Genomic DNA, 57,671 nt, shown 5'->3' on the forward strand with positions numbered 1-57,671 from the left:
TTGCCGCTGTCGTCGTAGGAGGCGGTGAGGCAGTTGTACAGGTCGCCGTCGGTGCCGCCGACGCAGGTGCGCAGGTTGCCGTCCGCGTTGACGATCAGCAGGTCGGGCTTGGCCTCACCGGGCTTGGAGTCACCGGTGGTGTCCATCGGGCCGTCGGCCGTGTCGCGTGGGGGGACGTAGAAGGTGTAGTCGGTGCGCTTGCTGGCGTTGCCCGAGGCGTCGTAGGCGTAGACCTGGAGGGTGTTGGGGCCCGCGTGGGCGGGTGCCAGTGCGCTGACGGTGGCGGCGCCGCTGGTCGCGGTGACGTCGACGGGGTTGTTGCCCTCGATGGACCAGCGGAACTTCGTGGCGCCGGGGGAGGTGAAGGTGACCGCGCCGGTGCCGCCGAACTTGACGGTGGACCAGGTCTGGCCGTCGGGGGTGGCTTCGGGGAAGACGTCGCTGTCGACGGTGGGCTGCGGCGGGGCGCTGGCGTCGACGTTGAGGCGGCAGGGGTCGGTGCCGGGCGGGTAGTAGGAGGAGACCAGGCCGCCGGAGTCCTCGGCGCGCACGTCCCAGGAGTAGGTGGCCTTGTCCTCCAGCGGGAAGGTGGCGGGGATGGTGAGGGTGGCGGTGCCGGTGGAGGACGGGGTGACCAGGGTGCCGGAGGGCACGGTGCCGCCGGTCTTCCAGAAGCGGAAGCGCAGCTTGCTCAGGTTGCCGTCCGGGTCCTTGGCGTTGGCCGACAGGACGATGTTGGTCTTGCCGACGGTGGGGCCGGAGCCGCCGACGGAGCAGGTGCCGCCGGGGGTGGTCTTGCCGCCGGTGGGCTCGGAGGGCGGGCGGTTGTAGACGACCTCCATGGTGGCGGAGGTGGCCTTGAACTTGCGCCAGGTCTGGACGTCGGACTCGCTGGTGGCGCGGATACCGAAGGTGATGTTGGACCAGCCGCCGTCGGCGCCCTTCTGGGCTGCGTCCTTGACGTTGAAGTCCTCGTACTCGTCCGGGCAGGACGTGGAGGACCAGCCGTGTGCGAAGGACTTCTTCTGCTGCACGGTGGACCAGCTGGGCTGCTTGTTCCAGGTGGTGCCGGAGGAGATCGCGCCGGTGATGGCGAACTGGAACTCGCGGGTGGTGCAGGACCAGGAGTGGTTGTTGAGGACCTTGAAGGTCGCCGAGGAGATCGTGGCGCCCTTGAGGCTGGTGCTGTAGTTCATCCGCCAGAACGAGCGGGCGGTGCCGCCGGTCTCGCTCTCGTAGCCGACGCGGGCGTCGGAGGTGCCGGAGGAGAAGTTGGTGCCGTTCCAGAAGGAGGAGTTCGGGTAGGGCTTGTAGGCCACCGTCCAGGCCAGCCACGCACTGTTGAGGGTGGGGTCGACGAAGACGGGGTACTTCGTGTCCGCCTTCGTGAACAGGCCGCTCTGCGCGGCGTTCAGGTCGAGGCGGGTGGTGCCGGTGCCGTCACCGTCCAGCTTCACGGGCATGGGGGCGCTGTGGGCGCCGGGCTCGATTCCGGACAGGCCCGACAGCTTGAGTACGTCAGAGGCGGTGGCCGTGGAGGTGCGTGGGGTGCCCTTGCCCTCGTCGAGCTCGGGGTCGCGGCCGGCGGAGTCCCACGCGAACGGGGTGGGGATGGAGCCGAGTTCCTTGCCCGCCTTGTCCTGGATCAGGATGCGGCCGGTGCCGGGGTCGTGGTGGAAGACGGCCGTGGCGGAGCGCAGGCCGTAGTTGAGGGTGGCCAGCGCCTTGGACTGCGCGGCTTCCTTGTTCTTGACGATGAGCAGCTGGGCGAAGCCGCCCTCTTCACGGGCGACCAGCAACAGGTCGACGCCGGGAAGGACTTCGGGGTAGAGGGCGCGCGGGCCGTCGAGGACGGGCTCGGGCAGGGTGCCGGGCCAGGTGTAGGCGACGGTGTGTCCGGCGATGTCGACCTCGGCCAGCACCGTGTCCTGGCCTTCCGCCAGGGGCGCGCGGGAGAGGGAGCGGTCGGCGTGGGCGGCCTTGGTGCCGCTGGAGAAGCGGATCGGCTGGGCGGCGTTGACGGGCTGGACACCCAGGTTGCGCGGGGCGTTCTTCACCCGGCGCAGGTGGTTGTCGATCGCAGCCCAGGTACCGCTCGCGGTCTTCGCCCGGGTCGGCGTCGCTGTCATCCGGGTGCGCAGCTTGCCGTCGGGCAGCGCCCACGTCTGCGAGGTCGCCGTGGTCGCGGTGTCGATCAGGACCTGCTTGCGGGTCCGCTTGGCCTCGGCCTGCGCGGCCTTCTCGTCACGCGGGCCCGTTGAGGCCTGGCGGGCGTCGGTGGCCTTGCCGGCCTCGGGTGGTGAGGCTTCGTCGGGTTGCCACCAGGGCAACAGAGCTGCGGTCAGGGCGGCCAGTACAAGGCCGAGGGTGACAGCCAGCCTGGTGCGCGTGCGCACGAAGGGGCTGAGAAAACGATGCGGCGCGGACACGGCGGCGATCTACTCCCGTGTGGACCAAGCGGATACGGACAGCACGAACGGCCCCGGTCGGCAGGCCGCGGGGCAAGGTCGCGCACACGATCACACGTTCGGCACACCCAGTCCACACATGAAGAATTTATGAAGTTGTGACGCTTGGATGGGGAACCCTAGACGATTACTTGACGATGCGTCATGTGCGGCTTTTGGCCGCCTTGAGTGTGGCCGTATGGACGGCTTTCACTTCTTTGCCGACTAATAACCCGAACTTGACAGCACGTCAGTTCTTATCCCGTGTCGCAGATCACTTCGGCTGCGGGAACCTTCACGGATCGCTGTTGAAGCGTGTGGGGGTCATGACAGAGGGTGCGGATTCCATCTGTCGTTTTTCTTGCATGCCTTGGTGGGGTCGACGCGTATGCGCGCTGATAGTCCACCGTCGTGGCTGGGGCGTTGGCGCCCGGCGATGACGGAGTCACAACGACGGCGCCGCCGGCAAAGCCGCGCGGCGACCGTCCTTTTGTTGTCCACGGCCTTGTTGGTGAGCAGTCTCGGTTCGGAGGCGTGGGCGATACCCGGCCCCGGCATGAACCGGGAGGAGGTCAAGCTCCCCGATCTGCCGAAGCCGACCGCGCTGGACGCGGACGAGGAAGCGGAGAAGAACCTCACCACGGCGCCCGAGGTGCCCGTCGATCCGTATGCCCCGACGGCGGTCACGCCGTGGGCGCAGGACAGCGGTGTCGCGACGCTGGCCGCGGACGCCACGCCGGGCACGACGGTTCCGGTCGAGGACCTGCCGATCGCCGTCGGGGTGCCCGCGGGCACCGATCCGGCGGCGATCGACGGTACGTGGAAGGTCGATCTGGCGGCGCCGACGGCGTCGCAGGACGCGAACGTCTCCGGCATGATCATGAAGGTCACGCCGCCGGCGGACGCCGACCCGGCCGCGCAGGTCTCCATCGCCGTCGACACCACGAGCTTCGCCGACCTGTACGGCCCGCAGGCCGCCGACCGTTTCGGTCTGGTCCTGCTGCCGAACTGTGTCATGGACGCCCCGGACACGGGTGACTGTGCCACCGACGCGGGCACGACCACGATGTCGGGCAAGACCGACGTGCAGCCCGAGCGGCTGCGGTCCTCGGTGAAGGTCGTCGCGGCGGACAAGGCGCCGACGAAGACCAAGGCCGCCGCGAAAGCCAAGAACCGCAAGATCCTGACCGGTTCGGTGCCGGTCGGGGACCTGCTGGGCGGCAACGCGGGTACGACCACGTCGAAGGCGTCGGCTCGCACCGCGTCCTACAAGAGCACCGACGTGCTGCCTGTGGTGGACGCCTCGGGTCCGCAGGTGATCGGCGCGATGGACACCGGCGCGTCCGCGAGCGGTGACTTCACGGCGAGCCCGCTGCTGTCCTCCGGTTCCTGGGCTGCGGGTTCTTCTTCCGGAGCCTTCACGTACTCCTATGACGTGCAGGTGCCGGAGACCGCCGGCGGTCTGATGCCGAAGATCTCCCTCGGCTACTCCTCGCAGTCGGTGGACGGCCGTACGTCGGCGACGAACAACCAGGCCTCGTGGGTCGGTGACGGCTGGGACTACAACCCCGGCTCGATCACCCGCACGTACGCCAACTGCCGCGAGGACTCCAAGAAGGACGGGTCGAACAACAAGACGCACCGCACGGCGGATCTGTGCTGGGGTTCGGACAACGCGACGCTGTCGCTGGGCGGGATGACCACCGAGCTGGTCTGGGACAAGACCCAGGGCAAGTGGTTCACCGCCAACGGCGACGGCTCGAAGATCGAGCGCCTCACCGACACGGACAACGCCAACGGCGCCCGCAACGGCGAGTACTGGGTCGTCACCACCCGCGACGGCACCCGCTACTACTTCGGCATGAACAAGCTTCCCGGTTGGGCGTCGGGCCAGCCGACGACCGACTCGGTGCTGAACGTGCCGGTGTACGGCAACCACGAGGGTGAGGACTGCTACAAGGCCGGTGACTGGGCCCACTCGTGGTGCACCCAGGGCTGGCGCTGGAACCTCGACTACGTCGAGGACATCCACGGCAACGCGATGTCCCTGTGGTGGAAGAAGGCGCAGAACTACTACGCCCGCAACTTCGACTTCAAGGCGCCGGTCGTCTACGACCGTGACGGCTGGCTCGACCACATCGACTACGGCCAGCGCAAGGACACCCTCTTCTCCGCGACCGCTCCGGCGCGGGTGAACTTCACCGTCGCCGAGCGCTGCCTGCCCGAGGGCACCCTGACCTGCTCGGACGCCAACTTCGAGGACAAGGACCCGGGCAAGTACCGCATCTGGTACGACACCCCGGCCGACCTGAACTGCAAGCAGGTCACCTCCACCTACAAGACGAAGTGCTGGAACGCCGGCCCCTCCTTCTGGAGCCGCAAGCGCCTCACCCAGATCCAGACCTCCGCGCAGCGCCGCACGGACACCACCGCCCGCCAGGTCGTGGACCGCTACACGCTCACCCAGAGCTTCCCCGTGCTGAAGACGGGCCCGAACACGGCGCTGTGGCTGGAGTCGGTGCAGCGCACGGGTTATGCCCGCAACGGCAGCACGGACCGAAGCGTCACCATGAACGCGGTGCGTTTCGAGTCCAACGCCGAGGACATGCCCAACCGGGTGATGCGCCCCAACGACCCCCGCCCGGGCTTTTCCCGGCTGCGGATCGCGCGTGTCATCAACGAGTACGGCGGGGAGACCGTCGTCACGTACAAGAAGCCCGAGGGTGACTGCGCGACCGGCACGAATCTGCCGGACAAGACGGACACCGCCGGGCTGAAGGCGAACACCCGCCTGTGCTATCCGTCGTTCTGGGCGCCGGACCCCGAGGTCGAGGACATCGACTGGTTCCACAAGTACGTCGTGGACTCCATCGAGGAACTCCCCAACGTCGACGGCGCGTTCGCCACGAAGACGGCCTACCTCTACAAGAACCCGGGCTGGAAGCTCGCCGACCAGGAATTCACGAAGAAGTCCACCCGCACGTACTCAACGTTCGCGGGCGTCGAGCAGACCACCGTCATCACCGGCACCGACGACGCGACGATCGGCTCCAAGCGCTCCAAGGCGGTGACGCGGTACTTCCGCGGCATGGGTGACACCGTGTCCGTGAAGGACATCACCGGCACCGAGATCGCCAAGGACCGCGAAGCGTTCGCCGGCCGCATCGCGGAAGAGCTCGACTACGACAACGCCGACGACGCCGACACCGCGTGGGTGTCGCGTTCGATCACCGTCCCGGAAGCCACCGAGCTGGCCCACCGCGACCGCGACGACGGCCTCGACCCGCTGCGCGCCTGGCGCGTCACGGAGCCCGACGAGATCGCGTACACGAAGGCATCCGGCACCAACAGCGACGACACCCGCACCGAGCGGATCGTCAAGACCCACACGACGTACGAGCCGACCTACGGTCTGCCCGTGCTGGTGGAGTCCCTCGGTGACACCGGCAAGACCGGCGACGAGTCCTGCACCAAGTCCGAATACATCCACAACACCGCCAAGAACATCATCGGGCTGACCAAGCAGGTGCTGGTCTCGCCGACCACTTGCGCGGCGGCCGACTTCAGCAACCTCGGTTCGCTGAGCAGCGGTATGCGGACCGCGTACGACGGCCAGGCGTATGGTGTCGCGCTCGCGGACACCACCAAGGGTGAGTCGTCGGAATCCTGGTCGATCAACGGTGACGGCACCGGCTGGCAGTCGGACGGTACGAGCGAGTTCGACGCCATCGGCCGCGTCACCCGCACGACCGACACCGACCACAAGACCTCGGCCCTCCTCACCTACGAGCCGGCCACCGGCCAGGTCTTCAAGGTCACCGAGACCAACGCCGTCGGTCACTCCGAAATCCGTGAGATCGAGCCCGGCCGTGGCACCACGACCAAGACCACGGACGCCAACGGTCACGTCACGCAGGCCGAGTTCGACCCGCTGGGTCGCCTCGAGAAGGCCTGGGCGGCGGACCGCGCTCCGTCCGACACCGCGGTGCCGGACTTCCGCGCCGTCTACACCGTCCCGCCGTACGTGGAGGGCGAGGACCGCAAGCCGTCCTACGTCACCACCTACTCGCGCGGCTACAACGACAAGATCGACACCTCCGTCACCCTCTACGACGGCCTCGGCCGCGAGCGCCAGACGCAGGAAGAAGCAGACGGCGGCGGCTGGCTGATCACCGACACGCTGTACAACAGCTCCGGTGAGGTCTGGCAGACCAACAACGCCTATCTGACCTACGAGTCCAAGCCCGGCGAGCTCTTCTCCCCCGAGGCCGACACGCAGGTCCCCAACATCACCCGCTACACCTACGACGGCTCCGGGCGCGTGCTCCAGGAGACCCCGGTCCTCAAGGTCGCCGACCCGCTCACGGGCGAGACCACGTCGCAGCCGGTCGATGCGCGTGCCATCAAGTACGAGTACGGCATGGACTGGTCGAAGGTTGACAGCCCGGCCGGCGTCTCCGACTACCGCGTCTACACCGACGCGCTCGGCCGCACCCAGCGGGTCGACACGTTCAACCCGGACGCGCCCGGCGGCTTCACGTCGATGCGCTACCAGTACAACGCGCTCGGCCAGCTGGTTAAGGCGACCAACTCCGCCGACACCACGCACTCCTGGACGTGGACGTACGACCACCGCGGCCGTCAGGACTCCGCCACCGACCCGGACACGGGTACGATGCGGACGTCGTATGACAGCCACGACCGGCCGCTGACCTCGACCAACGCGCGAGGCGTCACGGTCTGGAACGGCTACGACGCCATCTCCCGCCCGACCGAGCAGCGCCTGAACAACGCGTCCGGCACCCTGCTCGCAAACTTCACCTACGACCTGGCGCCGGGCGGCAAGGGCCTGCCCTACACCGCCACCCGCTACACCGACGGTGAGGCCTACACCCAGCAGGTCGACGGCTACACCAAGGACTACCAGCCGACCTCGACCACGCTGACCCTGCCCACCACCCTGGCCTCCAGCTGGGGCCTGGACTCCTCCTACACCTACTCCTACAAGTACGCCGACAACGGGGTGCTCGAAGAGTCGACGCTGCCGAAGGTCGGCAAGCTGGCCTCGGAGAAGATCGTCGTCCGCTACAACAAGGACGGCAAGCCGCTCTCCCTCTCCGGCAAGGACTGGTACGGCTCCGAGACGGTCTACGACCCCTACGGCCAGGTCCTGCGCTCCACGCTCGGCGCCCAGCCCTACCGGGTCTGGACCCAGTCGGCCTACGACGAGTCCAGCGGCGAGCTCAAGGACCAGCAGGTCTACCGCGAGAAGGGCGCCACCAACGGCGCAGACCAGTCCGTGGTCCCCGGCAACCTCGTCTCCAAGCGGTCGTACACCTACGACCCGTCCGGCAACGTCACCTCCATCCAGGAGTCGGCGACCGGCATCGACGAGCGCCAGTGCTTCGCCTACGACCCGCTGGGTCAGCTGAAGACGGCCTGGACCTCCAAGGACCAGAACGCCTGTACCGCCCCGAAGAACACCGACGGCTCGCTGAACGTGGCACCGGGCACCGACAAGTCCGGCTACTGGCAGGAGTACGAGTACGACCTCCTCGGCAACCGCACCAAGCTGACCGAGAAGGACCTCACCGGCAACACCGCCAAGGACGCCACCACCACCTACGCCTACGGCAAGGCCGACGGCACCCAGCCGCACACGCTGACCAAGGTGTCCAAGACCTACACCACGCCGGCCGGCGCACAGGTCAAGGCCGAGGCGGAGCGTCTGTACGAGCTCACCGGCGAGACCAAGACCATCACCAGCCTCCAGAACGGCGACAAGCAGTCCCTGTCCTGGACGTTCGACGGCAAGGTCGACCGGATCACGGGTGCCGGCTCCGGCGGCAAGACCCCGTACGTGGGTCTCGCCGACAAGTGCCTCGACCTCAAGAGCGGTCTGGCTGTGGCCGGAACAGCGATCCAGCTCTACGGCTGCAACGCCTCCCCGGCGCAGAACTGGCGCTTCAGCCCGACCCCGGGCGGGACCAGTCCCGACCAGGGCACGCTGAACGTCTACGACAACTGGTGCGTCCAGCCCGCCGGCAACACCGCCGGGTCGGCTGTGCAGATCCAGAAGTGCGACGGCTCGGCCGGCCAGGAGCTCAAGCGCAACGCCTCCGGCCAGCTCACCCACGTGGCTTCGGGCCTGTGCCTGGTGGTCCAGGGCGCCAACTCGGCGAACTCGACCCCGATCGTGCTCGCCGCCTGCGACGCCACCAAGGCCGAGCAGCTGTGGGCACCGCAGAACGACACCCGCTACATCTACGGCCCCGACGGTTCGGCCCTGCTGACCATCAAGGGCAAGCAGGCCACGCTCAGCCTGGGCGAGGCCGAGGTGACCGTCCAGAAGGGCGGCGTCCTGGTCCAGACGCAGCGCACCTACGACGCCCCCGGCGGCGCGGTCATGCGCTACGCCTACGGCACCGGCGCCGACAAGCTGGTCGCCATCACCGGCGACCACCAGGGCAGTCCGTACGCCGAGGTCGCCCTCGACGGCGGCATGTCGGTGCGCATCCGCAAGCAGGACCCGTTCGGCAACCAGCGCGGTACGGACACCGTCGGCGTCAACCGGCAGTCGCACACCGGATACCTGGGTGCGGCAAACGACGACAGCTCCGGCTTCGTGACTCTCGGCGCTCGTCTGTACGACCCGGTGGTCGGACGCTTCCTGTCAGCCGACCCGGTCCTGGACCTCAACGACGTCCTGCAGTCCAACGGGTACGCCTACGCGCACAACAACCCGGTGACGTTCTCCGACCCGTCGGGTCTGGCGATCTCCCTGACCGCTTCCGAGCGGGCCGCGGCCCTCGCGGGCGCGGGTCTGTCCGCGGCGCAGGTCGCGCAGGCACAGGCGATGCAGGGCAAGTCCCTCACCTCGGTGATCCTGGCCGTGGCGTGGGAGACGCTGAAGGACTTCATCGGCATCAACGACGCCATGGCGTGCTTCGGCGGCGACATGTGGTCCTGCATCAGCATCGCGGTCGACGCCATCCCGTGGAGCAAGCTCGGCAAGATCCCGTCCGTCATCAAGGCCGTCAAGCGCACCATCAAGGCCGTCGAGTCCTTCCGAGCGGCCAAGAAGGCAGCCGAGATCGTCCTCAAGGCGGCCAAGGCCGCTGAACGGGCGGCACTGAGAGCCAAGAAACTCGCCATCGAACGCGCCAAGAAACTCGCGGCGCAGAGAGCGAAAAAGAAGGCGGCCGAGGCAGCCAAACGCACAGCCGACAGAGCGGCAGCGGCCGCCAGAAAGACCGGCAACCCCCGCCACAAGGCGGCACAGGCCAAGGCTGCTCCCAAGGTGTCGTCTCACGGTGGTGGAGGTGGCGGCTCCAAGCCCGGCGGCAAGTCCGGCGGCTCCTCCAAGAGCAACGGCGGAACCAGCGGCAGCGGCGGCTCGGGCAAGGCCGGCGGAGGCGGGACGTGCAACAGCTTCGTGCCCGGCACGAAGGTCCTCCTGGCCAACGGCACCACCAAGCCGATCGAGAAGGTCAAGACCGGCGACAAGGTCGTCACGACCGACCCGAAGACCGGTGAACGCCGCATCGAGACGGTCACGGCCGAGATCAAGGGCCACGGCCTCAAGCACCTCGTCAAGGTCACGATCGACGTCGACGGCAAGAAGGGCACCAAGACTGCTTCGGTCACCGCGACCGACGGCCACCCCTTCTGGGTCCCCGAGCTCCACACCTGGATCAAGGCCACCGACCTCCACACCGGCCAGTGGCTCCAGACCAGCGCGGGCACCCACGTCCAGATCACCGCGATCAACCGGTGGTCGGCCCAGGGCAGGACCGTCCACAACCTGACGGTCTCGGACGTCCACACGTACTACGTGGTGGCGTCCGGAACATCGGTCCTCGTCCACAATTGCAACGGTCGTGGAGACGTCCCCTATGAGGAGGAAGCGGAACACGCCGAAGCTGCGGCCGCTTACCTGCAACACGCCCGCCACCGAGCGACCAACGAAACGGTTCCGGGCGTCAGGGGAGACCAGGGAACCTACGGAACGACGGCTGTCGTCGGGGTGCGCAACACCACCACCGGGGACATCACGGTCCGTACCGCTGTCAACCACAACGGAGCTGCTCCTGACAGCTGGCCGAAGTGGGCCCAGGCTGCATTCGTCCAGGGTGAAGGACACGCTGAGACGACGATTCTCAACAGCCTGGCCGACGACGAGGAAGTCGTGTTCGGCGCTGCCTCCCGCAACGTCTGTTGGGGTTGCCACTCCGCTCTGTCGACAGACCCGGACATCGTGATCGGTGGTCCGAGGTTCCGCGGCGGTCCCAACGCCTCGCCGTTCAGGATGTTCTGGCGACGTCAGTGATATGTAGCATCAACTGGTGCGCGTGGTTTTCTTTCCACGCGCACCAGCTCCACTGGCGGCCCAATTTAAGGTGACAGGAAATGATTCCTCAGGTCGGCGACGAAGTGATCGTCTCTTGTGAGCCGGCGAGCGCTCGCGTTGTCTCGGCTAATGCCCGGTACGTCACCGTGGAATGGCCGTGGGGGGAGATCGACAACTCGTCGAACTTTCGGTGGGACGGAACGACTGCCCTGCCGTGCGGGGAGTCTGTCGGTGAGTGGGTTCCCTACCAGGTTCAGCCGGCGGCGTCCGAGCTGAGCGCCGGGGACGTGTGTACCGTTTCCATTCCGCCGACGCGCCTCTATGTCGGGCACTACGAGGAGTACAACCCTCCGCGCAATCTCGGTTGGTCCCCTGCCCCCACGGCCGGAATCTATGTCTTGCCGCTGGACAAGTCGGACGACGAGGACGCGGGGTGCATGTTGTACCTGGGCGGCGCGGACCCCGTTCGCGTCGAGCCGGTGGTGGACTGAGGCTTAGGGAAAACGAGGAAGGCCCCGACGAATGAAAGACATTCGGAGGGGCCTTCCGGCATGAGGAGACAAGGAGGCGAGGAGGCGGTTTCCGAGAGGTGCGCCGACACCTCCTGCGTCTTCAGGGCTCAGCGCTCCCATCCGGCGGGGTCAGCCGAGGATCCCCCGGTCGTAAGCCACCGCCACCGCCGCCGCGCGGTCGTTGACGCCGAGTTTGGCGTACAGGTGGGTGAGGTGGGTCTTCACCGTGGCCTCGCTGATGAACAGCTCGCGGGCGATCTCCTTGTTGGAGGTGCCCTTGGCGACCAGCGCCAGCACCTCCCGCTCGCGGGCGGACAGCGGCTCGTTGCCCGGGGACCTGGGTGCGCGGACCGCCGAGACCAGGCGGGAGGCCACAGCCGGGGACAGCACCGTGCGGCCCTCGGCCGCGGCCCGGACCGCGGTGAACAGCTCCTCGCGGGGCGCGTCCTTGAGCAGATAACCGGTCGCGCCGGCCTCGATCGCCGGCAGGGTGTCGGAGTCGGTGTCGTACGTCGTCAGGACGAGCACGCGGGCGCGGGCGCCGCGCCGGGTCAGCTCCCGGATGGCGTCCACCCCGCCGCCGCCCGGCATCCTGAGGTCCATCAGGACCACGTCCGGGTCGAGGGCGGCGGCCCGCTCGACGGCCTGCACCCCGTTCGCGGCCTCCCCGAGGACGGTGAAACCGGGGGCGGAGGCGAACATGCCGCGCAGTCCGTCCCGTACGACGGGATGGTCGTCGACGATCAGCAGGGAGATCGACGGGGAAGAGGACGTCTCATCGGTCATGGCGCACCAACGGTACGCGAGCCGACAGGGCCGTGCCGTACCCCGGTTCGGACTCCACCGTGAGGGAGCCGGCGATGCGTTCGGCGCGGGCGCGCATGCCGCCGAGTCCGAAGCCTCCGGTGTCGCTGCGCTCGGGCAGGGCGAGCGGGTCGAAGCCGCGGCCGTCGTCGCGGATGTCGAGGACGACCTCGTCGCCCATGAAGGACAGGGTGACTCCGGCGCGGGTCGCGTTCGCGTGCCGGGCGGTGTTGGAGAGGGCTTCCTCGGCGATGCGCAGCAGCGTGGCGGAGACCTCGGCGTGCAGTTGCTCGGCGGTGCCGGTGACGGTGAAGTCGGCGCGCACGCCGGTGCGTTCGCCCCAGGCGGCGACCGTCTTCTTCAGCGCCTCGGGCAGTTCGTCGCGGTCCAGGGCGGCCGGGGCGAGGTTGTGCACGGAGCGTCGGGCCTCGCCCAGGCTGTGCCGCGCCAGGTCCATCGCGCGCACCGTGTGGTCGCGGGCCAGGTCCGGGTCGGGGGTGTTCACGACGACCTGGAGCTGGGCGATGATGCCGGTCAGGCCCTGCGCGAGGGTGTCGTGGATCTCGGCGGCCAGCCGGCGGCGCTCGTCGGCGACGCCGGCCTCGCGGGCCTGGACGAGCAGTTGGGCGTGCAGGGCGGCGTTCTCGTCGAGGGCCTGCTGGAGCGCGGTGTTGGTGCGTTCCAGTTCGACGATGGTGTCGGCGCGGGCCCGGGAGCGTTCCTCCTCCTGGTGGGTGAGGTGGCCGACGACCATCCACAGCACGTTGTTGACCACCAGCATCCCGAAGAACACGCCCCACTGCGAGGCGTTCTTCGGGGGCATCCCGCCGGACTGCGAGCCGGCCAGGGTGACGGACGTGGCGAACAGGCCGATGCGGTGCCGGCGCCGTCCCGGGATCAGCTCGTCGGCGTCGAAGTATCCGGTGACGGCGTACAGGGCGAAGAAGGGGTTGAGCCAGGTGAGCGCGAAGGCGATCGCCCAGCGCACCGCGTAGAACACCGTGCCCGCGCGGGAGGGCGTCCTGCGGCGGCGCCCGGTTCCGGTTCCGGTGGCGGGGGTGTGCGGGCGCAGGTCCCAGTACAGGTGGAGCAGCAGCGCCACGCCGACGAGTGCGGCGGCCGCGTACCGCCGGCCCGGCCCGGCCATGATGTCCTGGGTGGCCACCGCGATGAGCGTGGCGATGCCGAGCATCCCGTACGGGCCCCAGCGGTGGAACTGGTCCCACCGCTGTTCGAGCTGGGTGTCCTTGGCGACCATGCCCTCAGTCTGCCCGTGGCCGTCCCTGTGCCGGCTCATGCCGCTCCCCGCTCCCACTGGCTGCTTCTCACGCCCGGCGCTCCTCACTCCCAGCGGAACCAGCGCACGGCCGCGCCCGTCAGCAGCACCGTCCAGGCGGCGAGCACCCCGAGGTGGCCCCAGCCCGGCCAGTGGCCGGCGGCGGCCTGGTTCAGGGCCTGCGCGGCGGCGCCGAACGGGGTCCAGCCGACGATCCGGGCGAGGAGGTCCGGCATGGCCTGCACCGGCACCCACACGCCCGCGCAGAACATCATCGGGAAGAACACCGCCGAGCCGATGGCGCTCGCGATCTTCGTGGTGCGCGACAGCGCGGTGACCACCGCGCCCAGCGCGAGGCCGGCCGCCGTCGCCAGCAGCAGGGCGAGCAGGTATCCGGCGGCCTGCCGGGGCAGGGCCACGTCGAATGCGATCCGGCCGACGGCGAGCGCGAGCAGCGCGGAGAGCAGGGCGGCACCGCCGTACACCAGCATGTGGGCGGCGAGCAGGGCGGAGGGGCGGACGGGCGTGGCGGACATGCGGCGCAGGATGCCGCGCTCGCGGTAGCCGGTGACGGTCTGCGGCAGGCTCTGCACACCGCCGACGATCAGGCCGAGCAGCACCGCCACCGGCACGTAGACGTCCACGGTGCGCAGGCCGCCGAGGGAGGCGTCGGGGTGCCGGAAGGACGGGATGGAGCCGAGGATCGCCAGCAGCAGGGCCGGGAAGAGCAGGATCCAGAAGAGCGCGGCGGGTTCGCGGCGGAACAGCCGGATCTCGGTGCGCAGCACGGCGGGGTTGAGGGCGTTCATCGGGCGGCCTCCGTCAGGTCCAGGAACGCGTCGTCGAGCGTGGCGTCGTTGACGCGCAGCTGGTGGGCGGTGATGTGGTGGCGGGCGAGGAGCGTGATCACGGCGTTGACGGTCTCGTCGGTGCCGGAGAGCGTGACGCGGCCGTCCTTGTGCTCGACGCGGGCGAGCGCCGGCAGCGCGGCGAGGGCGCTCTCCTCGAGCGGCGCGGACGGGGTGAAGCTGATGACGGTGGCGCCGGCCGAACGGCGGATCAGCCCTTCGGGGGTGTCGAGGGCGGCGACGCGGCCCCGGTCGATCACCGCGACGCGGTCGCACAGCCGCTGGGCCTCCTCCATGAAGTGGGTGACCAGCAGGACGGTGACCCCGCTCGCCCGCACGTCCTCGATCAGCTGCCAGGTGTCGCGGCGCGAACGCGGATCCAGGCCCGTGGTCAGCTCGTCGAGGACGACGACCCGGGGGTTGCCGATCAGGGCGAGCGCGATGAACAGCCGCTGCTTCTGCCCGCCGGACAGGGTGGCGAAGCGGGTGGTGAGCTTCTCCGTCAGCCCCAGCCGTTCGGCGAGCGGCCGCCAGTCGAGCGGGCGGTCGTAGAAGGCGGCGTACAGCTCCAGGGCCTCGCGCACGGTGAGTTTGGGTTGCAGTTCGCTCTGCTGGAGCTGCGCGCCGAGCACCCGGGCGACCTGCTCGCGGTCGGCGACGGGGTCGAGGCCGGTGACCCGGACCCGCCCGGCGTCGGGGACGCGCAGGCCCTCGACGCACTCGACGGTGGTGGTCTTGCCGGCGCCGTTCGGGCCGAGGATCCCGAAGATCTCGCCCTCCCGGACGCTGAACGAGACGCCGTCGACGACCGCGCGGCCGCCGTAGGACTTGCGCAGATCGGTGACTTCGATGACAGGGATGTCGGTCATGGCACCAGCGTCCCGGCGCGGCCCGGTGCGCGGCATCGGCCGTCGCGCTCGAACCCGCATCAGCCGATCGGTTGATGCGGCGGTACGACGTCGCCTCCCGCGCGGGTGCCGGGCCGCCTACGGGGCGGGTACCGGCCGCCTCCCGCGCGGGTGCGGGGCCGCCGCCGTGCCGTGGTCGTAGGACCAGCGGCGGATCCCTCTCCGTCCGAAACTCGGTGGGCGATGTCAGTGGCGATCCGTAGGCTCGCTGCTGATGTCCACGACACGTGCAACCACCCGGGACCGGTCCGCCGTACGGACGTTGCTGCGCCTGTGGCCGTATGTGCGGCCCGTGCGGGCGCGGCTGTTCAGCGCGGCGTTCGTCGCGATCGTCGCCTCCTTGGCGGGGCTGGTGATCCCGCTCGTCCTCAAGTGGATGGTGGACGGTCCGGTCGCCGACCGGGACCCGGCCGGGGTGTGGCTCGGCGCGCTGTACCTGCTGCTGCTCGGTCTCGCGGAGGCGCTGTTGTTCGGGCTGCGGCGGTGGCTGGTGGCCCGGCCGCTGTCGCACGTCGAGGCGGAGATGCGGGCGGATCTGTACCGGCATCTGCAGCGGCTGCCGGTGGCCTTCCACGACCGGTGGGCGTCCGGCCAGATGCTCTCGCGCGGCACCACGGATCTGATGCTGCTGCGCATGTTCCTCGCCTTCCCGCTGACGTTCTTGCTGGTCAACGCGGTGACGATCGTCGTCGGCGTACTGATCATGCTGGTTCAGGACTGGACGCTCGGGCTGGTGATCCTCGGTCCGGTGGTGCCGATGATCGTGATGTGCATGATCTTCGAGAGACGGTACGCCGATGTGGCGCGCCTCGCGCAGGACCAGGTCGGCGATCTGACGACGGTGGTCGAGGAGAGCGTGCTCGGCATCCGGATCATCAAGGGCTTCGGCCGCCACCGCAGCCAGGCGCGCGCCTTCCGGGAGCTGTCGCACACCCTGCGGGGCACGGAGCTGCGCAAGGCGCGGCTGCTGGCGGTGATCTGGGCGGTCATCGTGACGCTGCCGGAGGTGGCGATCGGGGCGGCGCTGGTGGTGGGGGCGGTGCAGGTCGCGGACGGTGAGCTGTCCACGGGCACGCTGGTGGCCTTCCTGTCGACGGCACTGGCGCTGCGCTGGCCGGTGGAGTCGATCGGCTTCCTGCTGGCGATGAGCCAGGAGGCGGCGACGGCGACCGAGCGGTATTTCGAGGTGATGGACGAGGTACCGGAGTCGTCTCGGGTGCCCGCGCGGACGCGGTACGACGAGGAGGGGCTGCGGCTGCACCAGGTCACCTTCCGCTACCCCGACGCACCCCCCGACGCCCCGCCCGTGCTCGACCGGGTCGATCTGCACATCCGGCCCGGCGAGTCCATGGCCCTCGTCGGCGGCACGGGCAGCGGCAAGACGACCCTGACCGCGCTCATCCCGCGTCTGCACGAGGTGACCTCCGGCAGGATCACGCTGGACGGCGAGGACATCACGGCCATGCCCCGCGAGGAGCTGCGCGCGAAGGTGGCCGTCGCCTTCGAGGAGCCCACCCTGTTCTCGGCGAGCGTCGGCGAGAACGTCCTGATGGGCGCCGGGGAGCAGGCCGGCGCGCCGGAGCTGGAGCGCGCCCTCGCCGTCGCCCAGGCGGAGTTCGTGCACGCCCTGCCGCAGAGCAGTGACACCCAGGTCGGCGAGCAGGGGCTGAGCCTGTCCGGCGGCCAGCGCCAGCGTCTCGCGCTGGCCCGCGCGGTCGTCGGCCGGCCCCGCTTCCTCGTCCTGGACGACCCGCTGTCCGCGCTGGACGTGCACACGGAGGCCGCCGTGGAGGCCGCGCTGCGCCGGGTGCTCGCCGACACCACGGCCCTGATCGTCGCGCACCGCCCCTCCACGGTGCTGCTCGCCGACCGCGTCGCGCTGCTGTCGGGCGGCCGGATCGCCGCCGTCGGCACCCACCAGGAACTGCTGCACTCCAACGCCGAGTACGCCCACCTGATGTCGGGCCTGGACCGCCCGGAGGAGGACGAGAGATGACGGCCCCCACGACGTCCGTCCCCACCGCCGACGAGGACGAGCCACCCCGCCCCGGCAGCGGCGGCGATCCCTTCGACCGGGACGTCCTGCCCTCCCCGCCGGGCGCCGCCGCGCTGCTGCGCTCCCTGCTCGCGCCGATGAAGGCGCGGGTCGCGCTGACCACACTGGTGCTGCTGCTCCAGCAGGCGGCCGTGCAGGCGGGTCCGCTGCTGGTGGCGTACGCCATCGACAGCGCCGTACCGGCGTTCCGCGACGACCGGCACGGCCCGCTGATCGCGGTCGCCGTCGGGTATCTGCTGTGCGCGGCCACGTCCGGGGCGCTGCAGTTCGTGTTCATCGCCGCCTCGGCGCGGGTCAACCAGGACGTGCTGCTGGATCTGCGCGGCCGGATCTTCCGGCACGCCCAGGCGCTCAGCATCGACTTCCACGAGCGCTACACCTCGGGCCGGCTCATCTCCCGTTCCACCACGGACGTGGAGTCGCTGCGGGAGCTGCTGAGCGAGGGTCTGCAGGAGCTGGTGACGGTCATCCTGTCGTTCGTGTACATCTCGGCCATGCTGCTGTGGCTGGATCTCGGCCTCGGCGCGGTCGCGGTGGCCTCCTTCGTGCCGCTGTACCTGCTGGTGCGCCTCTACCAGCGGCGGGCGGGTGAGGTGTACCGGCGGCGGTCGACGGCGATCGCCTCGGTGATCGTGAAGTTCGTGGAGACGATGAACGGCATCCGCCCGGTGCGCGCCTTCCGCCGCGAGGCGGCCAACGACGCCGAGTTCCGGGTCCTGAACCGCCGCCACGAGCGCATCAACGGCGACGCACTGCTGGAGATGGCCCGCTATGTCGTCGGCTCCCGTCTGGTGGCCAACACGGCGGTGGCCGGCATCGTGCTGTGGGGCGCCTACCGGGTGGCCGACGGCTCGCTGGAGCTGGGGATCCTCGCGGCGGCCGTGCTGTATCTGCGGCGGCTGTACGACCCGATCGACCGGCTCGGGATGTTCCTGAACTCCTACCAGTCGGCGGCCGCGTCCCTGGAGAAGATCGCCGGGCTGCTCGCCCAGACGCCGACCGTGCCCGAGCCGTCGCAGCCGAGGGAGCTGCCGCCGCTGCAAAGCGAGCAGCCCGGCCGCGAGGTCGTCTTCGACTCCGTGCGCTTCGCCTACCGCACCGGCGGCGAGGTGCTGCCCCGCTTCGAGCTGACCCTGCCGGCCGGGCAGACGGTCGCCGTCGTCGGCTCCACCGGCGCCGGCAAGTCGACGCTGGCCAAGCTGCTCGCCCGGTTCTACGACCCGACCGAGGGGCGGGTGCTGCTCGACGGCGTGGATCTGCGCGAGCTGGCCGTGCCGGAGCTGCGGCGCGGGGTGGTGATGGTGACGCAGGAGGCGTTCCTGTTCTCCGGCACGGTCGCCGAGAACATCGCCATCGGCCGCCCGGAGGCGAGCCGGGAGGAGATCGAGCAGGCCGCGAAGGCGATCGGCGCGCACGAGTTCATCAGCGCGCTGCCCGACGGCTACGACACGGACGTACGCAAGCGGGGTGGCCGTATCTCCGCGGGGCAGCGGCAACTGGTCGCGTTCGCGCGGGCGTTGCTGGCGGACCCGTCCGTGCTGATCCTGGACGAGGCCACCAGTTCGCTGGACATCCCCGGCGAGCGGGCGGTGCAGCGGGCGATGGCGACGGTGCTGCAGGGGCGTACCGCGGTGGTGATCGCGCACCGGCTGTCGACGGTGGAGATCGCCGACCGGGTGCTGGTGATGGAGCACGGCCGGATCGTGGAGGACGGCACTCCGGCCGATCTGATCGCGGGCACGGGCCGGTTCTCTGATCTGCACCGGGCGTGGCGGGAGAGCCTGGCATGACGGCCACGGAACGGCGCTCCGGCGCGACGCCCACGGGACCGTTACCCGTCGGGGACGACACCGAGGTCCTGCGGGTGCCGGGCTTCCGGCGTCTGTGGTCCGCCAACAACTTCCGGTTCGCGGCGTCGGAGGTGGCCGGGTTCGCGCTGCCCGTCACCGCGCTGGGTGCTGCTGCACGCGTCGCCGCTCGCGATGAGCCTGATTTTCGTGTGCAGCCGCGCCGGCTATCTGACCGTGGGCCTGCCCGCGGGAGTGTGGATCGACCGGATGCGCAAGAAGCCGGTGCTGATCGGGGCGGACGTGGCGTACGCCGCCGCCTTCGGCAGCATCCCCGTCGCGCATGTCCTCGGGGTCCTGACCGTAGCCCAGCTGGCGGTGGCGGCGCTGGTGGTGAGCCTTGCCGGGGTGTTCTTCGCCGTGGCGCACAGCAGTGTGCTGCCGCAGGTGCTGCCGCGCCGGAGGGTGGCGGACGGCAACGCCCGCCTGCAGTCGTCCGAGACGGCGCTGCGGGCGGTGTCCCCCGGGCTCGCGGGCGTGCTCACGCAGAGCGTGGCCGCCCCTCTGCTGTACGCCGTCGCCGCGCTGTGCCATCTGGCGTCGATCCTGCTGCTGCGGCGGCTGGAGCCGGAGGGCGACGTGGCCCAGCGCCGGGACGCGGCCGGGCGCCGGTTCCGCCGTGAGATCGCCGACGGTCTGCGCATGCTCTTCCGCCAGCCGCTGCTGCGGCTGCTGTTGCAGCAGGCGGCGCTGAACAATCTGGGCGCGGGTGTCGTTCTGGCCATGCTGCCGGTGTTCCTGCTGGACGAACTTGGCCTGTCCGCATGGCTGTTCGGCCTGCTGTCGACGCTCGGCGCGGTGGCGGGGTTCGCCACATCCCTGCTGGCGCCCCGGCTGCGGCGCCGGTTCGAGGAGATCCGGATGACGCTCGCGTTCTGCGCGCTGGCCCCGCTCGCCGTCGTCGCGGCGCCGCTCGCGGGGACTTCCGGGGTGCGGCGGTGCCGTTGATGGTGCTGGCGGAGGTGCTGATCAGCGTGGCCGTCGTGGGCCGGGCGGTGTCCACCGCGGGGCTGCGGGCGCGGGTGACGCCGGACGCCTACCTGGGACGGGTGACGGCCGCCTACAGCGTGGTCACGCAGGGGGCGACGCCGCTGGGGGCGCTGGCCGGCGGGCTGGTCGCCGGGCACTGGTCCACCGGGGCGGCCCTGTGGACGGGCGCGCTGGTCATGGCCGTACCCCTGCTGCTGCTCCTGCTGTCTCCGCCGGCCCGGCACCGCAGGCTGCCGGCGAAGTGGGAAGTCCGACCCTCCGGCCCGCACCGGAGGGTTCGCCGGCCGGGTCCGCGTCATCGCGCCCTGCCCGCCTTTTCGCCACCCGGTGCGCGTCTTCGGCCTGCCCCCGGGCGTTCGGCCTGCAGACCAACAGTTCGCATACCGAACATGAACATCCGGTCAACGGACGATTTCCAGCCAACTTCCTGACGCGCTCCTGACAGAAGTCGAGATCTCCTGCCACTCTTCCCACGGCCACTGCACAGCAACCCCACAGACCCTCCTCGCTGTGCCGTCGCCGACGCACTGCCGCACGTGTGTTCACGCACCTCCCAGTTCTGCCCGGACGGCTCGATCGGCCGCCCGGTCTCCCCTGGCCGCGCGATCCGTGGCCACGCAGAAGGAGTCAGTGTTGAGAAGCAGTTCCTCGCGCAGACGCACCTCCCACACCCTGCCCCGCCGGGCGGCCGGTGTCGCCCTCGTCGGCGTCTCCGCCCTGCTCGCCGCCGCCGTCCAGTCGGGTGCCGCGAGCGCCGCCCCGGCCGCGCCGGTGGCCGGCAAGGCGAACCCCGCCCACATGGCCGTGAAGCTTTCCGCGTCGCAGCGCGCCGAGTTGCTGCGCGACGCCGACGCCGCCAAGACGCAGACCGCCGCGCGGGTCGGTCTCGGCGCGCAGGAGAAGCTCGTCGTCCGTGACGTGGTCAAGGACGCGGACGGCACGCTGCACACCCGCTACGAGCGCACCTACGCCGGCCTGCCCGTCCTCGGCGGCGACCTGGTCGTGGACAGCGCCAAGGGGCAGACGCAGCGCGTCATCAAGGCGACGAACGCCCAGTTGAAGGTCGCCGACCTCACCGGCAAGGTCGCCCGGGCGACCGCCGAGCAGCGCGCCGTGCAGCGCGCCAAGGCCCTCGGTTCCTCCAGGACGGCGGCCGACTCCTCCCGCAAGGTGATCTGGGCGGCGACCGGCAAGCCGGTCCTGGCCTACGAGACGGTCGTCGGCGGTCTGCAGGACGACGGCACCCCGAACCAGCTGCACGTCATCACCGACGCGGCCACCGGCGCCAAGCTGTACGAGTACCAGGGCATCGAGAACGCGACCGGTACCGGCAACACCCAGTACAGCGGCACCGTCTCGCTGACGACGACCCTGTCGGGTTCGACGTACACGCTCAACGACGGCGACCGCGGCGGCCACAAGACGTACAACCTGAACCACGGCACGTCCGGCACCGGCACGCTGTTCTCGCAGACGAGCAACACCTGGGGCAACGGCACCACGTCGAACGCCGCGACCGCGGGCGCCGACGCGCACTACGGCGCCGCGACCACCTGGGACTTCTACAAGAACACCTTCGGCCGCTCCGGCATCCGCAACGACGGCGTCGCCGCCTACTCCCGGGTGCACTACGGCAACGCGTACGTCAACGCGTTCTGGGACGACAGCTGCTTCTGCATGACCTACGGCGACGGCACCGGCAACGCCGACCCGCTGACCTCGCTGGACGTGGCCGGCCACGAGATGAGCCACGGCGTCACCGCCGCCACGGCCGGCCTCAACTACTCCGGCGAGTCGGGCGGCCTGAACGAGGCCACCTCCGACATCTTCGGCACCGGCGTGGAGTTCTACGCGGCCAACAGCACGGACGTCGGTGACTACCTCATCGGCGAGAAGATCAACATCAACGGCGACGGCACCCCGCTGCGCTACATGGACAAGCCCAGCAAGGACGGCGGCTCGGCCGACTCCTGGTACTCGGGCGTCGGCAACCTGGACGTCCACTACTCGTCCGGCGTCGCCAACCACTTCTTCTACCTCCTGTCGGAGGGCAGCGGCGCCAAGGTCATCAACGGCGTCAGCTACAACTCGCCCACTGCGGACGGCCTTCCGGTCACCGGCATCGGCCGGGACAAGGCGCTGCAGATCTGGTACCGGGCGCTGACCACGAAGTTCACCTCCACCACCAACTACGCGGCCGCCCGCACCGGCACGCTCGCGGCGGCCGGTGAGCTGTACGGCACCACGTCCGCCGAGTACAACGCGGTGCAGGACGCGTGGGCGGCCGTCGCGGTCGGCTCCCGCTCGGGCGGTGGCGGCGGCGGTGGCGGCACCGTCTTCGAGAACACCAACAACGTGTCGATTCCGGACAACGGCCCGGCCGTCACGTCGTCCATCAACGTCACCGGGCGGACCGGCAACGCCCCGTCCAACCTCCAGGTGACGGTCGACATCGTGCACACCTGGCGCGGTGACCTCGTGATCGACCTGGTGGCGCCCGACGGCACGGCGTACCGCCTGAAGAACTCCAGCGGTTCGGACTCGGCGGACGACGTGCACGCGACGTACACGGTCAACGCCTCCTCCGAGGTGGCCAACGGCACCTGGAAGCTGCGGGTCCAGGACGTGGCGACCTACGACACCGGCTACATCGACGGCTGGAAGCTGACCTTCCCGTAAACCGTCGTCCCATGGAGCAGGGTTCCGCCCCGGTGGTGCAACTCCCGGGGCGGCGCCCGCTTTTTACATTTCAGAAACGTTTACCGGACAGTCATCTTTCGGCCAACATCACCTCGGGGTCATGACATGTACGCGTCCGGGGTGCCAGTCTTCCCTTCACCCGCCGCACAACCTCACGACCACCTCGGCCGGTTGCCCCACAACCGGCCGGTCTCCCCCACAAGGAGCTTGTGTGTCCAGCCCCTTCGCGCGTCACAAGCGCACCACTCTGGCCATCGCCACCGCCGTCGCGGCCGGAGCCCTCCTCACCACCGGTCTGACCACCGGTTCCGCAGCAGCCCAGACCACGGCGGGGGCCACCCCGCTCGCGGCCGCCCCGGTGCAGCTGTCCGCGTCCGCCCGCACCTCCCTCATCCAGGAGAAGCAGGCCGACGCCGCCGGCACGGCCCGGCAGATAGGCCTCGGCGCCCAGGAGAAGCTGGTCGTCAAGGACGTCGTCAGAGACGCCGACGGCACCACGCACACCCGCTACGAGCGCACCTACGCCGGTCTGCCGGTCCTCGGCGGCGACCTCATCGTGCACCAGGCGGCGTCCGGTGCGGCCAAGGGCGTCACCAAGGCCTTCAACGCCACCCTCAAGGTCGCCTCGCTCACCCCCGCCCTGGCCCCGGCCAAGGCCGAGAAGCAGGCGCTGACCGCCGCGCAGGCGGCCGGCTCGCAGAAGACCGCCGCCGACTCCTCCCGCAAGGTGATCTGGGCGGCCACCGGCAAGCCGGTCCTGGCCTACGAGACGGTCGTCGGCGGCCTGCAGGACGACGGCACCCCGAACCAGCTGCACGTCATCACCGACGCGGCCACCGGCAAGAAGCTCTACGAGTTCCAGGGCATCGAGAACGCGACCGGCAAGACGCTGTACTCCGGCACGGTCACCCTGAACTCCGTGCAGTCGGGCTCGACGTACCAGCTCACCGACAGCGCGCGGGGCAACCACAAGACCTACAACCTGGCGCGCAAGACGTCCGGCACGGGCACCCTGGTGGCCAGCTCGACCAACATCTTCGGCACCGGTACCGCCTCCACCTCCTCCTCCGACCAGACCGCGGCCGCCGACGCCGCCTACGGTGCGGCGGAGACCTGGGACTTCTACAAGAGCACCTTCGGGCGCAACGGCATCAAGAACAACGGCGTCGGCGCCTACTCCCGCGTCCACTACGGCAACGCGTACGTCAACGCGTTCTGGGACGACAGCTGCTTCTGCATGACCTACGGCGACGGCTCCGGCAACGCCGACCCGCTGACCTCGCTGGACGTCGCGGGCCACGAGATGAGCCACGGCGTCACCGCCAACACCGCCGGCCTGAACTACTCCGGCGAGTCCGGCGGCCTGAACGAGGCCACCTCCGACATCTTCGGCACCGGCGTGGAGTTCTTCGCGAACAACCCCTCCGACCCCGGTGACTACCTCATCGGCGAGAAGATCAACATCAACGGCGACGGCACCCCGCTGCGCTACATGGACAAGCCCAGCAAGGACGGCGGCTCGGCGGACTACTGGTCCTCCACCGTCGGCAACAAGGACGTCCACTACTCGTCGGGCGTCGCGAACCACTTCTTCTACCTGCTGTCGGAGGGCAGCGGTGCGAAGACGATCAACGGCGTGAGCTACAACTCGCCGACGTACAACGGCGCCGCGGTCACCGGCATCGGCCGCGCCAAGGCGCTGCAGATCTGGTACAAGGCGCTCACCACGTACATGACGTCCACGACCAACTACAAGGCCGCCCGCACGGCGACCCTGAGCGCGGCGTCGGCGCTGTACGGCTCCACCAGCGCCGAGTACAAGGCGGTCGCCGCCGCCTGGACGGCGGTCAACGTCAGCTAGCGCACCCCGGCGGCACCCGGAACCGAAACGTTCCGGGTGCCGCCGTACGCTTGGGCCCCATGTCCTTCACGTACGAGGCGGTCGGCGCGACCCGCGAGGATCTCGCCGCCTGCCCGCCCGGCTTCCGCCCCCTGCACGTGCGCACCCGCCTCGGCGAGGGCGAGGCGGTCTTCCGCCGGGCCGCCGACGCGGTCCTCACCTGGGAGATGCACCGGGAGCTGGGCGTGGGCATCGACGCGAGCGCGGACCGCGCCGCCGAGGGTGTCGACGTCACCGTGACCCTCGCCGGCATGATCAAGGCCCCCTGCCGCATCGTCTGGACGACGGAGCAGCCCCGCCGCGCCGGCTGGGCCTACGGCACCCTGCCCGGCCACCCCGAATGCGGCGAGGAGGCCTTCATCGTCGACCGCACGGGCGACGGCACGGTCTGGCTGACGGTGGCCGCCTTCAGCCGCCCGGCCAAGTGGTACGCCAAGGCGGGCGGCGCGGCCACCCGAGCGTTCCAGCACGCCTACGCCCGCCGCTGCGGAGCGGTGCTCCGCAAACTCTGCGCTCCCCAGGACGAGTCCTAGCCCCGTACGGCAGCCGGCCGGACCGAGGACGGACACCCCACGCCCCGGCCCCGCCCCAGGCACCGGCCGCAGGCGCTACGCACGCCACGACGCGACCGCAACGGGGCTGCCGCAGGCGCGAAAGGGGCGCGAGGAGCGACGCGACCGGCCACGACGAAACCCGCTGACGAAGACGGCTACCGAAGCAACACCCCGCCCTCCCCCATCTCCTCCGCCGGCAACGAGACCAGCCCCAGCTCCGCCCCGGCCGCCAGCAGCCGATGCGACGGCAGGATCCGCACGGTGTACCCGTAGGGCCCGGTCCGCTCCAGGGACAGCGGCCCCTCGTAACTCCAGCGGCCCTCCATGTCCGGCCCGCCCACCGGCTTCAGCGGAACGGCCGTCCCCCCGGTGATGCGATCCTCCGCATCCACCCGCCCGGAGACGACCTGCACCTCCACGTCGTCCGGCCCGAGATCACCGAGCCGCACCCGCACCCGCAGAGTCAGCGTCGTCCCCAGCTCCGCCGTGGCACTGGTCGCCGACGTCTCCACGTGATCCACGGACACGGCCGGCCAGGCCCCCCGCACTCGCGCCTTCCACTCCGCCAGCTCCCGCGCCACATCCGGCCGCAGCACCCGGTGCGCCTGCGCGGCCGGTGCGTACAGCCGCTCCACGTACTCCCGCACCATGCGCCCGGCCAGCACCTTGGGCCCGAGATGCGTCAGCGTCTGCCGCACCATCTCGATCCACCGGTCCGGCAGCCCGCCCCGCCCCCGCTCGTAGAACCGCGGAGCGACCCGCTGCTCCAGCAGCTCGTACAGCGCGGCCGCCTCCAGGTCATCCCGCCGATCGGCATCGGTACCGACACCGTCCGCGGTCGGAACGGCCCAGCCGAAGTCGGGCTGGAACCACTCGTCCCACCACCCGTCCAGCACGGACAGGTTCAGGCACCCGTTCAGCGCGGCCTTCATCCCCGACGTGCCGCAGGCCTCCAGCGGCCGCAGCGGGTTGTTCAGCCACACATCGCACCCGGGATACAGCTTCTGCGCCATCGCCATGCCGTAGTCCGGCAGGAACACCAGACGGTGCCGCACCCGCGGATCGTCCGCGAACCGCACCAGCTCCTGCACGAGCCGCTTGCCCCCGTCGTCGGCCGGATGCGCCTTGCCCGCGACGACGATCTGGATCGGCCGCTCGGCATGCAGCAGCAGCTCCATCAGCCGGTCCCGGTCCCGCAGCATCAGCGTCAGCCGCTTGTACGACGGCACGCGCCGCGCGAAGCCGATGGTCAGCACGTCCGGATCGAGGACGCCGTCGATCCAGCCCAGCTCCGCCGCGCCCGCGCCCCGCTGCCGCCACGAGGCCCACAGCCGCCGGCGCACCTCGGTCACCAGCTGCTCGCGCAGATCCCGGCGCAGGTCCCAGATCTCCTGGTCGGAGATCTCCGCGACGGAGTCCCAGCGGTCCGAGCCGCCCACGGTGAGCGCGTCCTCGGTGCGCTGTGCGCCGATCTGCCGGGCGCCGAGCCGGAACACCTCGGGGGCGACCCAGGTCGGCGCGTGCACCCCGTTGGTCACGGAGGTGATCGGCACCTCCTCGGGGTCGAATCCCGGCCACAATCCGGAGAACATCTCCCGGCTCACGCGGCCGTGCAGCAGCGACACGCCGTTGGCGCGCTGGGCGAGGCGCAGCCCCATCACGGCCATGTTGAACAGGTTCGGCTCGCCGCCCGGATACGTCTCCATGCCGAGCCGCAGCACCCGGTCGACGTCGATGCGCGGCAGCTCGGCGTCGGGCCCGAAGTGCCGGGCGAGGAGTTCCCGGTCGAAGCGGTCGATGCCGGCCGGGACGGGGGTGTGCGTGGTGAAGACCGTGCCCGCCCGCACCGTCTCCAGGGCGGAGTCGAAGTCCAGCCCGGTGTCGCACAGCTCGGCGATGCGCTCCAGGCCGAGGAACCCGGCGTGCCCCTCGTTGGTGTGGAAGACCTCCGGGTCGGCGTGCCCGGTCAGCCGGCAGTACGTGCGTACCGCCCGGACACCCCCTATCCCGAGCAGCATCTCCTGCAGCAGCCGGTGCTCGCTGCCGCCGCCGTAGAGCCGGTCGGTCACCCCGCGCTCGCCGAGGTCGTTCTCCTCGACGTCGGAGTCCAGCATCAGCAGCGGCACCCGGCCGACCTGGGCGACCCAGATCCGGGCCAGCAGCGAGCGGCCGCCGGGCAGGGCGAGCGCGACCTGCGCGGGGGTGCCGTCGGCCTCCTCCAGGAGCGTGACGGGCAGCTCGTTGGGGTCGAGCACCGGGTAGTGCTCCTGCTGCCAGCCCTCCCGGGACAGTGACTGCCGGAAGTAGCCGTGCCGGTACAGCAGCCCCACCCCGATCAGCGGGACGCCGAGGTCGCTGGCCGCCTTGAGGTGGTCGCCGGCCAGGATGCCGAGACCGCCGGAGTACTGCGGCAGCGCGGCGGTGATACCGAATTCGGGCGAGAAGTAGGCGATCGCGGCGGGCAGGTCCCCGGACTGGGCCTGGTACCAGCGCTCGCCGCTCACATAGTCGTGCAGATCGCCGGCGACCGCGGTGAGGCGGCGCAGGAAGCGGCGGTCCTCGGCCAGCTCCGCCAGCCGGGCGGGACGCACGCTGCCCAGCAGCCGGACCGGGTCGCCACCGGATGCGGCCCACTGCTCTGGGTCCACCGACTGGAACAGGTCACGGGTCTCCGTATGCCATGACCAGCGCAGATTGCGCGCCAGGTCGCTGAGTGGACGGAGGGGTTCGGGGAGGACGGGTCGGACGGTGAATCGACGGATCGCCTTCACAAGTCACCTCGGCGCGAGTGGCTGCCGCCGGCACACCGGGATGTGCCGGCTCGTCCCTTACGACGGTACCGGCGCGGACGCCCGCCTCGCCGGGTACCGGGCCCGCTGACCCCCGTTCGGCCTGAATCGACCCGGTGTGTGGACATCCGGCTGGAAACGATCCGGTCATGTGCGTAGACATACGCACGAGTAGTTAACAAAGTGCCGGATTGCCCACCAGAAGAGTGTGGGAAGGCTCCTCCGGTAGTAACCGGGGTACCCCTCCAGGCACAACTGCAGACCAGACCTCCCCACAGCCATCCGCCCACCCACGTTGACGCGGACAGGAGCGGTCATGCCCGCCACGCACCACTCGTCAGCACCCCCGACCCAGAGCACCGCCGCACCACCGGAGTCACCCCCGGACACACCCCCGCGCGCCGTGGCGGCCTCGGCTGCCGCGCCGGCCACGGCCGTGGGCCGGATACCCGTCCTGGACGTCCGCCCGGTCGTCCAGCAAGGCCGCCGTCCGGCCAAGGCGGTGACCGGCGAGTCGTTCGAGATCTCGGCCACCGTGTTCCGCGAGGGCCATGACGCCGTCGCCGCCAACGTCGTCCTGAGGGATCCCGAGGGCCGCGCGGGCCCCTGGACGCCGATGCGGGAGCTGGCGCCCGGCACGGACCGCTGGGGGGCCACGGTGACCGCCGGGGCGCCCGGCCGCTGGTCGTACACCGTGGAGGCGTGGAGCGACCCGGTCACCACCTGGCGCCACCACGCGAAGATCAAGATCCCGGCCGGCATGGACACCGAGCTGGTCCTGGAGGAGGGCGCGCGGCTGTACGAGCGGGCCGCCGGGCCCCTGGGCAAGGAGCAGCGGCAGGTGCTGCTGGACGCGGTGGCCGCCCTGCGCGACGAGGCCCGTCCCTCGGCCTCCCGGCTGGCCGCCGCGCTGACGCCGGAGGTGGACGCGGTGCTGGCCGCGCATCCGCTGCGCGACCTGGTCACCGCCTCCGACCCGCTGCCGTTGCTGGTGGAGCGGGAGCGGGCGCTGTTCGGGTCCTGGTACGAGTTCTTCCCCCGCTCGGAGGGGACACCCGAGCAGCCGCACGGCACGTTCCGCACCGCCGCCCGGCGGCTGCCGAAGATCGCCGCGATGGGCTTCGACGTCGTCTACCTGCCGCCCATCCATCCGATCGGCACGACCTTCCGCAAGGGGAAGAACAACACCCTCACCGCCGGGCCGGACGACGTGGGCGTGCCGTGGGCGATCGGCTCCCCGGAGGGCGGCCACGACGCCGTGCACCCCCGGCTGGGGACGATCGAGGACTTCGACTGGTTCGTGGAGCAGGCCCGCTCGCACGGTCTGGAGATCGCCCTGGACTTCGCACTCCAGTGCTCCCCGGACCATCCGTGGGTGCAGAAACACCCGGAGTGGTTCCACCACCGCGCCGACGGGACGATCGCCTACGCCGAGAACCCGCCGAAGAAGTACCAGGACATCTATCCGATCGCCTTCGACGCCGACATGGACGGCCTCGTGGCCGAAACCCTGCGGGTGCTGCGGCACTGGATGGACCACGGGGTGCGGATCTTCCGCGTGGACAACCCGCACACCAAGCCGGTGGTCTTCTGGGAGCGGGTGATCGCGGACATCAACGCCTCCGACCCGGACGTGATCTTCCTGGCCGAGGCGTTCACCCGCCCGGCGATGATGCACACCCTGGCCCAGATCGGCTTCCAGCAGTCGTACACCTACTTCACCTGGCGCAACGACAAGGAGGAGCTCACGGAGTACCTCACCGAGCTGTCCGGTGAGGCGGCCTCCTACATGCGGCCGAACTTCTTCGCCAACACCCCGGACATCCTGCACGCCTACCTCCAGCACGGCGGACGGCCCGCCTTCGAGGTGCGCGCGGTACTGGCCGCGACCCTCTCCCCCACCTGGGGCGTCTACTCCGGTTACGAGCTGTGCGAGAACACCCCGCTGAAGCAGGGCAGCGAGGAGTATCTGGACTCCGAGAAGTACCAGCTCAGGCCCCGTGACTGGGAGGCCGCCGAGCGCGAGGGCCGCACCATCGCCCCGCTGATCACCCGTCTGAACGACATCCGGCGCCGCAGCCCGGCCCTGCGGCAGCTGCGTGACGTGCACTTCCACCACGTCGACCAGGACGCGGTCATCGCGTACTCGAAGCGGAGCGGTTCGAACACGATTCTGGTGGTGGCGAACCTCGATGCCCACCACACCCAGGAGGCCACCGTCTCGTTGGACATGCCGCAACTCGGCCTGGACTGGCACGAGATGACGCTGGTGCGCGATGAGCTCACCGGCGAGACCTATCACTGGGGCAGGGCCAACTACGTGCGACTCGAACCGGGCTTGAGGCCCGCGCATGTCTTCACCGTCCTGCGACCGTCCATCCCGCAGACCGGAGGGTCACCCACAAAATGATCGTCAACGAGCCCGTCCCGGACAAATTCGAGGACACCCCGGCGAAGGACCGGGACCCCGACTGGTTCAAGCGCGCCGTGTTCTACGAGGTCCTCGTCCGCTCCTTCCAGGACAGCAACGGCGACGGCGTCGGCGACCTCAAGGGACTGACCGCCAAACTCGACTATCTGCAGTGGCTGGGCGTGGACTGCCTGTGGCTCCCGCCCTTCTTCAAGTCACCGCTGCGGGACGGCGGCTACGACGTCGCCGACTACACCTCGGTCCTGCCCGAGTTCGGTGACCTGGCCGACTTCGTGGAGTTCGTGGACGCCGCCCACCAGCGCGGCATGCGCGTGGTCATCGACTTCGTCATGAACCACACCAGCGACCAGCACCCGTGGTTCCAGGAGTCGCGCAACAACCCCGACGGCCCGTACGGCGACTACTACATGTGGGCCGACGACGACAAGCAGTACCAGGACGCGCGGATCATCTTCGTCGACACCGAGGTGTCGAACTGGACCTTCGATCCGGTGCGCAAGCAGTACTTCTTCCACCGGTTCTTCTCCCACCAGCCGGATCTGAATTACGAGAACCCGGCCGTGCAGGAGGAGATGATCTCCGCGCTGCGGTTCTGGCTGGACCTCGGTATCGACGGCTTCCGGCTGGACGCGGTGCCGTATCTCTATGCGGAGGAGGGCACGAACTGCGAGAACCTGCCCGCCACGCATGAGTTCCTGAAGCGGGTGCGCAAGGAGATCGACGCCCAGTACCCGGACACGGTGCTGCTGGCGGAGGCCAACCAGTGGCCGGAGGACGTGGTCGACTACTTCGGCGACTATTCCGTCGGCGGCGACGAGTGCCACATGGCCTTCCACTTCCCGGTCATGCCGCGCATCTTCATGGCGGTGCGCCGCGAGTCCCGCTATCCGGTCTCCGAGATCCTCGCCAAGACCCCGCCGATCCCGGACGGCTGCCAGTGGGGCATCTTCCTGCGCAACCACGACGAGCTGACGCTCGAGATGGTGACGGACGAAGAGCGCGACTACATGTGGGCGGAGTACGCGAAGGACCCGCGCATGCGGGCCAACATCGGCATCCGCCGCCGGCTCGCGCCACTGCTGGACAACGACCGCAACCAGATCGAGCTGTTCACCGCCCTGCTGCTGTCCCTGCCGGGCTCGCCGATCCTGTACTACGGTGACGAGATCGGCATGGGTGACAACATCTGGCTCGGCGACCGCGACAGCGTGCGCACGCCCATGCAGTGGACGCCGGACCGCAACGCCGGGTTCTCCTCCAGCGACCCGGGGCGGCTGTTCCTGCCCACGATCATGGACCCGGTCTACGGTTACCAGGTCACCAACGTCGAGGCGTCCATGGCGTCGCCGTCGTCGCTGCTGCACTGGACCCGCCGGATGATCGAGATCCGCAAGCAGAACACCGCCTTCGGACTGGGGTCCTACACCGAGCTGCCGTCGTCGAACCCGGCGGTGCTGGCGTTCCTGCGCGAGTACGAGGACGACCTGGTGCTCTGCGTGAACAACTTCTCCCGCTTCGCCCAGCCCACCGAGCTGGACCTGCAGAGGTTCGAGGGGCGGCACCCGGTGGAGCTGTTCGGCGGGGTGCGCTTTCCGGCCATCGGCGAGCTGCCGTACTTGCTCACCCTCGCAGGCCACGGCTTCTACTGGTTCCGGCTGCGCAAGGACGGCGCCTAGACGCCCGGAGAACCCGGGGCGGGGCGGTTTCCCCCGCCCCGCCCGGGGCACGCAACAGTAAGCCCCCGCCCACCCCCATCCCCCCGGGGAAAGGACGTGACGCCATGGCGGAAACGGTCACCGTCTCGGGAACCACCAGCCCCGGCCTGCTCGCGTCACTGGATCCACTGTTGCGCGACTGGCTGCCGAGGCAGCGCTGGTTCGCCGGGAAGGGGCGCCCGGTCACCGGATTCTCGCTGGTCGCGGCCACCGAACTGCTCCCGGCCGCGGGCCGCCTGGGCCTCTACCACCTGCTGGTGCGCGCCCACCAGCCGCTCACCCTGGGCGCCGCCGACACCCACCCCGGGGACTGCTACCAGCTGCTCATAGGCGCGCGCGAGGCGCTGCCGCCCCGGCTGGCGCCCGCGCTGATAGGCCACGTCACCGCCGGCCCGCTCACCGGACGCACGGTGTACGACGCCCTGTACGACCCCCGGCCCGCCGATGTGCTCCTGGAGGCCCTGCGCTCCCAGGCCCGCATCGGCGGGCTGCGTTTCGAGCGGGCCCCGCAGCCGGAGATACGGTCCGGCCTGGTGCCCCGCGTGATGACGGCCGAGCAGTCGAACTCGTCCGTCGTCTACGGCGACGCGTTCATCCTGAAAGTACTGCGCCGGGTCGTGCCCGGCGTCAATCCCGATCTGGAGCTTCCGCTGGCCCTGGCCCGCGAGGGCTGCGCCCGGGTGCCCGCGCCGGTGGCGTGGATCGAGGCGGACCCCCAGGACACCACGGACCAGGCCGGCGAGCCGTACGTCCTCGGTGTGCTCCAGCCGTTCGTGCAGGGTGCGGCCGACGGCTGGGAACTTGCGCTGCGGCAGTTGGCCAAGGGCGAGGACTTCGCCGCGGAGGCGCGCGATCTGGGACGCGCCACGGCCGAGGTGCACATGGCGCTGGCCCACGCGCTGCCCACCGTCACGCTCGGTCACGCGCAGCTGGAGCCGCTGGTCCACGGCATGATCGAGCGGCTGGAGAGCGCCGTACAGCAGGTGCCGGTGCTCGGCCCGTACGCGCCGGGGCTGCGGACCGCGTTCGAGGCGCTGGCGGAGCTGGCCGCCGAGGGGCACACCTGGACCGCGCAGCGCGCGCACGGTGATCTGCACCTGGGGCAGTGCCTGCGCTCGCCCGCCGGGGCCTGGTCCCTGATCGACTTCGAGGGGGAGCCGGCCCGGCCGCTGGCCGAGCGGCGGATGCCGCAGCCGGTGGTGCGGGACGTGGCGGGCATGCTGCGCTCCTTCGACTACGCCGCGCACTCGGCGAACCCGCCGGCGCCGCAGTGGGCGCGGACCTGCCGCGCCGCGTACTGCACCGGATACGCCGAGACGAGCGGCTTCGACCCGCGCACCGACCCGGTGCTGCTGCGCGCCTTCGAGACCGACAAGGCGATCTACGAGGTCGTCTACGAGGCCCGGCACCGCCCCGACTGGCTGCCGGTGCCGATGGCGGCGATCGAGCACCTCGCCGCCGTGCCCGACCCGAGCTGACCGGCCCGCCGTCCGACCGACGTCCCCTTCCAGGAGGCTCCCCCGTGACCCCCCGTCGACAGTCCAGCGGTTCGGATCCGAAGAAGGCCAAGAAGGCCGCCAAGAAGACCGCGGCCGAGAAGGCGGTGAAGAAGACGGCCCCGGCCCAGGGGAGCGTGCGGCAGACCGCCCCGGCCGAGGGCCCGGCCGCGCCGGCCGCCCCCGCCGTCGAGGTGCCGCAACCCCAGGCCGCGTCCCGCGTTCCCGGCCCGGAGGTCGCCGTTCCCGTCCCCGCCGCTCCCGCCCTGGACGACGGCGACCGTGAGCGGCTGCTCGCCGGGACGCACCACGACCCGCACGCGGTGCTCGGCGCCCACCCGGCGGAGGACGGTGTGGTGGTGCGGGCGCTGCGGCCCTACGCCCTGTCCGTTACCGTGATGGCCGACGGTGTGCGCGCCGAGCTGCACGCCGACGGGAACGGCTTCTTCTCGGGCCTGCTGCCGCTGCGGGAGGTCCCGGCGTACCGGTTGCTGGTGGCGTACCGGGACGCCGTCCTGGACACCGAGGACGCCTACCGCTTCCTGCCCACGCTCGGCGACCTGGACCTGCACCTCATCGGCGAGGGCCGGCACGAGCAGCTGTGGGACGTGCTCGGCGCGCACCCGATGACCCACGAGGGCGTGACCGGCACCCGCTTCTCCGTGTGGGCGCCGAACGCGCGCGGGGTGCGGGTGGCCGGCACCTTCAACTTCTGGGACGGCACCGCCTTCCCGATGCGCTCGCTGGGCTCGACCGGGGTGTGGGAGCTGTTCGTGCCCGGTGTCGGCGAGGGCGAGCTGTACAAGTTCGAGATCACCCGGCCGGACGGCTCGAAGACCCTGCGCGCGGACCCGCTGGCCCGGCGCACCCAGGTCCCGCCGGAGACGGCGTCGATCATCACCTCCTCGGACTACGAGTGGAACGACGAGGAGTGGCTGGCGCGCCGGCCGGAGGTGCCCGCGCACGAGGCCCCGTTCTCCGTGTACGAGGTCCACCTGGCGTCCTGGCGCCCCGGTCTGACGTACCGTGAGCTCGCCGAGCAACTGCCGGCGTACGTGAAGGATCTCGGGTTCACGCACGTGGAGCTGATGCCGGTCGCCGAGCACCCCTTCGGCGGTTCGTGGGGCTACCAGGTCACCGGCTTCTACGCGGCGACGGCCCGGCTCGGCACCCCGGACGACTTCCGTCACCTGGTGGACAAACTGCACCAGGCCGGCATCGGGGTGATCATGGACTGGGTGCCGGCGCACTTCCCGCGCGACGACTGGGCGCTGGCGGAGTTCGACGGGCGGCCGCTGTACGAGCACTCCGATCCGCTGCGGGCCGCCCACCCGGACTGGGGGACGCTGGAGTTCGACTACGGCCGCAACGAGGTGCGCAACTTCCTGGTGGCCAACGCGGTGTACTGGTGCGAGGAGTTCCACATCGACGGCCTGCGCGTGGACGCCGTCGCCTCCATGCTCTATCTGGACTACTCGCGCGAGTCGGGCCAGTGGACGCCGAACCAGTACGGCGGCCGGGAGAACCTGGACGCGGTGGCGTTCCTGCAGGAGATGAACGCGACCCTGTACCGGCGGGTGCCGGGCGTGGTGACCGTCGCCGAGGAGTCGACCGCCTGGGACGGGGTCACCCGGGCCACCCACCACAAGGGCCCGAGCGGCTTCGGCGGGCTCGGCTTCGGGCTGAAGTGGAACATGGGCTGGATGCACGACTCGCTGCAGTACGTGAGCCATGACCCCATCCACCGCAAGTTCCACCACCACGAGATGACGTTCTCGATGGTGTACGCCTACAGCGAGAACTACGTGCTGCCGATCAGCCACGACGAGGTGGTCCACGGCAAGCGGTCGCTGGTGTCGAAGATGCCGGGCGACTGGTGGCAGCAGCGCGCCAACCTGCGCGCCTACCTGGCCTTCATGTGGGCCCATCCGGGCAAGCAACTGCTGTTCATGGGCCAGGAGTTCGCGCAGGGCTCGGAGTGGTCCGAGGAGCGCGGCCCGGACTGGTGGCTGCTCGACCCGTCCTACGGCGCCGAGCCCGACCACCGGGGCGTGCTGGACCTGGTCCGCGACCTGAACGCCCGCTACCGGGCGACCCCGGCGCTGTGGCAGCGCGACATCCACCCCGACGGCTTCCAGTGGATCGCCGGCGACGCCGCCGAGGACAACGTCTTCGCCTTCCTGCGCTACGACGCCGACGGCGGTCCCCTGCTCGCGGTGTCCAACTTCGCCCCCGTCGTGCGCCCGGACTACCGCCTCGGCGTGCCCGACGACATCCCGGCCTGGCACGAGGTGATCAACACCGACGCGGCCCGCTACGGCGGCAGCGACGTCACCGGCCCCGACCCGGTCAAGCCGGAGCCGCAGGGCTGCCACGGCCGCCCCGCGAGCATCCGGCTGACCCTCCCGCCGCTGGCTACGGTGTGGCTGCGGCCTGCCTGAGCCCTTCCGGCAGCTCCCCGGTGTGCAGGACGCCGAGGCGCTGGGTGGCGCGGGTCAGGGCGACGTACAGGTCGCTCGTGCCGTAGTGGCCGGGCTCGACGACCAGGACGGAGTCGAACTCCAGGCCCTTGGCCTGGCGCGGGTCGAGCAGGACGACGGTCCGCGTCAGGTCGGGCTCGGCGCCGGCCGTCACGCCGTCCAGCCGGGCGGCGAGACGGCGGTGCAGTTCGCGCGGCGCGATGACGGCGAGCCGGCCCTCCGCCGGGGTGAGCTCGGCGACGGCCTTCTCGACGGCTCCGGGCAGGTCGTCGGTGCCGCGCACCCACGGCCGCACGCCTGTGGAGCGCACGGACTGCGGGGGCTCGAAGCCGGGGTGCCCGGCGCGCACGACCGCCGCCGCCAGATCCATGATCTCCGCCGGGGTGCGGTAGTTGACGCCGAGGCGGGTGTGCTCCCAGCGGTCCTCGACGTAGGGCTCGAGGATGCCCTCCCAGGAGCCGACGCCGGCCGCCTCCGCGGTCTGCACCGGGTCGCCGACCAGGGTCATCGAGCGGGTCGGGCTGCGGCGCATCAGCAGCCGCCACGCCATCGGGGACAGCTCCTGCGCCTCGTCGACGATGATGTGCCCGAACGCCCAGGTGCGGTCGGCCGCGGCGCGCTCGGCGGCGGAGCGGTGGTCGGCCTCCTCGTGGCGTTCGGCGAACCGCTCGGCGTCGATGATGTCGTGCGCGGACAGCACCTCCGAGGACTCCGGGTCGTCCTCCTCCTTGTCCTCGAACTCGTACGTCCGGGAGGCGTAGGAGACGTCGAGGACGCCCTGTGCGTAAGCGATCTGCGTCTCGCGTTCCCGCTCGGCGCGGGCGCGGGCGATCCGGTCGTCCTCGCCGAGGAGTTCGGCGGCCTCGTCCAGCAGCGGGACGTCGGCGGTGGTCCACCCCCGGGTGACCGGACGGCGGATGGCGGCCGCGTCCTCGTCGCCGACGTATCCCTCGGGCTCGGCGAGGAAGTCGGCGACCAGCCGCTGCGGGGTCAGCCGTGGCCACAGCCGGTCGATGGCCGACCAGACCTCGGGGTTCTCGGCGAGCTCGTCGCGGATCTGGGTGATGTCGGCGGCGTCGAGCAGGCTGGAGCCGTCGTAGGGGTCCGTGCCGACGCGCTCGGCGTACAGCTCGGTGAGGGTGTTGAGGATGTGGCCCTCGAAGTACTCGCGGGCCGCGTTGTGCGGCAGCTTGGCGGCGCGGGTCTTCTCCCGGGCGACGTTCACCAGGCCGTCGTCGAGCATGAGGACCTCGCGGTCGTGCTCGATCGCGATGACCGGGTCGGGCAGCGCCTGCCGGTCGCGTACGACGGCGGCCAGCACACCGGCCATCTCGGCGCGGCCCTTGACCGCGGCCGCTTCGGGGGTGTCCGTGGCCGTGGCCTTCACCCCGGGGAACAGCTCGCCGACCGTGGCCAGCAGCACGCCGGTCTCCCCGAGGGAGGGCAGCACCTCGCCGATGTAGCCGAGGAAGGCCGGGTTCGGGCCCACGATCAGCACGGCCCGCTTGGCGAGCAGCTCGCGGTGCTCGTAGAGGAGATAGGCGGCCCGGTGCAGGGCGACGGCCGTCTTGCCGGTGCCGGGGCCGCCCTCGACGACCAGGACCCCGCGGTGGGGCGCCCGGATGATCTCGTCCTGCTCGGCCTGGATGGTCTGCACGATGTCGCTCATCCGGCCGGTGCGCGCGGAGTTCAGCGCGGCCAGCAGCACGGCGTCGCCGGTGGGGTCCTCGTGGCCGGTGCGCTCCCGGTCGCCGACGTCGAGGAACTCGTCGTGCAGGTCGGTGACGCTCCGGCCCTCGGTGGAGATGTGCCGGCGGCGGCGCAGGCCCATCGGCGTGTGGCCGGTGGCCAGGTAGAAGGGCCGGGCCACTTCGGCGCGCCAGTCGATCAGGACCGGGGTGCGCTCGGTGTCGCTCTCCCGCAGCCCGATCCGGCCGATGTGGTGGCTCGTGCCGTCGGTGAGGTCGATCCGGCCGAAGCACAGCGAGCCGTCCACCGCGTTCAGCGCGGCGAGCAGCCCCGAGCGCTCGGCGACGAGGATGTCCCGCTCCAGGCGGGCCTGCATGGGCTTGTCGCCCTGCGCGAGCGCGTCCTGGACGGCGGCCTCGGTGTCTCCGCGCAGCGCGTCCACGCGCGCGTACAGCCCGTCGATGAATTCCTGCTCGTGCCGCAATTCATCGTCCGGAAATTCGGTGTTTGACAATTCCGCTCCCGCCCGGATATACTGTGCTCACTAAGCTTCTCCGCGACTTCACCATGGTAAGTCGCGAATGAACAAATATAGCGAAAGAAATCCCCCGGACACAATTGCCCGGGGGATTTCCTCGTTTACGGGGGCCGCGCACGCTCAGAGCACGTCGGCCAGTTCCTCCAGCAGCCGCCGCTTCGGCCGGGCGCCCACCATCGACTTCACCGGCTCACCGCCGGAGAAGACCATCAGCGTGGGCGTGGCCATCACGCCGTATCCGATCGTGGTCTGCGGATTGCTGTCCACGTCGATCTGCACGATCTTGATCCGTTCGCCCTCCTCGGCGGCGATGGCGCGCAGCACCGGAGCGAGCTGCCGGCACGGCCCGCACCACTCGGCGGTGAACTGCACCAGCACCGGCCGGTCGGCCCCCAGCACCTCGCTCGCGAAATCCGCGTCGGTCACGTCGGCCACACCGTCGACCTTGATCATTTCTCCTGCCCTCCCAGCTCGCACCGAGGCTCCGGACCCCCCGGAACCAGCGCCTCGGCGGCCAGCTCGCCGAGAGCCTGCTCGGCCCTGCCCAGCTGCGCGGCGACCGTCGCCCGGACCCCGCTCAGCTCGCCGATCAGCGCGTCCAGCTCGGCCAGCTTGCGCCGGTAGACCGCGACCGACGCCGGGCACGAGTCCCCCTCGGGGTGCCCGGCGCGCAGGCACTCCACGAACGGCCGGGTCTCCTCCAGCTCGAACCCGAAGTCCTGCAGCGTCCGGATCTGCTCCAGCAGCCGCAGGTCGTCCTCGTCGTAGCTGCGGTGGCCGTGCTCGTCCCGGCGCGCGGGCAGCAGCCCGCGCGCCTCGTAGTACCGCAGCGTGCGCGTGGTGGTCCCGGCCCGTGCGGCCAGCTCGCCGATTCGCATGTCCGCGACCGTATGCCTTGACGCCGACGTCAAGGCAAGCGCGGCAGGAGCGGCGTGCACCTCGGTGATCTCCGGGCGGGCGGCAAGCTCCAGGGTCCTCGGGTGGGTGAGGGTGTAGCCGCCGGGCGCCCGCGAGATCACCGGCCCCTGGCCTGGACGGCCACCCCGGCCGCCTCTTCGACCTCCATGAGGGACTCGCTGTGGCGTTCCTCCTCGAAGGCGCGCCGGCCGCCGCGCAGGCCGAACAGGCGCTTGGCCAGGGCGATGTAGAGGACGGCCAGGATGTTCAGGACCAGCGTGGCGATCTTCAGCGCGCTGACGTGCTCGGTCAGTTCGTAGATCTCCAGCGGGAGGAACGCGGCGGTGGCGACCACCGTCAGGTACTCCGCCCAGCGCTTGGCGTACCACAGGCCGACGGCCTCGACGATCTCGATGAGGGCGTAGACGAGGAGCAGCCCGGCGACGACCAGCAAGGTGGAGTGCTTGTAGCCGAAGGCCTTCTGGAGGGAGCCGACGACCGGTGAGTGGTCGAGGTCGTAGTGGAAGTGCCGGAAGACCGGCCGGAAGACGTCGAGGTTCTCGTCGAAGAGCCGGCGCACCGCGTCCTGGCTGTTGGAGAACTTCCACACGGCCGCCGCGACCAGCACGATGAACACCCCGCGCAGCACCCGCTCGATCGCGAGGAAGCGCAGGATGAACAGGTCCCGCAGCACCTTGCCGCGCGGCACCAGAGGAGCGTCGTCGGCCGGCCCGGAGCCGTGCGGCTCGCCGAGCACGAAGTCCCCGCAGCGCAGGCACCGCCACACCTCGCCGAGCGCGGTCTCGGCGTGCAGCCGTATCCGCAGCCGGGGGTCGTCCGGCGCGTACGTCACGTGGCCGCGCCTCGCGCACGTCCGACGGTTCCAGTCGATCTTCATCCCCCGCGCCTCCCGTACTGCGCGGCGTGCCGCGCCTGGTGATCGGCACGGCACGCTAGTGGACGCGGTTAAGAGTTCGGTGAGAGTCAGCCGGCCTGGCTGAGCTGCGGCTCCTTCTCCTCGGCCGGCTGCTCGGCCTGCGCCTTGTCCCGGCGCGGCAGCAGCACCGCGACGAGCACCGTGCCGACACCGAGGATCACCGCGCCGACCAGGCTGGTGTGGGCGACCGCGTCGGCGAACGAGGAGCCGACGGCGTGGCTCATCCGCCCGGCGCCCTCGGCGAGTTGCTGCGCCTGCGCCTTGAGCTGCGCGGCCTGCTCCGGGCTGTTCGCATGCGCCGCCTGCTCGGCGAGCGCGCGGGCCTTGTCGCCGATGCCCTGCGCGACGGCGTACCCGGCGCCGACGGAGTCCTGCGCGGTGGCGAGGGCGTCCGCGGGCAGCTTGCCGCCCTTGGTGGCGTCCGCGAGGTGGTCGGAGTACGACGTGGCGAGCAGCGAGCCGAGGATCGCGATGCCGAGCGAGCCGCCCAGCTCCAGCGAGGTGTCGTTCACCGCGCCGCCCACGCCCAGTTCCGCCTCCGGGAAGGAGCCCATGATGGCGTCCGTGCAGGGCGAGAGGGCGAGGCCGATCGCCAGGCCCAGGATGATCAGCGGCGCCACGAAGTCGCCGTACGACGATCCCGCGTCGACCCGGGTCAGCAGCGCCAGTGCGGCGGTGCCGCCGACCATGCCCGCGCTCACCGTCCACTTCATGCCGACCCGCGGGGTCAGGTACCCGGTCAGCGCCGAGCCGACGAAGACCGCACCGGCCAGCGGCAGCATGCGCACGCCGGTGTCGAGGGCGTCGTAGCCGAGGACGAACTGCAGGTGCTGGGTGAGGTAGTAGAAGGCGCCGAAGACGGCCAGGAAGAACAGGGCGACGGCGAGGTTGGAGCCGGCGAAGCGGCGCTCGGTGAAGCGGCGCACGTCCAGGATGGGGCGCGGGTGGCGCAGCTCCCACAGGACGAAGGCGACGAGGGCGACCCCGGCGACGACTGCGGCGGTCACGGCCTTGGCGCCCCAGCCGAAGTGCGGCCCCTCGATGATCATGTAGACGAGCGCGCCGGTCCAGATCACCGACAGCAGACCGCCGACGTAGTCGATCCGGTCGTGGTGCCCGGCCCTGGACGGCGGGACCAGGACGAGGGCGGCGACGATCGCGACGGCCGCGATGGGCACGTTGATCAGGAACGTCGAGGACCAGCCGTGGTCGCGCAGCAGCGCGCCCGCGACGACCGGTCCGGCGGCGATGGCGAGCCCGGCGGTGGCGGTCCACAGCGTGATCGCCTTGGCCCGCTCCGCCCGCGGGAAGGTCGCGGCCAGCAGCGACAGCGTGGCGGGCATGATCAGCGCCGCCCCGACCCCCATCACGGCACGGGCCGCGATGACCGCCGTGGAGCTGTCGGCGAGGTACCCGGCGATGGCGCCGCCGCCGAAGACGACGAGGCCGAGCACCAGCGCACCGCGCCGGCTGTACTTGTCGCCGATCGCGCCGAGCAGCAGCATCAGCGCGGCGTACGGGACGGTGTAGCCGTCGATGACCCACTGCAGGTCGGCGCTGGACAGGCCCAGGTCACGGGTCATGTCGGGCGCGGCGACCGTGAGGGCGGTGTTCGCCATCACGATGATCAGCAGGCTCAGACAGAGGACGAGGAGTGCCCACCAGCGCCGGCGGTAGGGGCCCTCCATCCTCTCGACCGGTTCGTTCATGACGAGTCGCATGGCAGGGATCGCCTTCCTCGACGTCGAAACTTGCACAGTGGCGTGCAGTTGCACAACCATGTGCAATGTACGTCCCTTGCACACCGCTGTGCAAATCGATGGGCGGTCCGGTGCGGCACCGCTGGGGAAGTCGCCGGGAAGCCCGCGTACGGGAGGAGGGCAGAATGACTGCCATGACCACGGGTAACAGCCGCGCCGACGCCAACCGGCGCCGCATCCTCGACGTCGCCCTCGCGGAGCTGCTGCGCGACCCCGACGCCTCCATGGACCAGATCGCGCGCGCCGCCGGTGTCGTACGGCGGACGGTGTACGGGCATTTCCCGAGCCGGGAGGCGCTGATCGGCACGCTGGTGGACCAGGCGGTGCAGGCGCTGGCGGCCGCGCACGCCGGGGGCCGCGAGGGCGTGGACGACCCGGCCGAGGCCGTGGCCCGCTCGGTGCTCGCGGTGTGGGAGATCGCCGACCGCTACCGGCTGCTCGTCGCCCTCGCCCAGCGCACGGTCACCATGCAGGGCATCCGCGAACGCCTCACCCCGGTCCGTGAGAACAGCGTCCGGCTGCTCCAGCAGGGTCTGGACGAGGGCGTCTTCACCTCGCCGCTACCGGCCCCGGCCCTGGCCTACGTCCACGAGCAGATCCTCTTCGCCCTGATGGAAGCGGTGAACGACGGCCTGGTCCCCCCGTCGGAGGCGGGCCGCTCGGCAGCGGTCACGGTCCTGACGGCAGCGGGAGTCCCGGCGGGGCGGGCGGCGGACCTGGTGGCGAAGCTGGCGGCGGACATCTGAGAAACGCAAAGGGCACCCGGCAAAGGTTCAGGCAATGCCGGGTGCCCTGGTCGGAGGCGGGAGTCCAGCCCACCTGAGGGGCGCGGGGCGGTATCCCTGTGCGGCTCCGCCGCGTGGGCGCGACCGGCCAGACGCGACCGGCACTCGCAAGACGACCCGCGCCCCCACGGCGCTACGCGGTAGCCAGCTGCTTCTCCACCGCCGGCTCGGAGTCGCCGTCATCCAGCAACGTCCGCTCGTCGAACGGGATCTCCCCCGCAAGCACCGCGCGGACGCGCACCGTGTCGATCTCCTTCGTCCACGTCCCCACCAGCACCGTCGCCACCGCGTTGCCCGCGAAGTTGGTCAGCGCCCGGGCCTCGCTCATGAAGCGGTCGATGCCGACGATCAGGCCGATGCCGTCCACCAGCGCCGGCTTGTGCGACTGGAGGCCACCGGCCAGCGTGGCCAGGCCCGCGCCGGTGACGCCGGCCGCGCCCTTGGAGGCGACCAGCAGGAACAGCAGCAGCGGGATCTGCTCGCCGACCGACATCGGCGTACCCATGGCGTCGGCGATGAACAGCGAGGCCATGGTCATGTAGATCATGGTGCCGTCGAGGTTGAAGGAGTACCCGGTCGGGACGGTGATGCCGACGACGGGCTTGCTGACGCCCAGGTGCTCCATCTTCGCGATCAGCCGCGGCAGCGCCGACTCGGAGGAGGAGGTGGACAGGATCAGCAGGAACTCACGGCCCAGGTACTTGAAGAACGTGAAGATGTTGAGCCCCGCCACGATCCGCAGCAGCGCCCCGAGCACGACGAAGATGAACAGCGCGCAGGTGACGTAGAAGCCGAGCATCAGCACGGCCAGGGACTTCAGCGCGTCCACGCCGGCCGAGCCGACGACCGCGGCCATCGCGCCGAACGCGCCGATCGGCGCCGCCCACATGACCATCGCCAGGACGCGGAAGACGAGCCGCTGGATGTGCTCGATGCCGCGCAGCACCGGCTGCCCGGCCGCGCCCATGGCCTGCAGCGCGAATCCGCACAGCAGCGCCACCAGCAGGGTCTGCAGCACCTCGCCCTCGGTGAAGGCGGAGACGATCGTGGTCGGGATGATCCCGAGCAGGAACGTGGTGGTGTCCTTGGCCTCGGCGTCGACCTGCGCGTGCCCGACGCTCTTGACCGCGTCGGTGACCGCGAGGCTCGAGCCGGGCTCCAGGATGTTGCCGACGACCAGGCCGATCGCGAGGGCGACCAGCGACATCACCAGGAAGTAGGCGAGGGCGATGCCGCCCACCGCGCCGACCTTGGCCGCCTTGCGGACCGAGCCGATGCCGAGCACGATCGTGCAGAAGATGATCGGCGAGATCATCATCTTGATCAGGTTCACGAAGCCCGTCCCGATGGGCTTCAGCTCGACCGCGAAGTCGGGCGCGGCCAGCCCCACGACGATGCCGAGGGCGACCGCGACGATCACCGCGATGTACAGGTAGTGGGTGCGATCCCGCTTCACAGCGGGCGCGGCAGGTGCCGTTGGGGATGTGCTGGCGGCCACGGCTGCCCTCCTTGACGTCTTCGTCGGCATCACCGGCGTGCGGCTCACGTCCGGGCGTTTTGGGGATTGCCGTGACTATCTCCCGCCCCTGTGAGAGCGGTCACCCTTCCGTTCATTTAGTTCACCGTCGGATCGTTTAGTTCACCGCCGGGCTGAGAGGCAGACTGACGGCATGCGCCTCACCCTGCCGAGACCCCGTAGCCTGGCCGGCCAGCTGTTCGCCATGCAGGCCGTGCTGCTCGCGCTCGTGGTGGCCGGGTACGCGCTGTTCACCTACGTCAGCGACCGCAGCCAGGCCGAAGAGGCGGCCGGCCGGCAGGCCACGGCGGTGGCGCGGTCGGTGGCCGACGCGCCGTCCGTGCAGTCGGCGGTCCGCGGCCCCGACCCGACGGCCGAGCTGCAGCCGTACGCGCTGCGGATCATGCGGGACACCGACGTCGACTTCGTCACGATCATGAACCCGCAGGGCATCCGCTGGACCCACCCCGACCCGAACCAGATCGGCAGGCGCTTCCTCGGCAACACCGCCCCCGCCCTGCACGGCGCGACGTTCACCGAGACCTACACCGGCACCCTCGGCCCCTCCGTCCGCGCGGTCACCCCCGTCGAGGACGACGACAAGCGGATCATCGCCCTGGTCAGCGCCGGGATCCGGGTGGAGGCGATCAGCGCACGGGTGCAGGACCAGGTGACGGCGCTGCTCGGCGTCGCGGCCGGGGTGCTGGCGCTCGGCGCGATCGGTACATACGTGATCAACGCCCGGCTGCGCCGCCACACCCACGGGATGAACGCGGCCGAGCTGAGCCGCATGCACGCCTACCACGAGGCCGCGCTGCACGCCGTACGCGAGGGGTTGCTGCTGCTCGACGGGCAGTACCGTGTGGCGCTGGTCAACGACGGCGGACGGGAGCTGCTGGGGGTGAGCGGGGACGTGGTGGGCCGGCCGGTGACGGAGCTGGGGCTGCCCGCGCCGCTCACCGGCGCGCTGCTGGCGTCCGAGCCGCGGGTGGACGAGGTGCATCTGACGGCGGAGCGGGTGATCGTCGTGAACACCTCGCCGGTGTCGGGCGGCGAGCGCCGCGGCACGATAGTGACCCTGCGGGACGTCACGGAACTCCAGTCGCTGATGGGCGAGCTGGACTCCGAGCGGGGCTTCACACAGGCGCTGCGCTCCCAGGCGCACGAGGCGGCGAACCGTCTGCACACCGTCGTGTCGCTGATCGAACTGGGCCGGGCGCAGGAGGCGGTGGACTTCGCCACGGCGGAGCTGGAGCTGGCGCAGGCCCTGACCGACCAGGTGGTGGCCGCGGTGAGCGAACCGGTACTGGCCGCGCTGCTGCTGGGCAAGACGGCCCAGGCGAACGAGCGGGGCGTGGAGCTGGTGGTGTCGCCGGACAGCCGGCTGGACGACGGTCTGCTGCCTCCTTCCCTGTCCGCGCGGGACCTGGTGACGATCCTCGGCAACCTGATCGACAACGCGGTGGACGCGGCGCAGGGCGGGGTGGCGCCGCGGGTGACGGTGACGGCGTACTCCGACGCGGCCGGCGGCTGCGAGCTGGTGCTGCGCGTGGCGGACACCGGCCCCGGGGTGGACCCCGCCCACGCCGAGCTGGTCTTCCAGCGCGGCTTCTCCACGAAGCCGTCCGGCCCGGGCGGCCGCGGCCTCGGCCTGGCGCTGGTGCGCCAGACCGTGCACCGGCACGACGGCACGCTGACCGTGCGCGAGGCTCCGGGCGGCGGCGCCCAGTTCGAGGCACGGCTGCCGCTGCGGGCGGGCGCCGCGACGGGAGGCGAGGCATGAGCGAGGGCGCGGGCAGCGGTACGACCGGCGGCGTGGCGGGAGCCGCGCGGCCGCCGATCCGGGTGCTGGTCGTCGAGGACGACCCGGTCGCCGCGGACGCGCACGTGATGTACGTCGGCCGGGTGCCGGGCTTCGTCGCCGTCGGCAAGGCGCACACCGGAGCCGAGGCCCGCCGCTTCCTGGACCGCGCCCCGGTGGACCTGCTCCTGCTCGACCTGCACCTGCCGGACGTGCACGGGCTCCAGCTGGCCCGCACCCTGCGCGCGGCCGGCCATCACGCGGACGTCATCGCGGTGACGTCGGCGCGGGACCTGGCGGTCGTGCGCGAGGGCGTCTCGCTCGGCGTGGTGCAGTACGTCCTGAAGCCGTTCACCTTCGCCACCCTGCGCGACCGCCTCGTGCGCTACGCCGAGTTCCACGCGGCGGCGGGCGAGGCGAGCGGTCAGGACGAGGTGGACCGCGCCCTGGCGGCCCTGCGCGCACCGGGCCCGGCGTCCCTGCCCAAGGGCCTGAGCGGCCCGACGCTGGAGCGGGTGACCGTGGCCCTGCGCGGCGGCGCCGAGGGCCTGACGGCGACCGCGCTGGCCGAGGCGGTCGGCATCTCCCGGATCACGGCCCGCCGCTACCTGGAACACCTGGTGGACACCGGCCGCGCGGAACGCAGACCGCAGTACGGGACGGTGGGGCGGCCGGAGTTGGTGTACCAGTGGGTGCGAAGCGAACCGCGGTGAGGGCAGGGAGCCGTACATGAGTGAGGGGTCCGGAGAGGTACGGCGTTTCTGGACAGGGCTGGGCCTTCCCGGGCTGGTCGACGTGCACACGCATTTCATGCCCGAGCGGGTCCTGCACAAGGTCTGGGCGTACTTCGACGCGCAGGGACCGCTGACCGGTGGGCTCGCGTGGCCGATCACCTACCGCGCGAAAGAGGAGGAACGGGCCTTGCTGCTGCGGGAGTTCGGGGTGCGGGCGTTCACCTCGATGCTCTATCCGCACAAGCCGGGCATGGCCCGGTGGCTGAACGGGTGGGCGGCCGACTTCGCCGCCCGGACCCCCGACTGCCTGCACACCGCCACCCTCCACCCCGAGCCGGGCGTCGAGACCTATGTCCGCGAGGCCGTGGAAGCGGGCGCGCGGGTGTTCAAGGCCCATGTCCAGGTGGGGAACTACGACCCGGCGGACGACCTGCTCGACCGCGCCTGGGGGCTGCTGGCCGAGGCCGGCATCCCCGTGGTGATCCACTGCGGGTCCGGTCCCGCGCCCGGCAAGCACACCGGGCCCGGCCCGATCGCGCGCGTCCTGGCCCGGCACCCGTCGCTGCGGCTGATCGTCGCGCACCTGGGGATGCCCGAGTACGAGGAGTTCCTCGGCCTCGCCGAACGGTACGGGCAGGTGCGGCTGGACACAACGATGGCGTTCACCGACTTCACCGAACGGTTCATGCCGTTCCCCCGGCGGGCCCTGCCCCGCCTGGCCGCCCTCGGCGACCGCGTCCTGCTCGGCTCGGACTTCCCGAACATCCCCTACTCCTACGCGCATCAGCTCCGGGCCCTGGAACGGCTGGACCTCGGCCGGGACTGGCTGCGGGCGGTGTGCCACGACAACGCGGCCGCCCTGTTCGGGCTGCCCGGCGGCAAACCCCCGCACATGCATTGACCTGACTAGACCACTCAACTTACGTTCGCACCGCAGCAATCTCCGCGTCACAGCCTCGTGAGCCCGCTGGAGGTCATGCCCGTGCGCCCCACCGCCGCCGTCTGTTCGTTCGTGACCACCGTGCTCGCCGCCACCGCGCTCACCGCGTGCGGGGGCGGGTCGGGCAGCAGCCCCGACACCGTCAAGGTCTCCTTCAAGCAGTCGACCGACAACTCCGTCCATGTGATGGACGACTATCTGGCCGACGTCAAGAAGCAGTTCGAGCAGAGCCACCCCGGCAAGAAGGTCCGGCTCGTCCCCGTCAAGGCGCCCGACTCGGAGTACTACACCAAGCTCCAGCAGATGCTCCGTTCGCCGAAGACCGCGCCCGACCTGGTCTACGAGGACACCTTTCTCATCAACTCGGACATCACCAGTGGGTACTTGAAGCCGCTGGACGCCTATCTGGCCAAGTGGCCGGACTGGCGGCAGTTCATGGACACCGCCAAGGCCGCCGCCAAGGGACAGGACGGCAAGACGTACGGCGTCCCGGACGGGACCGACACCCGGGGGCTCTGGTACGACAAGGGAGTCTTCGCCAAGGCCGGCCTTCCCGTCCCCTGGCAGCCGAAGACGTGGGACGACGTGCTCGCCGCCGCCCGCGCCATCAAGGAGAAGGTCCCCGGCGTCACCCCGCTGAACGTCTACACCGGCAAACCCGCCGGTGAGGCCGCCACCATGCAGGGGTTCGAGATGCTGCTGTACGGCACCGGCGACGGCCGCGCCGACCCGCTGTACGACGCGGGCAGCAGGAAGTGGGTCGCCGGCGGCCAGGGGTTCAAGGACGCGCTCTCCTTCGTCGAGACCGTGTACCGGGAGAAGCTCGGTCCGGACGTCTCCACCGCCCTCGATCCCAACATCCAGACCATCGTGCGCGGTGAGCTGCTGCCCAAGGGCAAGCTGGGCATCGACCTGGACGGGTCCTGGCTGCCGCAGGACTGGCTGCCCGGGGCCGGGCACGAGTGGCCCGAGTGGTCGCGGAAGCTGGGGCTCGCCGCCATGCCCACACAGAGGGGGCAGGCGCCCGGCAAGGTGAGCATGTCAGGCGGATGGACCTGGGCCGTCCCGGCCAAGGCCGGCAACCCCGGTCTCGCCTTCGAGTTCGTGAAGACGATGCAGACCAAGGCGAACGCGCAGAAGTGGTACGTCGCCAACTCCGGCATCGCGGTGCGGGGGGACGTCGCGAGCGATCCCGCGTACGCCGGCGCCCAGCCCGGCATCAAGTTCTTCACCGACCTCGTCGCCTCCACCCACTACCGGCCCGCCTACCCGGCGTATCCGAAGGTGTCGACGGCGATCCAGGAGGCGATGGAGTCCGTGACGACCGGTGACGCGAGCGTGGAGAAGGCCGCGGCCGCCTACGACGACGCCCTGAAGGACATCACCGGCAACGTGGTCGAGAAATGACGGCGCGGTTCCTTCCGCGCACGCTGCCCCTCGTCCCGGCCCTGGCCCTGCTGCTGCTCTTTCTCGCCGGGCCCATCGCCTACTGCGCTTACATCGCCTTCACCGACCTCCAGCTCACCGGCCAGGCCCACTCCTCCTTCGTCGGCCTGGACAACTTCCGCCGCGCCTTCCACGACGAGGAGTTCCTCAACGCCGTATGGCTGACGCTCGTCTTCACCGTGGTGTCGTCGCTGCTCGGGCAGAACACGCTGGGGCTGGCGCTGGCCGCGCTGATGCGGCGGGCGTCGAAGCCGGTGCGCACGCTCACCGGGGGGATCGTGGTCACGGCGTGGGTGCTGCCGGAGGTGGTGGCCGGATTCCTGCTGTACGCCTTCTTCCGCAGGGAGGGCACCCTCAACGCCATCCTGGACGCGCTGCATCTGCCGTCCCGGGACTGGCTGTTCACGCTGCCCATCCTCGCCGTGTCCTTCGCCAACGTCTGGCGCGGTACGGCGTTCTCCATGCTGGTGTACTCCGCTGCCCTCGCCGAGATCCCGCAGGAGATCACCGAGGCCGCCGAGGTCGACGGGGCGAGCGGCCGGCGCCGGCTGTGGCACATCACGCTGCCGATGATCCGGCGGTCCATCGGGACCAATCTGATGCTCAACACCCTGCAGACGCTGTCCGTGTTCGGGCTGATCTGGGTGATGACCCGCGGCGGGCCCGGCGGCCGCAGCGAGACGCTGCCGCTGTTCATGTACGAGCAGGCGTTCCAGAACAGCATGATCGGCTACGGCACGGCGGTCGCCCTGCTGCTGCTCGTCGTCGGCTCGCTGTTCTCGCTCGTGTATCTGCGGCTGCTGCGGACGGAGGTGTGAGGACCGCGATGCCCCGGACCGCCGCCTCCCGCCGTGCCGCCCCGCCCCGCCCCCTCGCCTCCCGCCGTGCCGCCCCGCCCCGCCCCCTCGCCTCCCGCCGTGCCGCACCCACCCGCACCCTCGCCTCCCGCCGTGCGGCCCGCCGGCTCGCCGCCGATCTCGCTCTGCTCGTCGTGGCCGCCGCCTTCTGTCTGCCGCTGGCCTGGGTCGTGCTGTCCTGCGTCGATCCGCACGCCGGTCTGCGGGTGAAGGCGCCGGACGGTCTCACCTTCGGCAACTTCGACGCGATCCTCACCGCGGACATCACCTTCACCCCGCTGCTGAACAGCCTGATCCTGTGCGGCGGCGCGACCGCGCTGACCGTGGCGTGCGCCGCGCTCGCCGCCTATCCGCTGTCCCGGTTCCGCTCCCGGTTCAACCGGCCGTTCCTGCTGTCGATCCTGTTCGCCACCAGCCTGCCGATCACGGCCGTGATGGTGCCGGTGTACGCGCTGTTCGTGCAGGTCGACCTGATCGACACCATGCAGGGCACGATTCTCTTCTTCGCCGCCTCCCAGCTCCCCTTCGCCATCTGGCTGATGAAGAACTTCATGGACGGCGTGCCGAAGGAGCTGGAGGAGGCCGCCTGGACGGACGGAGCCTCCTCCGCGCAGTCCCTCGTCCGGATCGTGCTGCCGCTGATGGGTCCCGGACTCGGCGTGGTGACCGTGTTTTCGTTCGTGATGATGTGGGGCAACTTCTTCGTGCCCTTCATGCTGCTGCTCACCCCGGAGCAGATGCCGGCGTCGGTGAGCATCAACGAGTTCTTCGGCAACCGGGGCATGGTCGCCTACGGGCAGCTGGCCGCGTTCTCGGTGGTGTACTCGACGCCGGTGATCCTGCTCTACGTGCTGATCGCGCGCCGCATGGGCGGCGGTTTCGCCCTCGCGGGGGCGGTCAAGGGGTGACACGTGCCGTAAAAGGTAAACCTACGGAAACGTAGGTTCCTACAATCCGTGATCCTGGCCGAACCCACCGTAGTCAGCCCTAGAGCGCCGCTCTATGTTGTGGCGGGTGCGCCATCCCTCTGCTCCCTCGAACCAGCCCGGCCCCCCGTTCGACGCGCCGGCCGCCCGCCGGCTGCGCGCCGCCCTCGGTATGGGGCCCGAGCACGTCGCCCACGGCATGCAGGTGTCCTACGGGCTGCCGTACGTCACCCCGGATCTCGTGATCGCCTGGGAACGCGGTGTCTCCCCTCCCAGCAGTGCGGAGCTGAGCGCGCTGGCGGGCGTGCTGTGGTGTGCGCCGGGCGAACTCATCGCCCGGCCGCGCACCCTGCGCGAGCACCGCATGGCCCGCGGCATCGCCCCGGAGGACGTCGCCCGGGAGGCGGGCCTCGATCTGCGCTCGTATCTGCGGATGGAGGAGAGCGGGGACTGGCGCGGCAACGAGCGCCAGTCGGTGGCGCTCGCCGACGCGCTGCGGCTGTCGCTGCCGGACTTCGTGGCCGTCACGGGGCGCGAGCAGCGCCTCGCCGAACTGCTGCGCAGCGCGGCGAGCACCCGCTGGCAGGGGTACGTGCGCCCGGTCGGGAAGATAGCGCCGCTGGAGAAGGACATCCTGGAGGAGGTCCTGCAGGAGCTGCACGAGGACTACCAGGGCCACATGGCCGCCACCCTCAGCTGGGGTGGCGGCAGCAGCGACTCCAGCGACTCGGGCCGAGCCTTCCTGGACGACATCGTGGACAACTTCTGGACCGCGGTGCGCAGGAGAACCGGCTAGCGGACGGGTACGGTCCGCGCTCCGCCGGACTCAGGGCTAGAAGACCGACTCCGCCTCGTCCATCCGGTAGGTCGGGACCGTCTTCAGCTCGGTCACCGCCTCGGCCAGCGGCACCATCACGATGTCGGTGCCGCGCAGCGCGGTCATGTTGCCGAACTCGCCGCGGTGCGCGGCCTCGACCGCGTGCCAGCCGAAGCGGGTGGCGAGCACCCGGTCGTACGCCGTCGGGGTGCCGCCGCGCTGGACGTGGCCGAGGATGACCGGCCGGGCCTCCTTGCCCAGGCGCCGCTCCAGCTCGTGCGCGAGGGCGGTGCCGATGCCCCGGAAGCGCTCGTGGCCGAACTGGTCGATCTCGCCCTTGCCGTAGTCCATGGTGCCGTCGGCCGGGTGGGCGCCCTCGGCGACGCAGACCACGGCGAACTTCTTGCCGCGGGCGAAGCGCTCCTCGACCATCTTGGCCAGGTCGGCCGGGTCGAAGGGGCGCTCGGGCAGGCAGATGCCGTGGGCGCCGGCGGCCATGCCGGACTCCAGGGCGATCCAGCCGGCGTGCCGGCCCATGACCTCGACGACCATCACCCGCTGGTGGGACTCGGCGGTGCTCTTCAGGCGGTCCATCGCCTCGGTGGCGACGCCGACGGCGGTGTCGAAGCCGAACGTGCGGTCGGTGGAGGAGATGTCGTTGTCGATCGTCTTCGGCACGCCCACGACGGGCAGGCCCGCGTCGCTGAGCATGCGCGCCGCGGTCAGCGTGCCCTCGCCGCCGATCGGGATGAGGGCGTCGATGCCGAAGTCGCTGACGATGTCCGCCGCGTTCTCGCAGGCCTCGCGCAGCCGGTCGCGCTCGAGGCGGGAGGAGCCGAGGATCGTGCCGCCGCGGGCGAGGATGCCGCTGACCGCGTTCAGGTCGAGACTGCGGTAGCGGCCGTCGAGGAGGCCGGCGTAGCCGTCCTCGAAGCCGATGACCTCGTCGCCGTAGTTGTCCACCGCCCGGTGCACGACCGATCGGATGACGGCGTTCAGGCCGGGGCAGTCGCCGCCTGCGGTGAGAACTCCGATGCGCATCGTGCTGTGTCTCCTGCTCGCTGTGGGTACCTGTGAGCTTCCCCCCGATTGTTCCACGTCGCCGACCGTTGGAATGTCTTGACGGGCGCCTTATCTGGGCCCAGGGGTATTGTCAAGAGGGTTCCGCTCACCTCCGTGGGCGATTTTTGTACACGGTGGTGTACACGAGATGTAGCCCCCCACAGACGACACCCTCACGGATGAAACGGAGAGCACACGTGACGCGCAGCGTGTACGTGACCGGTATCGACCGCGGCGACGGCCGCCAGGTCGTGGAGCTGGGGGTGATGGAACTCCTGACCCGGCAGGTCGACCGGGTCGGCGTCTTCCGCCCGCTCGTCCACGACGGGCCGGACCGGCTCTTCGAGCTGCTGCGCGCCCGCTACCGGCTCTCCCAGGACCCGGCGACCGTCTACGGCATGGGCTACGACGAGGCGTCCGCGCTGCAGGCCGAGCGCGGCACCGACGAACTGGTCGCCGCGCTCGTCGACCGTTTCCACCTGGTCGCCCGCGATTACGACGTCGTCCTGGTCCTCGGCACCGACTTCGCCGACACCCAGCTGCCCGACGAACTGTCGCTGAACGCGCGCCTGGCGAACGAGTTCGGCGCCTCCGTGATCCCGGTCGTGGGCGGCCGCAAGCAGGCCGCGGAGTCGGTGCTGGCCGAGACCCGCAACGCCTACCGGGCCTACGACGGCCTGGGCTGCGACGTGCTCGCGATGGTCACCAACCGGGTCGCCCCCGAGGAGCGCGACGCGATCGCCGAACGGCTCTCCGGGCGGCTGCCGGTGCCCTGCTACGTCGTCCCCGACGACGTGGCACTGTCGGCGCCGACGGTGTCCCAGATCGCCCACGCGCTCGGCGCGAAGGTGCTGCTCGGCGACGACTCGGGGCTCGCCCGTGACGCGCTGGACTTCGTCTTCGGCGGGGCGATGCTGCCGAACTTCCTCGCCGCGCTGACCCCGGGCTGCCTGGTCGTCACCCCCGGCGACCGCGCCGACCTGGTCGTCGGCTCGCTCGCCGCGCACAGCGCCGGCACCCCGCCGATAGCCGGCGTGCTGCTCACCCTCGACGAGGTCCCCGGCGAGGACATCCTCACCCTCGCGGCCCGCCTCGCCCCGGGCACCCCGGTGCTGTCGGTGACAGGCAACAGCTTCCCGACCGCGGCCCGGCTGTTCTCCCTGGAGGGCAAGCTGAACGCGGCCACCCCGCGCAAGGCGGAGCGGGCGCTCGGCCTGTTCGAGCGGTACGTCGACACCGCAGGCCTCAACAAGCGGGTCTCGGCGCCCAGCAGCGACCGCGTCACACCGATGATGTTCGAGCACAAGCTGCTGGAGCAGGCGCGCGCCGACAAGCGCCGGGTGGTGCTGCCGGAGGGCACCGAGGAGCGCGTGCTGCACGCCGCCGAGGTGCTGCTGCGCCGGGGCGTGTGCGATCTGACGCTGCTCGGGCCCGTCGACCAGATCCGCAAGAAGTGCGCCGACCTGGGTGTCGACCTCGGCGACACCCAGGTGATCGACCCGGCCACCAGCGAGCTGCGCGACTCCTTCGCCGAGAAGTACGCGGCCCTGCGCGCCCACAAGGGCGTCACCGTGGAGCTGGCCTACGACGTCGTCTCCGACGTGAACTACTTCGGCACGCTGATGGTGGCCGAGGGCCTGGCCGACGGCATGGTGTCGGGCTCGGTGCACTCCACGGCGGCCACCATCCGGCCCGCCTTCGAGATCATCAAGACCAGGCAGGACGCCTCGATCGTGTCGTCGGTGTTCTTCATGTGCCTGGCCGACAAGGTGCTCGTCTACGGCGACTGCGCGGTCAACCCGGATCCGAACGCCGAGCAGCTCGCCGACATCGCGATGCAGTCGGCGACCACGGCCGCGCAGTTCGGCGTCGAGCCGCGGATCGCGATGCTGTCGTACTCCACCGGCACCTCCGGCTTCGGCGCCGACGTCGACAAGGTGCGCGAGGCGACCGAGCTGGCCCGGCTGCGCCGCCCCGACCTGAAGATCGAGGGGCCGATCCAGTACGACGCCGCCGTGGAGCCGTCGGTCGCCGCGACCAAGCTGCCCGGCTCCGAGGTCGCCGGGCAGGCCAGCGTGCTGATCTTCCCCGACCTCAACACCGGCAACAACACCTACAAGGCCGTGCAGCGTTCGGCCGGCGCGATCGCGGTCGGCCCGGTGCTGCAGGGTCTGAACAAGCCCGTCAACGACCTGTCCCGGGGCGCGCTCGTCCAGGACATCGTCAACACCGTCGCCATCACGGCGATCCAGGCCCAGTCCCCCGCCCCGTCCCTCGTCGAAAAGGCTCTCCAGCAGTGACCGGCACCCGCATCCTCGTCCTGAACTCCGGCTCCTCGTCGGTGAAGTACCAGCTGCTCGACATGCGCGACGAGAGCCGGCTGGCCGTGGGCCTGGTCGAGCGCATCGGCGAGCAGACCTCCCGGCTCAAGCACACGCCGCTGACCGGCGGCGGCGTCGGCCGCGAGTTCAACGGTCCGATCGCCGACCACGACGCCGCGCTGAAGACCGTCGCGGAGGAGCTGTCCAAGGACGGCCTGGGCATCGACTCCCCCGAGCTGGCGGCGATCGGGCACCGGGTGGTGCACGGCGGGATGTTCTTCACCGAGCCCACCGTCATCGACGACGAGGTGATCGCCGAGATCGAGCGGCTGATCCCGGTCGCGCCGCTGCACAACCCGGCCAACCTGACCGGCATCCGCACCGCGCGGGCGCTGCGCCCGGACCTGCCGCAGGTCGCCGTGTTCGACACGGCGTTCCACACGAGCATGCCGGAGTCCGCGGCGCGGTACGCGATCGACCCGAAGATCGCCGACCGGCACCGCATCCGCCGCTACGGCTTCCACGGCACCTCGCACGCGTACGTCTCCCGGGCGACGGCGAGGCTGCTGGGCAAGGCGCCCCAAGAGGTGAACGTGATCGTGCTGCACCTGGGCAACGGCGCGTCGGCGTCGGCCGTGCGGGGCGGTCGGTGCGTGGACACCTCCATGGGGCTGACGCCTTTGGAGGGGCTCGTGATGGGTACGCGTTCCGGTGATCTCGACCCGGCCGTCATCTTCCATTTGGCTCGTGTCGGCGGAATGTCCATGGACGAGATCGACACTCTCCTCAACAAGAGGAGCGGTCTGTTCGGGCTGTGCGGGGACAACGACATGCGGGAGATCCGGCGCCGGATCGACGAGGGCGACGAGGAGGCGCGACTCGCCTTCGACATTTACATTCACCGTCTGAAGAAGTACATCGGCGCCTATTACGCCGTGCTCGGCACGGTCGACGCGGTCGCCTTCACCGCGGGCGTCGGGGAGAACGCGGCACCGGTGCGGCAGGCGGCGATCGAGGGCCTCGAGAGCCTGGGCCTGGCCCTCGATCCCGGCCGCAACGAGGTCCGCGGCGACGAGCCGCGGCTGATCTCCCCGAAGGACGCACGGGTGGCGGTCGCGGTGGTGCCGACGGATGAAGAACTGGAGATCGCGACGCAGACCTACGCACTGGTCGAGCGGTATCGAATTGCGGCTCCGCCGCGTGGCAACTGAGCGCACCTGAGCATTCGGGCACTCATTTGTACTTTCCGCCAGACGGAATATTCCGCAGCGAAACAAACCGATAGGATCGCCCCATGCGCCGTTCGAAAATCGTCTGTACTCTCGGCCCCGCGGTCGACTCCCACGAGCAGCTCGTAGCGCTGATCGAAGCCGGCATGAACGTGGCCCGCTTCAACTTCAGCCACGGCACCCACGCCGAGCACCAGGGCCGGTACGACCGGCTGCGTGCCGCGCAGAAGGAGACCGGCCGGGCCATCGGCGTCCTCGCCGACCTGCAGGGCCCGAAGATCCGTCTGGAGACCTTCGCCGAGGGTCCGGTCGAGCTGGAGCGCGGTGACGAGTTCGTCATCACGACCGAGGACGTCCCGGGCGACAAGCAGATCTGCGGCACCACCTACAAGGGCCTGCCCGGCGACGTGACCAAGGGCGACCAGATCCTGATCAACGACGGCAACGTCGAGCTGAAGGTCGTCGAGGTCGAGGGTCCGCGGGTGCGGACGATCGTCATCGAGGGTGGCGTCGTCTCCGACCACAAGGGCATCAACCTGCCCGGTGCGGCCGTGAACGTGCCCGCGCTGAGCGAGAAGGACATCGAGGACCTGCGCTTCGCACTGCGCATGGGCTGCGACCTGGTCGCGCTGTCCTTCGTCCGCGACGCCAAGGACGTCAGCGACGTCCACCGCATCATGGACGAGGAGGGCCGCCGGGTCCCCGTCATCGCCAAGGTGGAGAAGCCGCAGGCGGTGCAGAACATGGAGGACGTCGTCGCGGCGTTCGACGCCGTGATGGTGGCCCGTGGTGACCTGGCCGTCGAGTACCCGCTCGAGCAGGTCCCCATGGTGCAGAAGCGCCTGATCGAGCTGTGCCGGCGCAACGCCAAGCCGGTGATCGTGGCGACCCAGATGATGGAGTCGATGATCACCAACTCCCGTCCGACCCGCGCCGAGGCCTCCGACGTGGCCAACGCGATCCTGGACGGCGCGGACGCGGTCATGCTGTCGGCGGAGTCGAGCGTGGGCGCGTACCCAATCGAGACCGTCAAGACGATGTCGAAGATCGTCGTGGCGGCCGAGCAGGAGCTGCTGAGCAAGGGCCTGCAGCCGCTGGTGCCGGGCAAGAAGCCGCGCACGCAGGGCGGTTCGGTGGCCCGCGCGGCCTGCGAGATCGCCGACTTCCTCGGCGGCAAGGGCCTGATCGCCTTCACCCAGTCCGGCGACACCGCCCGCCGCCTGTGCCGCTACCGCGCGAGCCAGCCGATCATCGCGTTCACCACGGACGAGAACACCCGCAACCAGCTGACGCTGAGCTGGGGCGTGGAGCCG

37 protein-coding genes (1 of these 37 running past the window's edge) are annotated in these 57,671 nt (G+C 70.7%); 24 read left to right on the top strand and 13 right to left on the bottom strand.

All coding sequences use genetic code 11. The annotated features are described in order from the left end of the window. Positions 1-2,429: DNRLRE domain-containing protein (locus ACF1GV_RS20910; protein WP_391682973.1), on the bottom strand; the 2,429-nt coding region annotated here is incomplete at its 3' end. A gap of 574 nt (positions 2,430-3,003) precedes the next feature. On the opposite strand from ACF1GV_RS20910, the gene ACF1GV_RS20915 reads away from it, so the two are divergent. After that, positions 3,004-10,776: a ricin-type beta-trefoil lectin domain protein gene (locus ACF1GV_RS20915; protein ID WP_391684003.1), complete on the top strand. Its 7,773-nt coding sequence runs from the start codon at positions 3,004-3,006 to the stop codon at positions 10,774-10,776. Positions 10,777-10,856: 80 nt separating this feature from the next. Further along, complete coding sequence (locus ACF1GV_RS20920; protein ID WP_391682976.1) at positions 10,857-11,288, top strand: hypothetical protein; 432 nt, start codon at positions 10,857-10,859, stop codon at positions 11,286-11,288. A 150-nt stretch (positions 11,289-11,438) separates the two neighbouring features. Here the strand turns inward: ACF1GV_RS20920 and ACF1GV_RS20925 are convergent, their stop codons facing one another. The 4 genes from ACF1GV_RS20925 to ACF1GV_RS20940 form a co-directional block, all read right to left on the bottom strand. Beyond that, positions 11,439-12,095 carry a response regulator gene (locus tag ACF1GV_RS20925; RefSeq protein WP_391682979.1) on the bottom strand — a complete coding sequence of 219 codons (657 nt, stop codon included), beginning with the start codon at positions 12,093-12,095 and terminating at the stop codon, positions 11,439-11,441. Beyond that, on the bottom strand, positions 12,085-13,371 hold the full coding sequence (locus ACF1GV_RS20930) for a sensor histidine kinase (RefSeq protein ID WP_391684005.1): 1,287 nt from the start codon (positions 13,369-13,371) through the stop codon (positions 12,085-12,087). Before ACF1GV_RS20930 ends, ACF1GV_RS20925 begins: the two co-directional genes overlap by 11 nt. A gap of 83 nt (positions 13,372-13,454) precedes the next feature. Next, a complete protein-coding gene (locus ACF1GV_RS20935) occupies positions 13,455-14,198 on the bottom strand; it encodes an ABC transporter permease (protein WP_391682982.1) in 744 nt (247 codons plus the stop codon). Further along, entirely contained in the window at positions 14,195-15,106 is a 912-nt protein-coding gene (locus ACF1GV_RS20940) for an ABC transporter ATP-binding protein (protein ID WP_391682985.1), read from the bottom strand. Before ACF1GV_RS20940 ends, ACF1GV_RS20935 begins: the two co-directional genes overlap by 4 nt. A 253-nt stretch (positions 15,107-15,359) precedes the next feature. Between ACF1GV_RS20940 and ACF1GV_RS20945 the strand changes: the two genes are divergently transcribed. The 7 genes from ACF1GV_RS20945 to ACF1GV_RS20975 all read left to right on the top strand — a co-directional run bounded on the left by ACF1GV_RS20945 (position 15,360) and on the right by ACF1GV_RS20975 (position 25,171). Then, complete coding sequence (locus ACF1GV_RS20945; protein ID WP_391682988.1) at positions 15,360-17,141, top strand: ABC transporter ATP-binding protein; 1,782 nt, start codon at positions 15,360-15,362, stop codon at positions 17,139-17,141. Then, positions 17,138-18,991 carry an ABC transporter ATP-binding protein gene (locus tag ACF1GV_RS20950; RefSeq protein ID WP_391682991.1) on the top strand — a complete coding sequence of 618 codons (1,854 nt, stop codon included), beginning with the start codon at positions 17,138-17,140 and terminating at the stop codon, positions 18,989-18,991. Before ACF1GV_RS20945 ends, ACF1GV_RS20950 begins: the two co-directional genes overlap by 4 nt. Before the next feature lie 165 nt (positions 18,992-19,156). Next, positions 19,157-19,996 carry an MFS transporter gene (locus ACF1GV_RS20955; RefSeq protein WP_391682993.1) on the top strand — a complete coding sequence of 280 codons (840 nt, stop codon included), beginning with the start codon at positions 19,157-19,159 and terminating at the stop codon, positions 19,994-19,996. Beyond that, entirely contained in the window at positions 19,987-20,469 is a 483-nt protein-coding gene (locus ACF1GV_RS20960) for a hypothetical protein (protein ID WP_391682995.1), read from the top strand. The genes ACF1GV_RS20955 and ACF1GV_RS20960 overlap by 10 nt, the downstream gene beginning before the upstream one ends. Positions 20,470-20,671: 202 nt before the next feature. Next, on the top strand, positions 20,672-22,717 hold the full coding sequence (locus ACF1GV_RS20965) for a M4 family metallopeptidase (protein ID WP_391682998.1): 2,046 nt from the start codon (positions 20,672-20,674) through the stop codon (positions 22,715-22,717). Between the two features lie 232 nt (positions 22,718-22,949). After that, the gene (locus ACF1GV_RS20970; RefSeq protein WP_391683000.1) at positions 22,950-24,599 is read left to right on the top strand and encodes a M4 family metallopeptidase; all 1,650 of its coding nucleotides are present in this window, start codon (positions 22,950-22,952) and stop codon (positions 24,597-24,599) included. A 59-nt stretch (positions 24,600-24,658) separates the two neighbouring features. Beyond that, positions 24,659-25,171, top strand: a complete 513-nt coding sequence (locus ACF1GV_RS20975) for a DUF1990 domain-containing protein (protein ID WP_391683003.1) — start codon at positions 24,659-24,661, stop codon at positions 25,169-25,171. A gap of 176 nt (positions 25,172-25,347) precedes the next feature. On the opposite strand, the gene ACF1GV_RS20980 is transcribed toward ACF1GV_RS20975, so the two are convergent. Further along, on the bottom strand, positions 25,348-27,963 hold the full coding sequence (locus tag ACF1GV_RS20980) for a glycosyltransferase family 1 protein (RefSeq protein WP_391683006.1): 2,616 nt from the start codon (positions 27,961-27,963) through the stop codon (positions 25,348-25,350). A gap of 334 nt (positions 27,964-28,297) precedes the next feature. Between ACF1GV_RS20980 and ACF1GV_RS20985 the strand changes: the two genes are divergently transcribed. The 4 genes from ACF1GV_RS20985 to glgB all read left to right on the top strand — a co-directional run bounded on the left by ACF1GV_RS20985 (position 28,298) and on the right by glgB (position 36,064). Further along, positions 28,298-30,391, top strand: coding sequence for an alpha-1,4-glucan--maltose-1-phosphate maltosyltransferase (locus ACF1GV_RS20985; protein WP_391683008.1), 2,094 nt, complete (start codon positions 28,298-28,300; stop codon positions 30,389-30,391). After that, a complete protein-coding gene (gene treS, locus ACF1GV_RS20990) occupies positions 30,388-32,088 on the top strand; it encodes a maltose alpha-D-glucosyltransferase (protein WP_391683010.1) in 1,701 nt (566 codons plus the stop codon). Before ACF1GV_RS20985 ends, treS begins: the two co-directional genes overlap by 4 nt. A 104-nt stretch (positions 32,089-32,192) precedes the next feature. Further along, positions 32,193-33,605, top strand: a complete 1,413-nt coding sequence (locus ACF1GV_RS20995; protein WP_391683012.1) for a maltokinase — start codon at positions 32,193-32,195, stop codon at positions 33,603-33,605. A gap of 44 nt (positions 33,606-33,649) precedes the next feature. Next, a complete protein-coding gene (gene glgB / locus ACF1GV_RS21000; protein ID WP_391683015.1) occupies positions 33,650-36,064 on the top strand; it encodes a 1,4-alpha-glucan branching enzyme in 2,415 nt (804 codons plus the stop codon). On the opposite strand, the gene ACF1GV_RS21005 is transcribed toward glgB, so the two are convergent. From ACF1GV_RS21005 to ACF1GV_RS21025, 5 genes are all read right to left on the bottom strand, one after another. Beyond that, positions 36,039-38,306 carry a HelD family protein gene (locus ACF1GV_RS21005; protein WP_391683018.1) on the bottom strand — a complete coding sequence of 756 codons (2,268 nt, stop codon included), beginning with the start codon at positions 38,304-38,306 and terminating at the stop codon, positions 36,039-36,041. The two genes, glgB and ACF1GV_RS21005, sit on opposite strands and share 26 nt — an antisense overlap. A 144-nt stretch (positions 38,307-38,450) precedes the next feature. After that, a complete protein-coding gene (gene trxA / locus ACF1GV_RS21010) occupies positions 38,451-38,783 on the bottom strand; it encodes a thioredoxin (protein ID WP_391683021.1) in 333 nt (110 codons plus the stop codon). Next, entirely contained in the window at positions 38,780-39,208 is a 429-nt protein-coding gene (locus tag ACF1GV_RS21015; protein ID WP_391683023.1) for a MerR family transcriptional regulator, read from the bottom strand. Before ACF1GV_RS21015 ends, trxA begins: the two co-directional genes overlap by 4 nt. Positions 39,209-39,345: 137 nt before the next feature. Then, positions 39,346-40,125 (bottom strand): DUF2127 domain-containing protein, encoded by a 780-nt coding sequence (locus tag ACF1GV_RS21020; RefSeq protein ID WP_391683026.1) that lies wholly within the window; start codon positions 40,123-40,125, stop codon positions 39,346-39,348. An 86-nt stretch (positions 40,126-40,211) separates the two neighbouring features. Continuing rightward, entirely contained in the window at positions 40,212-41,885 is a 1,674-nt protein-coding gene (locus ACF1GV_RS21025) for an MFS transporter (protein ID WP_391683028.1), read from the bottom strand. Between the two features lie 164 nt (positions 41,886-42,049). Here ACF1GV_RS21025 and ACF1GV_RS21030 point away from each other — a divergent pair, with 164 nt between their 5' ends. Next, positions 42,050-42,670, top strand: coding sequence for a TetR/AcrR family transcriptional regulator (locus ACF1GV_RS21030; protein ID WP_391683031.1), 621 nt, complete (start codon positions 42,050-42,052; stop codon positions 42,668-42,670). A 172-nt stretch (positions 42,671-42,842) separates the two neighbouring features. Here the strand turns inward: ACF1GV_RS21030 and ACF1GV_RS21035 are convergent, their stop codons facing one another. After that, positions 42,843-44,237, bottom strand: a complete 1,395-nt coding sequence (locus tag ACF1GV_RS21035; protein ID WP_391684008.1) for a cation:dicarboxylate symporter family transporter — start codon at positions 44,235-44,237, stop codon at positions 42,843-42,845. A gap of 142 nt (positions 44,238-44,379) precedes the next feature. Between ACF1GV_RS21035 and ACF1GV_RS21040 the strand changes: the two genes are divergently transcribed. From ACF1GV_RS21040 to ACF1GV_RS21070, 7 genes are all read left to right on the top strand, one after another. Then, positions 44,380-46,008, top strand: a complete 1,629-nt coding sequence (locus ACF1GV_RS21040) for an ATP-binding protein (RefSeq protein ID WP_391683033.1) — start codon at positions 44,380-44,382, stop codon at positions 46,006-46,008. Next, entirely contained in the window at positions 46,005-46,739 is a 735-nt protein-coding gene (locus ACF1GV_RS21045; RefSeq protein ID WP_391683036.1) for a response regulator, read from the top strand. The genes ACF1GV_RS21040 and ACF1GV_RS21045 overlap by 4 nt, the downstream gene beginning before the upstream one ends. A gap of 16 nt (positions 46,740-46,755) precedes the next feature. Continuing rightward, the gene (locus tag ACF1GV_RS21050) at positions 46,756-47,661 is read left to right on the top strand and encodes an amidohydrolase family protein (RefSeq protein WP_391683039.1); all 906 of its coding nucleotides are present in this window, start codon (positions 46,756-46,758) and stop codon (positions 47,659-47,661) included. 75 nt (positions 47,662-47,736) lie between these two features. Beyond that, positions 47,737-49,107: an extracellular solute-binding protein gene (locus ACF1GV_RS21055; RefSeq protein ID WP_391683042.1), complete on the top strand. Its 1,371-nt coding sequence runs from the start codon at positions 47,737-47,739 to the stop codon at positions 49,105-49,107. After that, on the top strand, positions 49,104-49,964 hold the full coding sequence (locus ACF1GV_RS21060) for a carbohydrate ABC transporter permease (protein ID WP_391683045.1): 861 nt from the start codon (positions 49,104-49,106) through the stop codon (positions 49,962-49,964). Before ACF1GV_RS21055 ends, ACF1GV_RS21060 begins: the two co-directional genes overlap by 4 nt. An 8-nt stretch (positions 49,965-49,972) precedes the next feature. Continuing rightward, positions 49,973-50,911: a carbohydrate ABC transporter permease gene (locus tag ACF1GV_RS21065; protein WP_391683047.1), complete on the top strand. Its 939-nt coding sequence runs from the start codon at positions 49,973-49,975 to the stop codon at positions 50,909-50,911. A 97-nt stretch (positions 50,912-51,008) separates the two neighbouring features. After that, a complete protein-coding gene (locus ACF1GV_RS21070; RefSeq protein ID WP_391684011.1) occupies positions 51,009-51,725 on the top strand; it encodes a helix-turn-helix domain-containing protein in 717 nt (238 codons plus the stop codon). 36 nt (positions 51,726-51,761) lie between these two features. Here ACF1GV_RS21070 and ACF1GV_RS21075 read toward each other — a convergent pair whose 3' ends face one another. Continuing rightward, entirely contained in the window at positions 51,762-52,787 is a 1,026-nt protein-coding gene (locus tag ACF1GV_RS21075) for an ATP-dependent 6-phosphofructokinase (RefSeq protein ID WP_391683049.1), read from the bottom strand. Between the two features lie 218 nt (positions 52,788-53,005). On the opposite strand from ACF1GV_RS21075, the gene pta reads away from it, so the two are divergent. The 3 genes from pta to pyk all read left to right on the top strand — a co-directional run. Next, positions 53,006-55,108 (top strand): phosphate acetyltransferase, encoded by a 2,103-nt coding sequence (gene pta / locus ACF1GV_RS21080; protein ID WP_391683052.1) that lies wholly within the window; start codon positions 53,006-53,008, stop codon positions 55,106-55,108. Beyond that, on the top strand, positions 55,105-56,340 hold the full coding sequence (locus ACF1GV_RS21085; RefSeq protein ID WP_391683055.1) for an acetate kinase: 1,236 nt from the start codon (positions 55,105-55,107) through the stop codon (positions 56,338-56,340). The genes pta and ACF1GV_RS21085 overlap by 4 nt, the downstream gene beginning before the upstream one ends. An 83-nt stretch (positions 56,341-56,423) precedes the next feature. Further along, positions 56,424-57,671 carry the 5' portion of a pyruvate kinase gene (gene pyk / locus ACF1GV_RS21090; RefSeq protein ID WP_391683057.1) on the top strand. It continues 183 nt past the right edge of the window, so only the first 1,248 of its 1,431 coding nucleotides appear in the window; its start codon is at positions 56,424-56,426; its stop codon lies off the right edge, out of view.

Source organism: Streptomyces sp. NPDC014006, assembly GCF_043088925.1.
GTDB lineage: Bacteria > Actinomycetota > Actinomycetes > Streptomycetales > Streptomycetaceae > Streptomyces.

What these genes read in the sequence shown, in the direction of transcription:
- ACF1GV_RS20915 (WP_391684003.1), top strand. Translation starts at nt 3,004, where the DNA reads ATGAACCGGGAGGAGGTCAAGCTCCCCGATCTGCCGAAGCCGACCGCG.
- ACF1GV_RS20920 (WP_391682976.1), top strand. Translation starts at nt 10,857, where the DNA reads ATGATTCCTCAGGTCGGCGACGAAGTGATCGTCTCTTGTGAGCCGGCG.
- ACF1GV_RS20925 (WP_391682979.1), bottom strand. Translation starts at nt 12,095, where the DNA reads ATGACCGATGAGACGTCCTCTTCCCCGTCGATCTCCCTGCTGATCGTC.
- ACF1GV_RS20930 (WP_391684005.1), bottom strand. Translation starts at nt 13,371, where the DNA reads ATGGTCGCCAAGGACACCCAGCTCGAACAGCGGTGGGACCAGTTCCAC.
- ACF1GV_RS20935 (WP_391682982.1), bottom strand. Translation starts at nt 14,198, where the DNA reads ATGAACGCCCTCAACCCCGCCGTGCTGCGCACCGAGATCCGGCTGTTC.
- ACF1GV_RS20940 (WP_391682985.1), bottom strand. Translation starts at nt 15,106, where the DNA reads ATGACCGACATCCCTGTCATCGAAGTCACCGATCTGCGCAAGTCCTAC.
- ACF1GV_RS20945 (WP_391682988.1), top strand. Translation starts at nt 15,360, where the DNA reads ATGTCCACGACACGTGCAACCACCCGGGACCGGTCCGCCGTACGGACG.
- ACF1GV_RS20950 (WP_391682991.1), top strand. Translation starts at nt 17,138, where the DNA reads ATGACGGCCCCCACGACGTCCGTCCCCACCGCCGACGAGGACGAGCCA.
- ACF1GV_RS20975 (WP_391683003.1), top strand. Translation starts at nt 24,659, where the DNA reads ATGTCCTTCACGTACGAGGCGGTCGGCGCGACCCGCGAGGATCTCGCC.
- ACF1GV_RS20985 (WP_391683008.1), top strand. Translation starts at nt 28,298, where the DNA reads ATGCCCGCCACGCACCACTCGTCAGCACCCCCGACCCAGAGCACCGCC.
- treS (WP_391683010.1), top strand. Translation starts at nt 30,388, where the DNA reads ATGATCGTCAACGAGCCCGTCCCGGACAAATTCGAGGACACCCCGGCG.
- ACF1GV_RS20995 (WP_391683012.1), top strand. Translation starts at nt 32,193, where the DNA reads ATGGCGGAAACGGTCACCGTCTCGGGAACCACCAGCCCCGGCCTGCTC.
- trxA (WP_391683021.1), bottom strand. Translation starts at nt 38,783, where the DNA reads ATGATCAAGGTCGACGGTGTGGCCGACGTGACCGACGCGGATTTCGCG.
- ACF1GV_RS21015 (WP_391683023.1), bottom strand. Translation starts at nt 39,208, where the DNA reads ATGCGAATCGGCGAGCTGGCCGCACGGGCCGGGACCACCACGCGCACG.
- ACF1GV_RS21020 (WP_391683026.1), bottom strand. Translation starts at nt 40,125, where the DNA reads ATGAAGATCGACTGGAACCGTCGGACGTGCGCGAGGCGCGGCCACGTG.
- ACF1GV_RS21025 (WP_391683028.1), bottom strand. Translation starts at nt 41,885, where the DNA reads ATGCGACTCGTCATGAACGAACCGGTCGAGAGGATGGAGGGCCCCTAC.
- ACF1GV_RS21030 (WP_391683031.1), top strand. Translation starts at nt 42,050, where the DNA reads ATGACTGCCATGACCACGGGTAACAGCCGCGCCGACGCCAACCGGCGC.
- ACF1GV_RS21035 (WP_391684008.1), bottom strand. Translation starts at nt 44,237, where the DNA reads ATGCCGACGAAGACGTCAAGGAGGGCAGCCGTGGCCGCCAGCACATCC.
- ACF1GV_RS21040 (WP_391683033.1), top strand. Translation starts at nt 44,380, where the DNA reads ATGCGCCTCACCCTGCCGAGACCCCGTAGCCTGGCCGGCCAGCTGTTC.
- ACF1GV_RS21045 (WP_391683036.1), top strand. Translation starts at nt 46,005, where the DNA reads ATGAGCGAGGGCGCGGGCAGCGGTACGACCGGCGGCGTGGCGGGAGCC.
- ACF1GV_RS21050 (WP_391683039.1), top strand. Translation starts at nt 46,756, where the DNA reads ATGAGTGAGGGGTCCGGAGAGGTACGGCGTTTCTGGACAGGGCTGGGC.
- ACF1GV_RS21055 (WP_391683042.1), top strand. Translation starts at nt 47,737, where the DNA reads ATGCCCGTGCGCCCCACCGCCGCCGTCTGTTCGTTCGTGACCACCGTG.
- ACF1GV_RS21060 (WP_391683045.1), top strand. Translation starts at nt 49,104, where the DNA reads ATGACGGCGCGGTTCCTTCCGCGCACGCTGCCCCTCGTCCCGGCCCTG.
- ACF1GV_RS21065 (WP_391683047.1), top strand. Translation starts at nt 49,973, where the DNA reads ATGCCCCGGACCGCCGCCTCCCGCCGTGCCGCCCCGCCCCGCCCCCTC.
- ACF1GV_RS21075 (WP_391683049.1), bottom strand. Translation starts at nt 52,787, where the DNA reads ATGCGCATCGGAGTTCTCACCGCAGGCGGCGACTGCCCCGGCCTGAAC.